Consider the following 54,237-nt stretch of genomic DNA (forward strand, 5'->3'; position numbering starts at 1 on the left):
CCAGGCCGCCTCGGCGAGCGTCCCGCGCGATCCCCGCGACTCGGGCGTCAGCCGCGACGCGACCGGCCCGGCCTCGTAGGCCAGCTCCAGCCCGCCGGCGACGGGCGCCCACTGCGCGCCGTAGTCGACGCCGAGCGCCCGCACGAGCGTGTCCGTCATCTTCACGCGTGCGTCCTGCTCGTCCTCCACCCCGCCGTCCAGCGCGATGAGCACCTGCTCGAGCGCCTCGACGTCACGGGGCACGACGGTCGGCGCGACCTGGTCGCTGCGGCGGCGGAACGGCATGACGGACTCCTCGGCAAGGGGGACGTGCCTCCTCCCGATCGGTCGCCGGTGCCCAGGCGTGAGCCGTGACGGCCACCACCTGGTGACGACCGCCACGGGGCGGGTGCCGCGCGTAGATTGAGCGCCTCCCGCGCCCCCGACCGGCAGGACCGCGCCGGCCGACGACCCCCTGGAGCCCCCGTTGCGCCGTGCCCTCGCCCTCGCCGCCGTCAGCCTCCTCGGCTCCCTGGCGCTCGTCGGGTGCGCGCCCGTCTACGAGACGCCGTCCGGCGGGTCCTCCGCCGGCGCGGGGACCTCCACCGCCGACGCGGGCACGGCCACCGGTGGGGACCTCCCCACCCTCACCGACGGCGTCCTCACCATCGCGACGTCCGAGCCTGCCTACGAGCCGTGGGTGGTCGGCGACGACCCGACGACGGGCGAGGGCTACGAGGCCGCGGTCGCCTACGCCGTGGCGGACCGCCTGGGCTACGCCGCCGACGACGTCGAGTGGGTCCGCGCCACGTTCGAGCAGATCATCGCCCCGGGGGCGAAGGCCTTCGACCTCGCGATCAACCAGGTCTCCATCACCGACGAGCGCCGCGAGAACCTCGACTTCTCCTCCTCCTACTACGACACCGCCCAGGCCGTCGTCACGCTGGGGACCGCGGCGGCCGCGGACGCCGCCTCGCTCGCGGACCTCGCACCCCTGCGCATCGGCGCCATGGTCGGCACCACGAGCGCGCAGGTCGCCGAGGACGCCATCGCGCCGACGACCGACGTCCAGCTCTTCAACGACAACGACCAGGTCAAGCAGGCCCTCGTGGCCGGCCTCGTCGACGCGATCGTGGTCGACCTGCCGACGGCCCTGTACCTCAGCGCGGTCGAGCTCGAGGGCGGCGTGCTCGTCGGGCAGCTCCCGGCCGGCGACGACCCCGACCAGTTCGGTCTGGTCCTCGACAAGGGCTCCGCGCTCACCGAGCCGGTCACCGAGGCGGTGGACGCCCTGCGCGCGGACGGCACGCTGGCCGACCTCGAGGCGCAGTGGCTGACCGACGCGGCCGGCGCCCCCGTCCTGCGGTGACCTCGCGCGCCGCCGAGCCCGCACCCGAGCCCGCACCCGATCGCGCCTCTCACCCGGCGCACCCCGCCTGGACGCCCTCGCCCCTCGCCCGCGAGCGGCTGGCGTACCGCCGCGCCCGTGCCCGCCGGTCGGCCCTCGTCGGCCTGGCGTCCACGCTCGTCGTCGGCGCGCTGGCCGTGCTCGCGCTCGTCTCGTCGCCGGGCTGGCCGCGCGTACGGGCCTCGTTCCTCGACCCCGAGGTCGCGTGGGCGTCCCTGCCGCGCGTGCTCGAGGGGCTGTGGCTCAACCTGCGCGTCATGGCGGTGGCGGCGGTCTGCATCCTCGTGCTCGCGCTGGTCCTGGCGGTGTGCCGGACGCTGCGCGGGCCCGTGTTCCTGCCGCTGCGCCTGGCCGCGACCGTCTACGTCGACGTCTTCCGCGGGCTGCCGCTCATCCTCGTCCTGCTGCTCGTCGGGTTCGGCCTGCCCGGGCTGCGGCTGCAGGGCATCCCGACGAGCGCGGTCGTCCTCGGCGGGCTGGCGCTCGTCCTCACCTACTCCGCCTACGTCGCCGAGGTGTTCCGCGCCGGCATCGAGTCGGTCCACCCCTCGCAGGTCGCGGCCGCCCGGTCGCTCGGGCTCTCCCACGCGCAGGCGCTGCGCACGGTCGTGCTGCCGCAGGCCGTCCGCCGCGTGGTCCCGCCGCTGCTCAACGACCTCGTCGCACTGCAGAAGGACTCGGGCCTCATCTCGATCCTCGGCGCCGTCGACGCCGTGCGCGCCGCGCAGATCCAGACCTCCGCGTACGCCAGCTTCACGCCCTACGTCGTGGCCGGCCTGCTCTTCGTCGCCCTCACGATCCCCCTCTCGCGCCTCACCGACGCGCTCGCCCGCCGCGGCGGCTGGCAGGGCGCGACGGCGGGCGTGGCCGGCGCGGGACCGATCCGGTGACGGCCCCCGGTCCCGCCCCCGTCCCCGTCCTGCAGGTGGAGGGCGTCCGCAAGGCGTTCGGCGACCACGTCGTGCTCGACGGCGTCGACCTGCGGGTCGACTCCCACCGCTGCGTGGTCCTCGTCGGGGCGTCCGGCTCCGGCAAGTCGACGCTCCTGCGCGTCGTCGACCTGCTCGAGGACGTCGACGACGGCGTCGTGCGGCTGGAGGGCCAGGACGTCACCGACCCCCGCGTCGACGCCGACGCGGTCCGTGCCCGCATGGGCATGGTCTTCCAGGCGTACAACCTGTTCCCGCACATGCGCGTGCTGGACAACGTGACGCTCGCGCCGCGCCTCGTCCACGGTGTCGGTCGCGAGGAGGCCGAGGAGCGCGCGCTCGCCGTGCTCGACCGCGTGGGCCTGCGCGCCCGCGCGCACGCGTTCCCCGACCAGCTCTCCGGCGGCCAGCAGCAGCGCGTCGCCATCGCCCGCTGCCTCGTCACCTCCCCGCGCCTCCTGCTGCTCGACGAGGTGACGAGCGCGCTGGACCCCGAGCTCGTCGGCGAGGTGCTGGACCTCCTCGTCGAGCTCAAGGCCGAGGGCACGACGATGCTCGTCGCCACCCACGAGATGGGCTTCGCCCGCCGCGTCGCCGACGAGGTGTGCTTCCTGCACGCGGGCCGGGTCCACGAGCAGGGCCCGCCGCAGCAGGTCCTCGACGACCCGAGGGACCCGCGCACGCGCGACTTCCTGCGCCGCCTCGTCTGATCCCGGCCGGACCTCGGACGAGCCGGCTCATCCTCCGGTCGGACCCCGGACCCGCCCCGCTCATCCCTCGGTCGGGTCCTGGCCAGAACCAGCCCCGTCGCAGGTCAGGAGGCGCTACGTTCGGCGCGCCCGTCCGCGCGGACGCGACGGGCGTCCGTCGCACGAGGGGGCACCATGAGCACCGTCCACCGTCACTCCCACCCTCCGGTCCACCCCCTCGCGCTCCAGCCCGGGCGGCGTCCCGGGCGGCGTCTGGCCGTCCTCGTCGCCGTCGCCGCGCTGGGCCTCGCGGGGTGCTCCTCGTCGTCGGAGGGGGACGGGGAGGGCGGGACGGACGGCGGTGCCCCCGCGGTCGAGGACCTGGGGCCCATCAGCGCGAAGCTGCAGGGCATCTACGAGGACTTCGACGCGGCGGCCGCGGACGAGCAGCAGCGCGAGGCCGAGGAGGTCATCGCCGCCTGCATGAAGGAGCAGGGCTTCGACTACACGCCGGTCGAGCCGCAGAACACCACGGCGTTCTCGGAGCCGGACCCCGACATGCCCATGTGGGGCACGGTCGAGTTCGCGGAGCAGTACGGCTACGGCATCACGACGCAGGAGGAGCTCGGGTACGGCTCCCCGGACGAGCCCGAGATGCCCGAGGACCCGAACCAGGCCGCCGTCGAGGCGATGTCGGAGAGCGAGCAGACCGCCTACTACGCCGCGCTGTACGGCGAGCCGGTCGAGCCCGACCCGGCGGCCGACCCCGACGAGCCGGTCGAGTGGGACTGGACGACCGCAGGGTGCTCCGGCCTGGCGCAGCACGAGGTGTACGACCAGGGCGGCATGAGCGAGAGCCCCGTCATGCAGGAGCTCAGCACGATGTACGAGGACGCCACCTCCGACCCGCGGTACACAGCCGCGCAGCAGGAGTGGGTGACGTGCATGGCCGACGCGGGGCACCCGTACACCACCTCCGACGAGCCGCAGCAGGACATCAGCGACCGGTACTTCGAGGAGGCCATGGACCCCGAGACGGGTGAGGTCGACGAGGCGGCCGCCGCCGAGCTGCGCGACGAGGAGATCGCCGTCGCCACCGCCGACGCCGGCTGCCGCGAGGAGGCGGACGTCGACGGGACGACGGCGGCCATCCTCAAGGAGATGGAGGAGGAGTACTACGCCGCCCACCGCGCGGAGGTCGACGCCTTCATCGCGGAGCAGGAGGCGCAGCAGGGCGGTGACGACGCGTGAGGTGGCTGCGCGGCGGTGACGAGGCGCCCGCCCTCCGCGGGCGGACGGCCGTGGTCGTGCTGGCCGCCGTGGCGGTGGTCAGCCTGCTCCTGGGGCTGCTGCTGAGCCGGCTCGTCGTGTCCCCGGCCCAGGCGGCGGCGGCCCAGCGGCCCCCGGCGGCCGGCCCGGTGACCGTGCCCGTCGAGGAGCGCGTCGTGGCCAGCACGGTGGTGCTGCGGGCCGACGTCGCCTACGAGGACCCGGTCAGCCTGTCGCTCGAGACGGGCGACCTGGGCCGGCCGGCCGTCGTCACCGGCCGCGTCCCGGAGGTGGGCGCCCAGGTCGAGGCCGGTGCGGTCCTGCTCGAGGTGACCGGCCGCCCGGTCCTGGCGCTGCCCGGGGAGCTGCCGACGTACCGCACCCTGCGCGCCGGCGTCTCCGGGCCGGACGTGCAGCAGCTGCGCGCGGCGCTCGCGGCCCTGGGCATCTCCGCGGGGGACCCGTCCGACGCCGACTACGACGCGACCGTCGCGGCGGGCGTCCGGGCGCTGTACGACCGGGCGGGCTACCCCGCCCCGGAGCCGGGCGACGAGCTGACCGCCGCGGTCGAGGGGGCGCAGGACGCCCTCACGGCGGCGCAGGAGGGGCTCGCCGGTGCCCAGCGCGCGCTGGACGCCGCGCGCCGCGGCCCGGCGACGGACGCCGAGCGCGTCCGCCTCGACGGGGACGTCGCGGTGGCGCAGGCCGCCCGCGACTACGCGGGCACGCAGTGCGCCCTGCCGCTCGAGACCCGCGACCCGGCCGCGGACTGCACGCCGCCGACCCTGGCCCGGCTCGACGCCGACGTGGCGGCGGCGCGCGCGGCCCGGTCGGCGCTCGAGGCCGCCCCCGACACCCGCGCCGAGGCCGCCGACGTGGCCGCGGCGCGCACCGCCGTGGAGCGCGCGACGGCCGACCTGCGGGAGGCGCAGGCCGCGACGCTCACCCCGTTCCCCGCGTCGGAGGCCGTCTTCGTGGCCGAGCTGCCGCGTCGCGTCGACGCCGTGGGCGTCGCACGCGGCCAGACCGTCGGCGCGGGCTTCGTCACGGTCTCGGGTGCCACCGTCACCGTGACGGCCGGCGCCTCCGAGGAGGACGCCGCCCTCATGCCCGTCGGCACCCGCGGCACGGTCGACCTCGACGGGGAGCCCCTGGGCGTCACCGTCACCGCCGTCGAGGACCCGGCCGCCGACGCCCCGCAGGCCGCTCCCGGCGGTGCCGAGGGCGAGGGCGCGACGGGCGGCGACGCGGGCACGTCCGACGCCGCGCCCACCGACGAGCGCCGGGTGGTGCTCACCTTCGACGCCGTCACGCCCGAGCAGGAGCTCGCGCTCCAGGGCACCAACGTGCGCGTGGTGGTGCCGGTGAGCTCCACGGGCAGCGAGGTGCTGGCCGTGCCGCTCGCCGCGCTGAGCGCCGGCCCGGACGGCGGCAGCCGCGTGGAGGTCCTGGGCGACGACGAGGCGCGGCACCTCGTGCCCGTCACGACCGGTCTGGCCGCCGAGGGCTACGTCGAGATCGCCGCGTCCGACGAGCCCCTCGCCGCGGGCGACCTCGTCGTCGTCGGCACGGCGGGTACGGACGACGGGCAGGACGACGGGCAGGACGAGGGCGACGCGTCCGACGACGCCACGACGGAGGAGGCGTCCTCGTGACGCTCCTGCTCCCCGGCGCCGCCGACGCCCCCGCCGGGCAGCCCGCCGACGGGCCGGAGGCCGGGCCGCCGCCACCCGTCCTGGAGCTGCGCGGCGTCCACCGCGAGTTCCGCGGTGCGGCGACGGTCACCGCGCTGCAGCCCACCGACCTCGTCCTGGAGTCCGGCGGCTACCTGGCCGTCGTGGGGCCGTCGGGCTCGGGCAAGTCGACGCTGCTCAACCTCCTGGGCCTGCTCGACCGGCCGTCCGGCGGGGAGTACCTGCTGGACGGCGTCCCCACGGCCCGGGCGCGCGAGCGCGTGCGCACGGCCCTGCGGGCGGAACGCATCGGCTTCGTCTTCCAGGCCTTCCACCTGCTGCCGCAGCGCACCGTCCTCGAGAACGTCCTCCTGGCCACCACCTACGCGGGCGTCCCCCGCGCGCAGCGGCGGGAGCTGGCCCTCGCCGCGCTGGCCCGGGTCGGCCTCGGGCACCGCACGCACTTCCTGCCGACGACCCTGTCGGGCGGCGAGCGCCAGCGGGTCGCGGTCGCCCGCGCCGTCGTGGCCCGGCCGGCGGTGCTGCTGGCCGACGAGCCCACCGGCAACCTCGACTCGCACAGCTCGGCGGCGGTCCTCGAGCTCTTCGACGAGCTGCACGCCGACGGCCTGACCCTCGTCGTCATCACGCACGACCACGCGGTGGCCGCCCGCGCCCAGCGGCGGGTGTCGATCACCGACGGCGTGCTGCGGGAGGACGCATGAGCGCCCGGCGCGACCGCTTCGGCCTGCGCGACGTCGTCGCGGAGGCGACCTCGGGCGTCGGCGCGCGGCCCGTGCGGCTGCTGCTGACCGTCCTCGGGACGGTCCTCGGCATCGCGTCGGTCGTCGTCACCATCGGCCTCGCGCAGACCGCGGCCAACCGCGTCAACGAGCGCTTCGACGCGGTCGCGGCGACGCAGGCCACCGCCGAGCCGGCGACCCGCAGCACGTGGAGCGGTCGGCAGCAGGCCATCGGCAGCCTGCCGTGGGACGCCCCCGAGCGGGCGCAGCGCCTGGCGGGCGTGGAGGCCGCGGCGACGGTGTCGCCCGTCGACCTCGGCGGGGCGACGGTCAGCACGGTGGCGGTGCACGACCCGTCGGCCCCCGCGCTCGCGCCGCCCCCGGTGGTCGCGACGTCGCCGGGCCTGCTCGACGCCGTCGGCGGGCACCTGCGCGAGGGGCGCTTCTTCGACGCGGGGCACGATGCCCGCGGCGACCGCGTCGTCGTCCTGGGCGCCGACGCCGCCGCGCGGCTGGGCGTCACCCGCGTCGCGACCCAGCCCTCGGTCTTCATCGGCGACGTCGCGTACCAGGTCGTCGGTCTGCTCGACCGCGTCGAGCGCCGGCCGGACCTGCTGGGCGCCCTCGTCGTGCCGCAGGGGACGGCGGCCGCGGACCTCGGGCTCGTCTCGCCCGCGGCCCTGCAGCTGCGCATCGCCGTCGGCGCGGGGGCGACCGTGGCCGAGCAGCTCCCGATCGCGCTGGCGCCGGACGCGCCCGACACGGTCGACGTGTCGGTGCCCCCGCCGCCCGCCGCGGTGCAGGACGAGGTGCGGGCGGACCTCAACGTCGTGTTCCTGGCCCTCGGCGGGGTGGCGCTGCTCATCGGCGGCGTCGGCATCGCCAACGTGACCCTGCTGTCCGTCATGGAGCGGGCGGGGGAGATCGGCCTGCGCCGGGCGCTCGGCGCGCGCCGCCGGGACGTCGCGGCGCAGTTCGTCGCGGAGTCCGTGCTCGTCGGAGCCCTGGGCGGGCTCATCGGGGCGGCGCTCGGCGTCGGCGTCGTCGCGGTCGTGAGCCTGACGCAGGAGTGGACGCCGATCCTCGACCTGCGCGTGGTGGCGGCGGCCGCCGCCGTGGGCGCGCTCGTCGGGCTGCTGGCCGGCGGGTACCCGGCGGCGAAGGCGGCCCGGCTCGAACCCGTGGCCGCGCTGCGCTCGGGCCTCTGACCGGCGCCCCTCGTCGCACCCCGCCCGCACGACGAGGCGCGGCCGACCCGGGGTCGACCGCGCCTCGCGCCGCACGCCGGCCTCATGCCGGCCCGGGTGCTCAGGTGAGCGACCGGATCACCGCCTCGGCCTGCGTGCGCAGGGCGGTCCCGGCGCGGTCGGTCAGCGTGCTGCGGGCCGGTGGCGCGTCGAGGCGGCCGAGCAGCCGCTCGAGCTCCCGGACGGCCTGCGCGTCGCGGCCCCGGTCGAGAGACCGCTGCGCGGCGTCCACGTGCCCGCGGGCGAGCGACGCGAGCGGGCCGCGCACCTGGCCGTCGGCGCGGAGGGCGGCCAGGTCCGCCGCGATGCCGGCCACGGACGGCCCGGCCACCGCGGGCAGCGGCACCTGCATGAAGTCCGTGTCGGACGCGAGGTACCAGCCCGGGTAGGCCGGCTGGTTGTAGGCCGTCTGCTGGCGGGCCGTCTCCGCGCGGTACTGCGGGTCGTGCAGCAGCGTGACGACCTTGCGGTCCGTGTCCTCGGTCGAGGTGAAGACCCGCAAGGCGCTGCTGTCGACCGTGCGGACGACGAGCTCCTCGCGCGCGTCGCCGAGGACGTCGGCGACGAGCGAGGGGTTGCCCTTCGTGCCGTTGTTCGTGCGCGTCCCCCCGGCGACGAGCAGCGTGCCGCGCGTGCGGTCGGTGATCGACGGCGTCACGTCGCCGGCGCCCTCCACGATCTGCGTCGTGCCGTCGCCGGCCCAGCGGATCGACTGGTTGGTGCCGAGCGCCGGCGTGCCGAGCGGCTGACCGGTCGCGGACAGCAGGCCGCTGCCGTTCGACCCGTCGGGCATGCCGGCCCAGATCTCCAGCCCTCGCGTCGTCGGGTCGACGTCGCCGATCATCCCGCGGCCGGTGTCGCTCCCCGAGTACGCCCCGGCCAGGGTCGCGCCCGTCGCCGCGTCGCGCAGCGCCCAGCCGAAGGGCGCGTAGGCGCCGCCCTCGTGGACCGTGAAGACCTCCAGGCCCGGCCGGTCGGGGTCGATGTCGGTCACGTGCATGGCGTCGCCGTGCCCGAGCCGCGCCTCCTCGCCCGGCGTCGCCGAGCCCTCGGGCATCGTGTCGGTCGACGAGTACAGCAGGCTGCCGTCGTCGTCGATCGTCGCCGAGCCGTACACGATCTCGTGCCGGCCGTCGCCGTCCACGTCGGCCGCGGACAGCGAGTGGAAGCCCTGCGTGGTGATCGACCCGAACTCCGGGTCGGTCCCGTCGCGCCCGTGCGGCCCGTCGTCGAAGGGGTTCGTCATGGGCGTCCAGCCGGAGTCCACCGTGAACCGCGTGGACAGCGCCTCGCCGTCCCAGTCGTACGCGACCATCGTCGAGCGCGTGTAGTAGCCGCGCGCGAACACGGCCGACGGGTGCTGCCCGTCGAGGTGCGCGACGCCCGCGAGGAAGCGGTCCACGCGGTTGCCCGGCTCGATGCGGGCCATGGCGTAGTCGCCCCACAGCAGCCCGTCGTCGGTGCGGCCCGGCTCGTAGCGGACCGTCTGCAGCTCGTCGCCCGTCGCGGCGTCGAGGACGGACAGGTACTCCGGGCCGTCGAGCACGAAGCCCTCGAAGGTCCGCAGGTCGTTCCGGGCGGACCGGGAGGGCGCGTAGACGTCGATGACGTAGTCCGCCAGCGCCTCGGCGTCGGTGCGGGACAGCGGGTAGGCGTACCGCGGCGCGGCGCCCAGGGCCTCCTCGACCGTCGCGGGCCACTGCCCGGAGGTCACCTCCTCGCGCGCCGACCAGCCCTCGAGGACGTCCGCCAGGTGGTCGCGGTAGCCCGCCGCCGACAACCGGTAGTCGTCGTCGCCGGTCACCCCGGCCGCCACGTCCTCGGGCAGGAGCGTGATGTCCCGCGCCTCGCCCGCCCGGCCGTCGGTGTAGCGCGTGGTCGTCGTCCCGGGGGCCGTCTTCAGCATGATCTCGGCCCGGCCGTCGCCGTCGAAGTCCTCGACGAGGAACTGCGTGTAGTGCGCGCCGGCGCGGATGTTCACACCCAGGTCGATGCGGTTCAGCAGCGTGCCGTCGAGCTCGTACGTGTCGACGTAGACGTTGCCGGTGTAGCCCTTCTGCGACACGTCCTTGGCGTTGGACGGGTCCCACTTCACGACGAGCTCGATCTCCCCGTCCCCGTCGACGTCCGCGGGGGCGACGTCGTTCGCGGCGTAGGTGTAGGCCTCGCCCTCGGGGTGGATCGTCCCCGCGGGCGTCCGGCCGTCGGCGGGCTTCTGCAGCGGCACGTCGAGGTAGCCGTGCGACCACGGCTGGACGGTGCCCGTCGGCCCCGTCTCGCGGCCGTCGACGACGGGCACCACGCGGTAGGTGGCCCCGGCCGCGCCGGACGTGTCCCGCCACGTCGTGCTGTCCGTGACCGTGGCGACGAGCGTGCCGTCGCGGTACACGTGGAAGTCGGCGCCGGTCATGCGCTCGGGCGTCGCGCCGGTGACCTCCGTGCCCAGCAGGCGCCAGGACAGGTACGTCCCGTCGTCGGTGGGCACGGCGACGAGGCCGCGGTCGAGCCACTCGACCTGCGTACCGGTGCCGGCGGGGGCGGGCGGGGTCACGGCCGCCGGTGCGACCGGGGCGCCCACGGCGGCGCCGGTCCCGAGGCCGACGAGCAGTGCGGCGCCGGCACCGCCGGCGAGGAGGGCGCGTGGCGGGCACGCGCGGGGGAGCAGACTCATCGTCGAATCCTTCGTCCGCGGGCCCACCCGGTGGGGGCACGCCGTCGCCACGGTGGTGGCAACGTTTCAGGCGCGCGCCGGTGGACCCTGGTGCCGTCGACGCTAGGCGCGGTCGGACCGGATGGCAAGCGCTTCCCGATCGGCCGCACCGGCGTTGCACAGCGACGCCGGCTCACCCCTGAGGGTGAACCGGCGTCGGCAGTGCCGCGGCGAGCGGTGGTCGGCAGCGCGCCGACCGCGTCAGCGGTCCGTGCGCGAACCCCCGGGCAGCGGCGTGGCGGCCTTGCGCCGCGTCAGGAGGTGCAGCACGACGCCGACCGCGAGGAGCCCACCGGCCAGGGCCCAGTGGCTCGCCTCCTGCTGGGTGAGCAGCACCAGGCACGAGACGATGGCGAGCACCGGGACCACGGCCGGGACGCGGAAGTGCTCGTGGTCCACGCGGTCCTTGCGCAGCACCAGCACGGCGACGTTGGTGGACAGGAAGACGAAGAGCAGCAGCAGCACCACGGTCGACGCGAGGTCGATGAGCTCGCCCGTCGCGGCCAGCACCATGGCGACGAGGGTCGTGACGACGATGGCCACCCACGGCGTGCGCCGCTGCGGGAGCACGCGGGACAGCGGCGACGGCAGCAGGCCCCGCTCGGCCATCCCGTAGGCGAGCCGGCTGGCCATGATCATCGTCAGGAGCGCGCCGTTCGCCACCGCGATGAGGGCGATGAGGGAGAACAGGGCGTCGGGGACGGACCCGAAGGCCCGCACCACCTCGAGCAGCGGCGCCGAGGAGTCGGCCAGGTCCGCGGGGGCGACGACCGCCGGCGCGACGGCACCGACCAGGAGGTAGACGAGACCGGCGACCGCCAGCGACCCGAAGAGGGCCTTCGGGTACACGCGCGAGACGTCCTCGACCTCCTCGGCCATGTTGGCCGAGGTCTCGAAGCCGACGAAGGAGTAGAACGCGACGAGCGCGGTCGCGAGCACCGCGGCGGCGGCACCCGTGCCGGCCGGCGTCTCCACGAGCCGCGACAGGTCGCCGTCCCCGCGCCCGAGCACGAGGAACCCGACCACGACGACCACGAGCAGGCCCGAGACCTCGATCGCCGTCATCACCATGTTCGCCCGCAGCGACTCCTTCACGCCGCGCGCGTTGAGCAGCGCGACGAGCGCGAGGAAGACCAGCGCGGTCGGCACCGCCGGCAGCTCCAGCAGCGCCCCGAGGTAGTCGCCCGCGAACGCCAGCGCGAGGCCCGCGGCGCTGACCACCCCGGCGGCGAGCATGGCGAACCCGACGAGGAACGCGACGAGCGGGCTGCGGTACGCCCGCTCGGCGAACACGGCCGAGCCGCCGGCGTGCGGGTACTTCGTCACGAGCTCGGCGTAGGAGCCCGCGGTGAGCAGCGCCATGAGCAGCGCGACGAGGAACGCGAGCCAGACGAAGCCGCCCGCGGTGCCCGCCATCTCGCCCACGAGGGCGTAGACGCCGGCGCCGAGGACGTCCCCGAGGATGAAGAGGAACAGGAGCCTGCCGGACACCGCGCGGCGCAGGCCGGGTCCCTGCTGGAGGGCGGAGCTCGCGGTCGCTCCGCTGGGCGAGGTCGTGGTCACGGTCCCACTGTCACCCGTGCGTGCGCTGTGCGCGCGCGGAAGGGTGCGCGTCTCCAGCATGCGGGCGGGGGGCAGCGGGCGGGGGCAGCGGGCGGCGCGCGTGGCCGGTGATCGGCGGCACGGTCACCGCGCGCCCGGGGCCGGTGCTGGGGCACGCTGGTCCGATGGCGCGCACGGTGAGCGGCGCGGCGGTGGCCGCTGCGGGGACGTGGACGGACCCCGACGGCGTGCGCATGCCGTCGGGCGAAGTCCACGCGTGGGAGCGGGGCACGAACGCCACCGTGTGCGGCCTCCAGCTCAGCCGGCAGGGGCTGCTGCGCTTCCCGCACGTCACCTGGGCCGACGCCCAGCCCGGCACCGGTCGCGACGCCGACGCGGTCACCTCGGTCTGCCGCCGCTGCGCCGCCGGCACCGGCGCCCGCCGCGACGAGAAGCCGTGGCGGCGGGTGGACCCGCGCCCGTGACGCACGCCCACGGCCCGTCCCGGACGCGCAGGAGGGGTCGGTCCACCCGGACCGACCCCTCCCGCACCCGTCAGAAGCCGAACGACCCGAGGTCGCCGTCGACCGGGGCCGGCCCGGGTCCCTCGACCAGCCACGGCACCGTGGCGAACTCGGCGCCGAAGAGCACGAGCCAGCCGCCCGGGTACAGGTTCAGCGCCTCGACCTGCTGGTCCGCCGTCCCGGAGGACCACAGCGCGGACCCGTCCGCGGCGTAGACGACCAGGTTGCCGTCCTCCTGCAGCACGAGCGCGGCGCCCGGGTGGCCGGCCGTCCCGGTCTGCCAGTACGCGCGGCCCTCGGGCGTGTACCCGACGAGGTTGCCGTCCTCCTGCATGACGACGCGGTACTGCCGGTCGTAGGAGACGAGGTCCTCGCCCGGCAGGAGCCCCTCGCCGGGGACCAGCAGGCTGCGCACGAGGTACGTCCCGGACTGCCACGTCGGCGTGGTCCCGGCGTAGACGACGACGTTGCCGTCCCCCTGCACGACGAGGCGCGCGCCGGCCCGGTCGAAGGTGCCGGACTGCCACAGCGCACGCCCGTCGGCGGTGTAGACGACGGCGTTGCCGTCGCCCTGCTGGACGAGCCGCGCGCCCGGGTGGCCCTCGGTCCCCGACGACCAGAGGGCGAGCTCGGCGCCGGCGGCCTTGACGTAGAGCACGAGGTTGCCGTCGGTCTGCATGGCGAGCTCGAAGGTCGCCTCCGGCTCCTCGGCGTACGTGGCGGACAGGCTCTGCCCGGCGGACAGGGTCTCCCCGGCGAGCAGCTCCGGGCCGGGCGGTGCGGCGGTCGCGGCGGGCGCCGCCACGGCGAGCGTGGCGGCCGCCAGGACCGCGGCGGCGAGGGCGGACAGGGTGCGTCGTGCGGACATGCGGTCGTCTCCCTGCCGTCGGTGCGTCGGACGATGTGTCGGTCGGGGGGTCGGTGGTTGGGCGAGGGGACCCGTCACAGGTCGCCGATCTCGGGCAGCGGCTCGAGGCCGGGCACCAGCCAGACGGCGGTGAAGTTCGTGCCGGTGGACGGCTCGCTGCCCAGGACCGTGAGCGTCCCGCCCTCCCAGTACCAGAGGAAGGCCCCCTCGCTGCCCGACGTGCCCGAGGACCACAGGGCGGCCGCCCCGTCGGCGCGGTACACGACGAAGTTGCCGTCCTCCTGCATGACGGCGTACGCCCCGGCGTGGCCCTGGGTGCCCGACGACCAGTACGCGCGCCCCGTGGGGCCGTACGCGACGAGGTTGCCGTCCCCCTGCATGACGAGGCGGTACCGCTCGTCGGACGAGGGCAGCACCTCCCCGGGCTGCAGGTCCTCGCCGGCGGCCAAACTGTTGACGACGACGTAGGTCCGCGACTGCCAGGCGGCGGCGGTCCCGGCGTACAGCACGACGTTGCCGTCGCCCTGCACCACGAGCCGCGCACCGGACCGGCCGTAGGTGCCGGACTGCCACAGGGCGCGGCCGTCGGCGGCGTAGACCACCGTGTTGCCGTCCGGCTGCTGCACGAGGCGCGCGCCGGGGTTCCCCTCGGTGCCCGACGTCCACAGCGCGTACTCGCCGGAGGGGTCCTTGACGTACAGCACGACGTTGCCGTCGGTCTGCATCGCCAGCTCGAAGGTCGTCCCGTCCAGCGACCCGGTCCCAGGAGCCGTCAGGCTCTGGCCGGCCGTGAGCTGCTCGCCGGTGAGGAGCTCGGGCCCGCCTGCGGCGGCGGTGGCGGCCGGTGCGGTGCCGGCGAGCACGGCCGCCGCGAGGGCCGTGGTCGTGACGGTGGAGAGAGTACGGCGGAGGTGCATCGGTGGATCCCCCTGCGGTGCTGACCGGGGCGGAACACCCGCCCCTGGTGCCGCGATCCTGGCAGGTGTCGACGCTGGTCGGAGGCGGTTCCGCATCACGATCCCGTCTCGGCCCGCCCCTCGTCTCCGGGACGACGACGGCCGGCCCGCGAACGCCATGAGCGTTCGCAGACCGGCCGCGTGGTGACGCCGCGCAGGCGGCAGGGGATGTCAGGGCTCGGTGGCGGCCCGCCACCACGCCACGACAGTCCTCCGCCGGGTGAAAACCCCGGCGGAGGGCTGACGTCACCCCTCCGACCGGGCGGGACGGGACCTCAGACCCCGGAGGGGGCCCGCGCGGGTCGGGGTCCCGTCCCGCCGGTGCCGATCACACGGGGCGCTTCTGCGGGGCCGTCTCGGCGGTCTTGCCCGGGTCGCGCTCGACGACGTCGCCCAGGGCCTCGTCGATGCGGGACAGGAGCTCCGGCGGGATGGTGACGCCGGCGGCCTTGACGTTCTCCTCGACCTGCTCGGGGCGGGACGCGCCGATGAGCGCGGCGGCGACGTTGTCGTTCTGCAGCACCCAGGCCACCGCGAGCTGCGCCATGCTGAGCCCCAGCTCGTCGGCGACGGGCTGCAGGCGCTGGACGCGCTCGAGGACGGTGTCGTTCATGAACCGCTTGATCATGTTCGCGCCGCCCTTCTCGTCGGTGGCGCGCGACCCGGCCGGCGGCTCCTGGCCGGGCTTGTACTTGCCCGTGAGCACGCCCTGAGCGACGGGCGACCAGACGATCTGCGACACCCCGAGCTCGCGCGAGGCCGGCACGACCTCGTCCTCGATGACCCGCCAGAGCATGGAGTACTGCGGCTGGCTGGAGATGAGCTGCACGCCGAGCTCCTTTGCCAGCGCGTGCCCGGCCCGCAGCTGCTCCGCGGTCCACTCGCTGACGCCGATGTAGAGGGCCTTGCCCTGCCGGACGACGTCGGCGAACGCCTGCATCGTCTCCTCCAGCGGCGTCTCCGTGTCGTACCGGTGCGCCTGGTAGAGGTCGACGTAGTCCGTCTGCAGCCGCTGCAGGGACCCGTCGATGGACTCGAGGATGTGCTTGCGGGACAGCCCGACGTCGTTGTGACCGCCCGGGCCCGTCGGCCAGTAGACCTTCGTGAAGATCTCCAGCGACTGCCGGCGCTCGCCCTTCAGCGCCTCGCCGAGGACGGTCTCCGCCTTCGTGTTGGCGTAGACGTCCGCGGTGTCGAACGTGGTGATCCCGGCGTCGAGCGCCGCGCGCACGCACCGCGTCGCGGTGTCGTTCTCCACCTGCGAGCCGTGCGTGAGCCAGTTGCCATAGGTGATCTCGGAGATCTTCATCCCCGAGGCGCCCAGGTAGCGGAACTCCATGGTCATGCCTCCCGTGTCGTCGGTGAGCTGTCGTGGGTCTTGGCGGGGTCGCGCTCGACGACCCCGGCGAGCGCGGCGTCGATCCGCTCCATCGCGTCGGCCGGGATCGTGACGCCGGCCGCCTGCACGTTGTCGTGGACCTGCTCCGGGCGCGAGGCGCCGATGATCGCCGTCGCGACGTTCTCGTTCTGCAGCACCCAGGCGATCGCGAGCTGCGCCATGGACAGGCCCAGGTCGTCGGCGACCGGCGTCAGCTCCTGCACGGCCGCGAGGGTCTCGTCGGACATGAAACGGCTGATCATCTTCGCGCCCCCCTTGTCGTCCGTGGCGCGCGAGCCCGAGGGCGGCTGCTCGCCCGGGCGGTACTTGCCCGTGAGGACGCCCTGGGCGATGGGGGACCAGACGACCTGCGAGACGCCGAGCTCCTGCGACGCCGGCACGACCTCGCCCTCGATGACGCGCCAGAGCATGGAGTACTGCGGCTGGTTGGAGATGAGCTGGACGCCCAGCTCCTGGGCCAGCGCGTGCCCGGCGCGCAGCTGCTCGGCCGTCCACTCGGAGACGCCGACGTAGAGGACCTTGCCGGCGCGGACGACGTCGGCGAACGCCTGCATCGTCTCCTCGAGCGGCGTCTCGTGGTCGTAGCGGTGGGCCTGGTACAGGTCGACGTAGTCGGTCTGCAGTCGGCTCAGCGACCCGTCGATCGACTCCAGGATGTGCTTGCGCGACAGGCCGGTGTCGTTGTGGCCCTTGGGGCCCGTCGGGCCGAAGACCTTCGTGAAGATCTCCAGCGACTGCCGGCGCTCGCCCTTCAGCGCCTCGCCGAGCACGGTCTCGGCCACGGTGTTGGCGTAGACGTCGGCGGTGTCGAAGGTCGAGACGCCGGCGTCGAGCGCGGCCCGGACGCACGCGGTCGCCGTGTCGTTCTCCACCTGCGAGCCGTGCGTGAGCCAGTTGCCGTACGTGATCTCCGAGATCTTCAGCCCGGACCTGCCGAGGTAGCGGTGCTCCATGCTCGTCAGTCAACGCGACGAGCGGGACTCCCGCCCGCGCTGGGCCCCGCGGCCGCCGCCCTCGTCGCCCGGCCGCGGCCCCGCCGCGTCCCGGAGCAGTCCCGTCGCGCGGGCACCGACCGTCAGCGCGCCCTGCTCGACGAGGTCCCGGGCGAGGTCCCGCAGCTTGACGTTGCGGTGCTGGCTGAGCGCGGATAGGAAGGCGAAGGCCTCGTCCGGCGTCCCGCCGCGGTGCGCGACGACGATGCCCTTGGCCTGGTCGATGACGGCACGGGAGACCAGCGCCTGGCGCAGCTGGTCGGCCAGAGCGTGCCCGTCCGCGAGCGCCTGCGCGTGCGCCACGGCGGAGGCGACCGCCGCGGCCAGGGTGACGACCACGGCCGCGTGCTCGTCCCCGAAGGCGCCGACCGCACCCCCGTACACGTTGACGCCGCCGACGACGACCCCCTCGTCGAGCACGGGAGCCGAGAGGACCGCCGGGGCCGCTGCGCTCCCGGCGCGGCGCGCGAGCCGGGGCCAGCGGGCGTCGTCGCGCAGGTCGGCGGTGAGCACCGTCGTCGCGGTGTCGGATTCCTGTACGCACGGGCCCTCGCCCGTCTGGATCTGCCAGCCGTCGACCTGGGCGGCCGTGGGCGAGGTGGCGGCGATCTCGGCGGGCTCGGCCGCATGACCGAGCTGCACGCTGACGGCGGCCGCGCCGGGCACGGTCGCCAGTACGACGCGCGCCGCCCCGGCGAGGACCGCGTGCGGCGACGAGCGACCCGTTGGCGTCGGCCGTCGACGAGATCCAGTACGGGCTGGGGACGGGCCCGTGTCTCGAGTGCCTGGAGAACGGCGTCGTCCTCGTCGTGGAGGACATGGCCACCGAGACGCGGTGGGACGGCTACCCGGTGCATGCCGTCGCCCACGGCGTGCGCAGCAGCATCTCCTTCCCCCTGGTCGAGGGGTCGAGCACGGTGGGGGCGCTCAACGCCTACGGCCGGGAGCCCGGGCTGTTCGGGGGAGACCTCGCCGGCAGGCTGAGCGACTTCGCGGGCCGGGCGCAGGCGGTGGTCTCCCTCGCGGTGCGGCAGGCCCGGCAGGGGGACCTCGTCGACCAGCTCCACGACGCCATGCAGTCGCGCAGCCTCATCGACCAGGCGCTCGGCATCGTCATGGCGCGGCGCCGGTGCACCGCGGAGGAGGCGTTCGCGGTGCTGCGGACCGCCAGCCAGTCCCGCAACCGCCGCCTCACGGACGTGGCGGCCGAGCTTATCCGGTCGACGACGGGCCAGGAGCCACGGCCGGGGCGGTTCGGCACCTGAGCCGCGCCCGCCGCCGCACCGTGTGATGCGCCCCACAGCGGCCGCGACCCCGCGTGCCGGGGTGGGACGATCGGCCGGTGACCGGTCGGGGGGCACCACCTGCGCACGTCCTGGCGGCTGTCGGCGCCGCCATGGCGGACCACCCGGAGGACGGCCTCGTCGTGCACGAGGCGGTGCGGGACCCGGCCGGGCGGCCGGTGGACCTGCGCTTCGCGTGGGTCAACCGGGCGCTCGAGCGCATCGCCGGCCGCCCCGTGACGGGGCTCCTCGTGAAGGAGACCTACGGCGACGACGCCGTGCTCCTGCCCGCGATGCTGGAGCTCGTCGGCACCGGCGGGCAGGCGGTGCACGAGGTGGTCTTCGACGGCGACCCCCTCGACCCCGCCCTGCGCGGCCGGACCCTCACCGCGTACCTGACCTCGGTGGGGGAGGACCTCGTCGTCGCGCAGTACCGGGACGTCAGCGGCGAGCGGCGGCTGCTGCAGCGGCTGGAGCACCTCGCCGGGCACGACGACCTCACCGGCCTGCCCAACCGTCGGCTCGCGGTCGAGCACCTCGAGCGGGCCATGCGCCGGCTGCCGCGCTCCGACGCCGGTGTCCTCGTGCTCCTGGGCGACCTCGACGGGTTCAAGGAGGTCAACGACACCCACGGGCACGCGGCCGGCGACGCCGTGCTCCGGGCGGTGTCGGCCGACCTGATCGGCGCCGTCCGGGCCGGGGACGTGGTGGCGCGCTGGGGCGGCGACGAGTTCCTCGTGCTGTGCGAGGACGTCGACGAGCCGACGGCCGCCGCCGTCGCCGACCGGCTCGAGGCCGCCGTCGTCGGGCAGGTCCTCCCCGACGGGACCCGCACGGCGGTGACCCTCAGCCTCGGCGCGGCGTGGACGGGCCTCTCGCTCGAGCCGGACGCCCTGGTCCGGGTGGCCGACCGTCGGCTCTACGAGCGCAAGGCCACCCGGGTCTGAGGCCCGCCCGGCCGGGGCCCGTACCGCCGGCGGCACCCGGCCGTCAGGCCGGCAGCAGCTCCCCCCGCACGATGGAGTCGCCCGAGTGGCCGGGGTCCCCGTCGGTGGGCTCGTCGCTGACGTCGACGAGCGCGTACACGGCCAGGTCGAGGTCGTCGGGCACCGCGAACGTGCCCTCGGCGTCGTCGAGCACCCCGAGGCTGACCAGCCCGCTGCCGTCCGCGGCGAGGAGCCACACCTCGCGGTAGTCGCTCGCGGGCACGTCCACGTCGAGGGTGACGGACAGCACGCGCCGGCCGTCCTCGTCGACGAGGGTCGCGTGGCCCGCAGCCCCCGGCCAGTCCGGGAACGCCGCCAGCTCCGCGCTGGCCAGCGGGGGCGGTGCGTCGGGGGTGAGGGCACGGGTCGCCACCACGCCGCCGAGCGCGACCGCCGCCACCCCGGCCACCGCGGCCAGCCAGGTGCGCCGGCCCCGTCGCGGGCGCGCGCCGCCCGCGGGACGCCGGCCGGGGGGCCGGGTGGACGCGGTCCGGGCCGTGCGGGCGGTGTCGTGGGCGGTGTCGTGGGCAGGGTTGTGGGCGCTGTCGTGGACCGGGTCGACGACGGGCGCGCGGGTGGCCTCGGCCGGCAGGGGACGCGGAGCCGTGACGACGTCCGTGGGCGCGGCCGGCACGTCCTGCAGGCCGAGCTCGGCGGAGATGCGGTCCCAGACGCGGGCGGGCGGGGCGACGAGCTCCCCCTCGTGCACGGTCGCGCGCCCGACGGACACGGTCGCGCCGAGGTCGGCCACCTCGTCGCGGCAGCCCGGGCACGCGACGAGGTGCGCGGCGGCGTCGTCGTCGGGCGGGGCCTCCCCGAGCGCGAGCAGGGCGAGGGTCTCGGGGTCGAGGTGCCGGTCGGCCGGACGGTCGGCGCCGGTCGGGCGGTCAGCGGAGGGCACCGGTCACCTCCAGTCGCGTGCGCAGCCGGGCGAGGCTCCGGTGGATGAGGGACTTGACCGTACCGAGCGGCAGGCCCGTCCGGTCGGCGATCTGCACGTGCGTGAGGCCGTCGTAGAAGGCGAGGTGGATCACGCGGCGGGCGTCCGGCGCCAGCCGGGCGATCTCGTCGGCGACGACGAGCCGGTCGGTGAGGTCCGTCTCGACGACCTCCGACCCGGCCGGGGTGCCGGCCGCGAGCTGCTCCTCGAGGGCGCGCACGCGGGCCCGGGCGGCGTGGACGTCGGCGATGCGGTGCCGGGCGATCCCGACGAGCCAGCCGGGCAGGGCCCCGGCGCCGGGGTCGAACGAGCCGCGTCCGGTCCACGCCGAGACGAAGGTGCGCTGCGTGACGTCCTCCGCGTCGGTGGCGTCGCCCAGCGAGCGCAGCGCGAGGGTGTGGACGAGGGCGGACCAGCGCCGGTACGCCTCCGCCAGCGCCGTCTCGTCGCCGGCGCCGAAGGCGCGGCCCAGCGCGTGGTCGTCGGGCCGGTCGTCGGGCCGGTCGTCGGGATCGTCGCCGCCGGCGGGGTCGTCGGGGGCCCGGTGGGTGCTCACGGGGCGGTGGTCCTCTCGGTGCGGCGTCGCGGTCCGGGAGGCCGCGGCCGCGCCGTGCGGGCGGGGTGCCGTCACGACGGCACCGGGCGCTCTCACGGCAGGCGGTCGGCCTCGACGAGGACGTTGTCACGGTACGAGCCCGTCGTCCTGTCGAACGGTCCGCCGCAGGTGATGAGGACGAGGCGCGGGGCCCCGTCGCGGGCGAACAGCGCGTCGGCGGGCAGGGCCGTCTTGGCCACCTGCTCGACCGCGGTCACCGCGTAGCGGTGGGTGGTGCCGGCCTCGTCCGCGAGCTCGACGACGTCGCCGGGCCCGAGGTCGCGCAGCCGCGCGAACGGCCCGATGCCGTCCGCGACCGTGTCGACGTGGGCGGCGACGACCACCGAGCCGGCACCCCCGGCGGGCGCGGGCCCGAACCGGTACCACCCGGCCGTGCCCGCGCTCGCGGGGATCTCCATGGTGCCGTCGGCGTCCACGCCGACGGCCTCCACCGGCATGTCGATGCCGGCGGCCCCGACGAGGAGCCGCACCGGCGGGACGGGTGCCGCCACGACGACGTCCTCGGGACGGGTCGGCAGCATCGGCAGCCCTGCCGCCGCGCCGGTGCCGGTCCCGGTCCCGGATCCGTCGCCGGCACCGGCGGCGTCCGCCGCGGCCCCGTCGGGTGCGGCGGACGGTGACGGGCCGCCCGGGGCACCCGCCGCACCCGCGTCCCCCACCGCTCCCGTCGTGCCCGGCGTCGCGCCGTCGGCACCCGTCGCCGCCGGACCGCACCCGACCAGGACGGCCAGGGCGGGGGCGACGAGGAGCGCCAGGGCGGCGCGGCGCCGCCGGGAGGGCTGGGAGGGTCGCCGGGCGGTGCGGGGGCGCCCCGGACGGCGCCGGCTCATCGGCCCGCGGTCACGCGCGCGGTGCGGCGACGCAGGCCCAGGGCCGCCACCCCGGCGAGGGCGACGAGCGCGGCGGCACCGGCGGCGACGCCACCCGTCGACGTGGCGTCGTCCGCGACGAGGCCCGCCTGCCCGCTGTCGACGCCGCTCGGAGCGGAGTGCAGGCCGCCGATGTTCTGCACGGCGAGCTGCAGGTTGCCGGCGGACGCGCTGCCCCAGGCGTAGACGACGGTGAGCGTGCCGTCCTGCACGGGGACGTCCGCCGGGCCGATCACGGGCGCGGTGGTGCCCGCGAGCGCCACCGCGGCGCTCACCGTGCCGGCCGGCAGGTCGAGCGAGCCCTCGTTCGGGTTCGTCACGTCCTCGAGCACCGGCGAGCCCCCGGCCAGGATGTCGACGGCCGGGGCGGCCGCCGTGTGCCGGACCGTGAGGCGGCCCTGGCCGGCGTCCGTGCTGGAGATGTCGTTGGTGAACAGGGTGGCCGTCGGCGACCCGTCCTCCTTCAGGTGCGCCACCGCGGTGTAGCTGTTGCCGGCGGTGAGGCTGAGGTCGATCGGACCGATGACGGGGGCCGAGGCGTCGGCGGCGTCAGCCGCGGTGACGGCCACCGTGTACGTGCCCGTCGGCAGGTCGAGCGGCCCGGTGAGCGTGCCCGGCGTGAAGTCGTCGAGCGTGCGCTCACCGTTGACGTAGACGTCCACGGTGGTGTCGGGGACGCCGTGCAGCACGTACAGGTCGGCGCTGTCCGCGTCCGCGGCGAGCGCGGGTGCGGCCAGGGCCACGGGGCCGAGCAGGCCCAGGGCGGCGCCGGTGAGGACGGGGGTGCGCAGCGGGTGTCGCATGGTGTTCCTCCGGGATCGGGCGGCGGGTGCCGTCGCGGTGCTGACACCCCCTCTTCCGCGCCGGACCCGTCCCCGGATGCACCGGGTGCCCGCCCGTCGGTGCCCGTCCTCAGGGACGCCTCAGGGGCGCGGGCCGGGCCCGCGCCCCTGGTCGACCGCCGGTGGCCTCGCGTCAGCCGTTGAGGAAGCCGCCGAGCCCGCCGCCGCCGCCCGTGGCCTGGCCCGCGCCGTCGGTGACCGACTCGCTGGGCTGCACGAGGACGTACCCCTGCCCGCCGAACGCCATCTGGAACGTCTCCCCGGTGCCGCCGCGGAGCATGGACTTCAACCCGCCGGTGTCGATGCGCACGTCCATCGTCACGCCCGCGGTCCACAGCACGACGGCCTGGGCGTCGGCGAACGTCGGGGCGCTCGCGACGTCCAGGGCGACCGGCTCGCCCTTCGTCGTGACGGCCACGTACCCCGTGCCGCGCAGCGCGACGTTGTAGAGGTTGCCGGCCGTCGCGGCGCCCCGGGCCGCCACCCGGTGGATGTCCCACTCCACCGACGACGAGAACGCCAGCACGTTCGCGCCGTTGACGGAGATGGCGTCGTTCTCGAGGTAGAGCACCTGCACGTCGGCGGCCTCGTCGGCGACGAACAGCTCCCCGTGCCCCGTGCACTGCATGAGGTCGATGCCCTCACCCGTCATCGCCTGCTTGAACATGCGCCCGAGGCCGCCGGAGCCGCGGTTCTCGAACCGGATGTCGCCCTGGTAGGCGACCATCGACCCCGTGCGCGCCCAGACGGGCCCGTAGCCCATCTGGACCTTGAGCATCTTCTTGCCCTGCAGCGCGAACGGGTCCTGCGACCCCGTCTCCCGGAAGTCGCTGAACAGGCTGCCGTGGATGGCCATCGTCGTCCGTCCCCTCGTGACCGCGTCGTCGCAGCGCGCAGCGGCTGCGGCCGCACTCTACTGAGCGGCCGCAGCCCGGCGGGAGGTCCCGCCGGTGCGGCACGGCGTCGTCGGCGGGTGCTCGGCGGGGAGGTCAGCGGGGGCCGAAGGCACCCGGGTTCGCCGGCCCCGCGGGCGGCGCCTGGCCGGCGACGGGGACGACGCCGTCCCCGGTGCCGGCCACGGGGGTGTCCTCCTCGTCGTCCGGCCCCAGGACGGAGTCGGCGGTGGCCGCGCCGGCGGTGTCGGAGGCGTCGCCGACGTCGGCGCCGTCGTCGTCGCCGACGAGGGACTCGACGTAGTCGGAGTCGGCGGCGCCGGGGACCGGCCCGTCGGAGGTGGCGTCCGCGGCGGCGTGCTCGGGTGCGTGCTCAGGTGTGGTCGACATGCCTCCTGCCTACCCCCGCTCGCGCGCGGGCGCGAGCGGGACGACGGGCCGGCAGGGGGCCGTTCAGACCCAGGGCGAGACGATGCCGAACTCGTCCGCGACGCGGCCGATCTCCTCGCGCGTGAGGCCCTCGGCGCGGCCGCCGGCGACGAGGTCCATGTACTCGTAGCGCGCCCCGGTCTCGGCGTACTCGATGCGGTCCACCGCGCGCGTCACGGACAGGTCCGACCGTGCCATGACGCCGTGCTTGCTCCACAGGACGACCTCGTGGTCGCGCAGGCCGGCGACGTTGGCCGCCATGAGCTCGGCCGACCCGGGGACCATGAACGGCAGCACGCCCACGCCGTCGGACAGGCTGACGACGGTCTCGGGCTCCCACCGCAGGATCCGCGCGTTCATGGCGGCGGTGTCGCGGTACGCCGGCACGTGGGACAGGTAGGTCAGGTGGACCGGCTGGGCGTGCACGACGGCCTGGTACGTCAGCCGGCGGCGCGCGACCTGGTCCTGGTGCACGCCGAGGTGGGAGTTGAACTCGCTCGTCAGCCGCTCGAACAGCCGCCGCGGCGAGGTGTGCACCGTGGCGGTCAGCCCCCCCTCGTGGATCCGCACCGCCGCGACGTTCGCCTCGGGGTCCTCGTGGATCTGCCGCAGCCGGCGGCCCGAGCCGGTGACCAGGACGGTCCGCCCGGCCAGCGCCGGCGCGGGAAGCGGCAGCTCCATCTCGGCCGCCAACGGGAACCGGCGTCGGACCTCGAGGTCCCAGCCCGCGTAGACGGAGATGTTCCCCGCCCCGGCCTCGGAGGCGTCGATCTCGCAGATGCGCGCGCCGGCCGCGCCCATGCTCGCGAGCAGCTCGTCGAGCGTCGGGAAGGGCGGGTGGTCGGCGGGGCCGGCTACGGGGCCGGCTGCGGCGTGCGCTGCGGTGCGTGCGGCGGCGGTGGTGGTCATGGTCGCCCTCGTCTCGGTGGGGTCGAGCTCGTCGTGTGAATCGTTCCAAGACCAGTGTCGGCGGCGGTCGGTCGTGGCTCCCGGGGCCAAGGTCCTGGGACGACCTGGCAGGCTGGCGGCGTGCCGTCGTACCGCGTCCGTCTCGTCCCCGGGCTCCTGCGGGCGGGCGTCGACCCGGCCGCGGTCCTGCCCGCGGCGCTCGACGAGGGCCGCCGCCACACCGCCGTCGAGGCGGGGACGGTCGACGTCGTGCGCGGTCGTCCCGTGCTCACGGTCCGGTACGAGGCGCCCGACGACCCGACGGCGGCGTTCGTCGGCCGCGCGGTCGTCGAGCACGTCGGCACCCTCGTCGACGTCGAGACCAGCCGGGTCACCCGCCGCTGGGGGAGCCGCTGGGAGCCGCTGCGCTGACCTGTCACGGATTGCCCCCTGCCGGCGCGGGGGCGGCCGCGGGGGGCGCGCCGCGCGGCCGTCGGTGCCCGGACGTAGTGTCCGCGCGGTGAGCGGTGAACGGGCGACGACGGGGGACGCGGCGCGCACGGGACGTCCGGCGGACGCGGGCCCGCCGACGGGCGCCGGCGCGGAGGACCACGCGGACGACGGGCAGGACCCGCGCCGGTGGAAGGCGTTGAGCGTCTGCCTCACCGCCGGCTTCATGACCCTGCTGGACGTCAGCATCGTCAACGTCGCGCTCCCGTCCATCCGCGACGCCCTGGACGCCTCCGACGCCGCGCTGCAGTGGGTCGTGTCGGGCTACGCGCTGACGTTCGGGCTCGTGCTCGTCGCGGCCGGGCGGCTCGGCGACGCGCGCGGCCGCCGGTCGGTGTTCGTCCTCGGCGTGGCGGTGTTCACGGCCGCCAGCCTCGGCGCGGGGCTGGCGCAGAGTGCGGCCTGGCTCGTCGTCGCGCGGCTGGTCCAGGGCGTCGGCGGCGGCATCATCAACCCGCAGGTGTCCGGGCTCATCCAGCAGCTGTTCCGTGGTGCCGAGCGGGGGCGCGCCTTCGGTCGGCTCGGCACGGTCATCGGCATCTCGACCGCCATCGGGCCCGTGCTCGGCGGGGCGCTCATCGCCCTGCTCGGCCCGGAGCAGGGGTGGCGGTGGATCTTCCTCGTGAACCTGCCGGTCGGCGCCCTCGCGATCGCGCTGTCGCTGCGCTACCTGGGCCGGCGGACCGACCCCGGCCCCGTCTCCGACCTGGACCCCGTCGGCGCCCTGCTGCTGGGCGGCGGGGTCGTCGGGCTGCTGTGGCCGCTCGTCTCGGAGGAGTGGGAGGCCGTCGACCTCGCGCTGCTGGCCGGCGGCGTCGTGCTGCTCGTCGCGTTCGTCCTGTGGGAGCGGCGCGTGACCGCCCGCGGCCGGACGCCGATGGTGCGGCTCGACCTGTTCCGCACGCCGGGCTACACGCCGGGTGCGGTCCTGGCGCTGACGTACTTCTCGGGGTTCACCGGCATCTTCTTCGTGCTGACGCTCTACTTCCAGAACGGGCTGGGGTACTCGCCGCTGCAGGCCGGCGTGGCGATCACGCCGTTCGCCGTGGGGTCGGCGGTGATGTCGACGGTCGGCGGGCGGCTCGTCGCACGGCACGGGCGGCGCGTCGTCGTCGCCGGGCTCGTGCTCGTCGTGGCGGGGCTGGCGGTCACCGACGTCGTCGTCGCCGTGGCCGGGACGTCCCGCGCGACGGGGTGGTACCTCGTCGCGCCGCTGCTCGTCGCGGGGCTGGGCTCCGGGCTGGTCATCTCGCCCAACCAGACGATCACGCTCGCGCAGGTGCCGGTGGCGCAGGCCGGGGCCGCGGGCGGGGTGCTGCAGACGGGTCAGCGCCTGGGGACGGCCGCGGGCATCGCGCTGGTCGGCGCGCTGTACTTCTCGGGGTCCGCGGGCGGGGACCAGGCCACCGGCGCCGCGCACGGCTTGCGCGCGACGCTGGCGCTGACGGCCCTGGCCCTCGTCGTGGGGCTCGTGGACCTCCGGCGCCGGCGCGAGCCGTCGGAGCCGACCGGGGCCCGCGCGACGCCCCGCGCGGCCGGCGGCGCCGGGCGCTGAGCGGCGTCAGGACCGGCCGATGTCCCCCGGCTTGGCCGTGGTGAAGGGGCTCTCCAGCTCCTCCATCGCGTTGGCCGGCTCGTCGGAGGGGTCCGGCAGGCGCGGGTCGGCCTCGGGGTCCGTGTGCGTCTCGCGGGGGCTGTCGGGGTGCGGGTTGCCCGTCCCGCCGGCGGTGGCCGAGGGGATGGTGCCGTCCTGGGTGTGCGGGTCCGTGGTCATGCCCTCCTGCCTACCGCAGCGGTGCCGGGCCCGCACCCGGCCGCCCCGCCCGTCGTCGGGCGGCGCCACCCCGTCCGGGTGCCTACGGTGACGCCCATGCCGGAGCAACGTGCGCGGGGCTGGACCGCCGACGACATCCCCTCCCTCGACGGCCAGCGGGCCCTCGTCACGGGGGCCAACAGCGGGCTCGGCCTGCAGACGGCCCTCGCGCTCGCGGCGCACGGCGCGGACGTCACGCTCGCGTGCCGGGACCTGCGGCGCGGCCGGGACGCGCAGGACGCGGTCGCCGCCGCGACGAGCCGCACCCCGCGGCTGGAGCTCCTCGACCTCGCGGACCTGCGGTCCGTGCGGGAGCTCGCGGAGCGCTGGGGGGCGGAGGAGCCCCTGCACCTGCTGGTGGCCAACGCCGGGGTCATGGCGGTGCCGTACGGCACGACGACGGACGGCTTCGAGCGGCAGCTCGGCACGAACCACCTGGGCCACTTCGCGCTCGTCGGGCGGCTGCTGCCCGCGCTGCGCCAGGCGCCGTTCGCGCGCGTGGTCGTCGTGTCCTCCCAGGCGCACCGCTTCGGCCGCATCGACCTCGACGACCTGCAGTGGCAGCGCCGCCGCTACCGCCCGTGGCCGGCGTACGGGCAGAGCAAGCTGGCGAACCTGCTGTTCGTCCGCGAGCTCGACCGCCGGCTGCGGGCCCACGGCGACCCCGTCCTGGCCGTCGCGGCGCACCCGGGGTTCGCGTCCTCGAACCTGTCGTCGTCGTTCGTCGCCGGGCTGCCTGCTCCGCTCGCGGCGGCGTACCGGTGGGGCCAGTCGCGCCTGGAGCAGTCCGACGCGGACGGCGCGCTGCCCTCGCTCTACGCGGCGACGATGCCCGACGTGCGCGGCGGTGAGTACCTCGGCCCCGACGGGTTCGGCGAGCAGCGCGGCGCGCCCACCCGGGTCGGCCGCTCGGCCCGCGCCCAGGACGACGACACGGCTGCCCGGCTCTGGGCCGCCAGCGAGCGGCTGACGGGCGTGACCTTCCCGGACCTGCCGGCGGCACCGCCCCGCTGACCGGCTACGGAGCCGTCCTGCTCGCCGTCCTGCTCGGGCCTGCTCTCCACGGGCGCGGTTTGCCGCGGCGGGTGCGACGCGGGGAGACTGCGGGGGGCGTCGCGGACGGGCGCGCGACGGGGCGACGAGGGGCCGGGCATGGGACAGGGCGGGGGCACGCCACCGCCCGACGACGTCGAGTCCAGCGCCATCCGCGCGGCGGCCGAGCGCGGGTCCATCCTGCGGTACGACGACGGAGCCGCCCTGGGGGCGCGGCTCGAGCAGGAGGCGGCCGGCGCGCGCCGCATCTGGAGCGCGCTGCCCGGCGGCCACTACGACGTGGGCACGCTGCGCTCCTCGTGGGACGAGGACGTCGCCCTCATCCGTGCAGGCCGCGGGGGGCCCGTCATCTACCAGGCGGACTCGGTGCGGCGGCCCGAGGTGCTGCGCTACCTCACCGAGTTCGCCGCCGCCGGCGCCCAGGTCCGCGTCGCGGTGCGCGTGCCGCACCGCATCATCCTGTTCGACCGGCGCACCGTCGCCGTCGCGGTCGCCCCGGACACCCTCGAGCCGCCCTACCTCGTCTCGACCGAGCCGGCCGTGGTGTACAGCTTCTTCCAGCAGTTCGCCACGATGTGGCGGTCGGCCCAGCGCGTCGGCACCGGGCCCGAGGACCTGCTCGCCGAGTCCACCGTGCGGGAGATCCTCGACATCATGGCGGCGGGCGTCACGGACGAGGTGGCCGCCAAGCAGCTCGGGCTCTCGACGCGGACCATCCGGCGGCGGATGGCGGCCGTCATGACGATGCTCGGCGCCCGGTCCCGGTTCGAGGCGGGGGTCAAGGCCGTGCGCAGCGGCTGGCTCTGACCTCGCCCGTCGCGAACCCCTCGGTGACGCCCGGGTGACCCTCAGTGGCCCTAGCCACCGCCGACGCAGAGGATGCAGCTCGTCGTGGCGCCGGCCGTCGTGGTGCCGGCGTCGGCGCTCGCGGCCGTCGCCCCCGCCGCGAGGGCGGGCACGGCCAGCAGCCCGACGAGCAGCGCGCGCGCCGCGAGCCGGCCACGGTGCCGGGAGGTCGGGGCGGTCGAGGCGGTCGGCACCGTGGCGGTCACGGTGGTGGTGGTGGCGGTCGAGGCGGACGTCGAGGTGCGCATGGTGCCCTCCGGTCGGGTGCGGTGCGTCGCGGGTGCCGGTGCCGACGGGACCGGTCAGGGCGATGGTGCGCACGCTCCCGGCCGCGTGGCACCGCCGGTGTCCGCTACCGGACGCCCGCGTTGTCGGCGGCCCTGTGGCGCACGAGGGTGCTGCCCATGCCGCATCCCGCCGCACGCCCGGCTCGTGCACGGCGCAGCCCCGCCCGGCCGGCCGCCACCGGCCCGGGCCCTGCCGGGTGCGGGGGCGCCGACGACCCGCAGGACGTCGCCGTCGCGGCGCTGCCCGTGGAGGACACGGACGTCGTCCTCGGCATCCTGCGGCGGATGCAGGAGGCGCAGGACCTGGCCGTCGTGCGGGTGTCCCCGCTCTGACGCGCACCTGACGCGCGAACGGGCCCGTCGTCGCCTGGATCGAGTCCGTCGTGGGCGCCGGCCGCATCTGACGCGCATGGCGGCGGGCCCGCGGCACCGACGCTCGAGCCCCCTGCGACTCGTCGTCGGTGCGCGGTCCGCACCGCGCCGCACTCTGGGTCGTGCGGGGCCGGGGCGCCAGACCCGTGGCCGGAACCGGACACGGCCGTCCGCCGGCGGGCCACCCGTGCGGGTGTGTGATGCGCGACTCCGTCGGGGGCGGGCGGTCGCGTCGCGCCTGCTCCTCGTCGTGCGCCCGCTGTCGAGTGCCGCCGCAGGGCCCCGCGGGCCGTCTCACCTCCGGGCGCTCGCGTTGACGGTCCGACACCGTTCTCCGAGACTGGACGTGCCGACGTCGCCTGCGCGCGACCGCGCGCAGCCACCGACGACGACCCCGCCCCAGCACGGTGCGCGGGTGGCGTGGGGCAGGCCGCGGGTGCGGCGCGAGGGGAGTGGCATGAGCACGGAGGTCCGGACCGTCGAGGCGCGGTCGCGCCAGCTGCGGTACCACCTGGACCGGCAGATCCACCGGATCGCGCGCCCCGGCCCCGTGCCCGCCTCCCGTCACCTCGAGCGCGCGCTGGTCGTGGCCCGGGCGTGCCCGCCGGGTCGCGGCACGCACCTCGCGGCGGCCGGGACGGCCACCGCGCTGTTCGCCGCCGCCTTCGTGCCCGGGCTGGCCGTGGGCGGTGCGGCCGTCGTCGTCGCGCTGCTGGGCGCGGTGCTGCTGGCGGTCACGGGTGTCGTCGTCGTCGAGCTGGGCTGGCGCACGGCCGTGGGGCTGCGCCTGTCGCGCCGGGCCACGCGCGCCGCGTGGCTCGCCGAGCGCGGGTGGCGTGCCGGGGACCGCATCCTCGAGCACCGGGTCCCGCGCTCCGTCCGCGCGGCCCGGCGGTCGCTGCTCATCGAGATCGAGCGCGCGCGGGTGGCCGTCGACGGCCCCGCGGCCGTGCTGCCGGCGCCCGCCGGGGCGGACCCGGCGCGCTGGGCGTCCGTCAGCGGCGCCGAGCCCGAGGACGTGCTGGAGGGCATCCTCCTCAACGACGTGGCGCTCCTGGCCGAGGTCGCCGACCGGCTCGCGGCCTTCGAGACGTGGCCCCGGGAGCGGGCCCGTGCCGGCCGCACCGTGCAGGGGGCGTGGGAGGTCCTGCGCCGCCCCTGACGGCGCCTGGTCGTGCGCCTGGTCGTGCGTCTGGTCGTGCGTCTGGTCGTGCGCGGCGGGCCCGGCCGGGTGATGCTGACGCCATGGACGGTGCGGTGACGTGGACGACGCGGTGAGCGGTGGTGCCCTGGCACCCGACGGGCGCGACGACGAGGGTCCCGCGGCAGGCAGCCGTCGGCGGGCGCCGCGGTCGCTCAACGACCGGGTCCTGCACTACGGCCTGACGAAGGGCATCGCCCGCGGTCTCGAGATCGGCATCGAGCGGCTGCCCGTCGACGCCACGCAGAAGGCCGCGCTGCGGGCGCGCAGCACCGGGATCGTCTCCACGCTCGCCGACACGGGCGTGGCACTCGCCAACGGCGCGATGGCGGCGCGGGCCGCCGCGACCGCCCGGACGTCCGCCGCGCAGCAGCCGGTCGTCGCCGTGCCCGCACCGACGCCGACGGGCGGCGGCAGCCTCATCGACCAGCTCGAGCGCCTCGCCGCGCTCCGGGCGCAGGGGCACCTCGACGACGAGGAGTTCGCGGCCGCCAAGCGCCGCGTGCTCGGCCACCGGTCCTGACCTGCGCGGCCGGGCGGCGACGCGGGCCGCCACCTCAGGCGCCCCTCCCACCGCCTCCCGGCGCCGCGGCTCCTGACGCCCGGCAGTCCCGTGTCCCCTCAGCGGGTGGGCGTCGGGCCCGTGCCGTCCCACCAGTCCAGCACCCGCGTCCCGACGAGGGTCAGCCACGGCGACCGCTCGCCGGCGGGCACGTCGACCTCGAACCACACCCGTCCGGGCTCGCGCTCACCCTGCCGCCACGTGCCGTCGGCGCCCCGGAGCGCCCGCACGAGCGCGACGGCCTCGGCGGCCCGCGGGTCCGGCGGGGTGCCGTCGAGCAGGGACGCCGCCCGCAGGTGGTCGAGCGCGTTCAGGGCGTTGTACCGCCACCGGAACGGCCAGGCGATCGCGTCCACCCACGGCCCGACGCGCTCCCCGGTCGACAGCCGGTGCAGCAGCCGGCGCTCGAGCAGGTACTCCTCGCCGGCGTGCCGCGCGGCGCGCAGCTCGTCGGACCCGCCGGTCAGCCGCTCGTGCTCCAGCAGCGCCCTGACGACGTTGAGCGTCGAGTGGAACGACGAGCGCGTCGACCCCTCGACCCACTGGCAGTTCCACCCGCCGTCGGCCAGCCGGTGCTCGACGAACCAGCGCTCGAGCCCGGACACGTCGACGCCGAGCCAGGCCCCGTTCGCGAGCGTGTACCCGTTGATGCAGCAGTCGACCTCGCCGTCCCAGTACGGCAGGTCGTCGTACTCCCACCGGCTCCCGGCCGCCAGGCGCTCGGCCGTGCCCGCCAGCGCGGCGGCGTCCAGGCCCCAGCCGCGCAGCGCGTTCAGCGACCACGTCGTCGCCGTCCAGGGCTGGCCCTCCTCGCCCTCGCCCGTGAAGCCGGCGGGGAAGAAGGCGCCGCCCGCCCACTGCCCGTCGTCGTCCTGCAGGGCGAGCAGCCGCGCGCCGTAGCCCTCCGCCGCGACGCGGGCGCGCGTCGCCCGCCAGACCTCCTCGGGCACGCCGAGCAGGTCGCGTTCGACCTGCCACCGCAGGGCCGGGTCGGTGTCGAGCAGCCACTCCACGAGCGCGGGCGCCAGAGCCATGCGGCCAGGCTAGGACCGCCCCCCGACACCCGGGGCGCCGTGCAGCGCGGCGCCGAGCCGCTCCACCGCCGCGCCGAGCACGGGCGCCGGGGTCGCCAGCACCAGCCGCACGTGACCGGCCCCCGCGTCACCGCACAGCCGCCCGTCGGTGACGGCGAGCCCGGCGTGCTCGCGGCACCAGGCCGCGGGGTCGTCGGCGGCCGCCGTCCCGCGCAGGTCGAGCCACGCCAGGTACGTGCCCTCGGGGTCGCTCACCGGCACGCCCGGCAGGTGCTCGGCCGCCAGCGCCGCGAACAGCCGCCGGTTCGCGTCGAGCCAGCCGACGACCTCCTCCAGCCACGGCCGCCCGTGTTGGTAGGCCGCGACGTTCGCGACGACGCCGAGGGTCGACGTGCCGCGCCCGACCGCCGGCCCGACCGCGGCCCACCGCGCGGCGGTCGCCTCGTCGGACAGCAGCACCTGCGCGCACTTGAGGCCGGGGACGTTCCACGCCTTGCTCGCCGACGTCGCCGTGACGGCGTGCGCGGCGGCGGCGGGGGAGACCGAGGCGTAGGGGACGTGCACGGCTCCGGCGCGGACGAGCGGTGCGTGCACCTCGTCGGCGAACACCCGCGCGCCGGCGTGGTCCACGACCTCCGCCAGCGCGGCGAGCTCCGCCCGCGTCGCGACCGTCCCGAGCGGGTTGTGCGGGTTGCACAGCACGACGAGCCCGCCGCCCGCGGCGAGCGCCCCCGCGACCCCGTCGAGGTCGACCACCCACCGGTCCCCGTCCCGCACCGACGGCACCTGGACGACCCGTCGCCCCCGCAGCGCCGGGACGGTGAGGAACGGCATGTACGCCGGGGTCGGCAGCACCACCGCAGACCCGGGCGGCGTCAGGTGGTCGATCGTCGCCTCGAGCGCGGCCATCACGTCCGGCACGTGGTGCACCCAGGCGTCGGGCACGGTCCACCCGTAGGCCTGCGCGTACCAGGCGGCGGTCGTCGCGGACAGCTCTTCGGTCAGCCACGGCGGCAGGTACCCCGTCAGCCCGCGGTCGAGGGCGTCGTCGAGCGCGGCGCGGACGGGCGGTGCCGGCAGCACGTCCATCTCGGCGACGAACGCCCCCGTCGTTCCCGGGAACGTCGTCCACTTCATGCTGCCGCGCGCCCGCAGCTCCTCGTCGGTGGGCGCGTCGAAGGCGTCAGGCACCGCTGCGACGCCGCAGCGCCACCACGGGGATCACGCGCGCGGTCTTCTCCTGGTACTCGGCGAAGCCCCGGCTCGCCGAGGTGAAGCGCGCCCAGGCGGCGTCGCGCTCGTCGCCGACGAGGACCTCCGCCCGGACCGGGACCGTGCCGTCGTCGGGGGTCTCCACCACCGTCTCCGGGTGCGCGACGAGGTTGTGGAACCAGGCCGGGTTCTCGGGGGCCCCGGCCTTCGACGCGGCGACGAGCCACGTGTCGTCGTCGACCCGGATGGCCCGGAGCGGCGCGACCCGCTCCGTGCCCGTGCGCGCCCCGACGTGGTGGACGAGGACGAGCGTGCGCCCGAAGCCCATCGTCGTCACCGTGCCGCCCGACGCGCGGAACTCCTCGATGATCTGCTGGTTCCAGTCCGCCACGCCGCCGATCCTGCCCTACGCCAGGGGCCGGTGGTCGACCCCGGAGACGACGAGGTCGGCGCGGTCCCGGGATGCCTCGATGACGAGCGCGTTGGAGCCGTCCACGGTCCGCGCCCAGGCCTCGGCCGCCTCGGGGCTGCGGCCGTGGCGGGTGTGCCGGTCGACGAGCCGTGCCAGGCGCTCGTCGGGCGAGGTGTCGCAGTACCAGCAGGCGGCGAGCACGTCGCGGACGCCGGCCCAGGGCTCCTGGTCGACGAGCAGGTAGTTGCCCTCGGCGACGACCAGGCGGGTGCCGGGCGCGACGACGGTCGCGCCGGTGACGCCCTCGTCGACGCGTCGGTCGAAGCCGGGGACGTACACGGGGTTGCCCGTCTCGGTGGCGGCGCGGCGCAGGAGGGCCAGGAAGCCCCAGCCGTCGAAGGTCTCCAGCGCGCCCTTCCGGTCCCGCAGGCCGCGCCGGTCCAGGGTGGTGTTGGCCAGGTGGAAGCCGTCCATGGGCAGGTAGGCGGCCCACCCGGCGCCGTGCCGCTCGTCGAGCAGCGCGACGAGGGCCGTGGCGAGGGTGGTCTTGCCGGCACCGGGGGTGCCGGTGATGCCGAGCAGGGGCCGGCCGGGCCCCGCCGCGCCGGCGACGAGGGCCTCGGCCCGGTCGGCGAGCGCGGCCAGGCCGGGCGTCACGGTCGTGCTCACAGGTCCTCCCCTCGGCCCGGGCCCTCCGGCGTCGCCCACCGCGTCCCTGGGGGTCGAACCTCGTCCCAGGCTAGACGGGCGTGTCGAGGGCCGGAGGAGCCCTGCCTGGTAGAACCGGTGCACTCAGTGCACGTACACGTACGCTGGCGCGCATGGACGACGGGCCTCGCGAGCGCCGCGTGCCCGACCGACGGGTGGCGCACCGGGCGCGGACGCACCAGGCGATCCTCGACGCCGCGGGCGCCCTCATGGTCGGGACGGGCGGCACGCGCTTCTCCGTCGACCGGCTGGCCGCCGAGGCCGGCGTCGCGCGGCGGACGGTGTTCAACCACTTCGACTCGCTCGACGACGTCGTCGCCGCCGTCGGCGCGCAGGCGTTCCGGGAGGTCCTCGACGGCCTGGTCGGGGACGACGCGCCCTCTCCGCCGGCGGGGCACGACGACCCCCGGCGGGCGGTGGCCTCCGATCTCGCGGCCGCGCTGCGACGGGCGGACCTCGTCGGGCCGATGGCCGCCCTCACGCGGGGGCTGGGCATCACGGCTGCGACCGCCGGGTCCGCGGCCGGCGTGCCGCCGCAGCAGGCCGTGCTGCTGCTCCGGGCGCTCGTCGAGGTCGGCGACGGGCTGGCCGCCGCGCTCGTCCGGCGCCACCCCCGGGCCGACCCCCTCGACGTCGAGCTCGCCGTCGGTGCCCTGACCAGCGGGCTCGTCGTGCTGCACCGCCACTGGCTGGCCGGTGCCGCCGCGTCCGACGACGTGGCGGGCCGCGCGGCGTGGGCGCGGCTCGTCGAGCACCTGGCGTCGACGCTGCTCGCCACGCCCGCACCGCCCGCCGCGCCCGCTCCGCGCCAGACTCCCTGACACGTCCCCCGACACGCCCCCGGCACCACCACCCCCACCGATCGAAGGACACGATGGCCGAGCTCCTCTTCCGCCTGGGCCGCGCCGCGGCCCGCCACGCCCGCGCGGTCATCGCCGTGTGGGTGGTCGTCGTCGCGCTCGCGGGGGTCGGCTACGGCGTGGGCGCCGGCACGCTGGCCAGCAGCTTCTCCATCCCGGGCACCCCGACGGCGGAGGTGACGGACCGCCTGGCGGCCCAGCTCCCCGAGGCGGCCGGCGCCACGGGCACGGTCGTCGTGCACACGGCCGACGACGCACCCTTCACCACCGAGCAGCAGCAGGGCCTCGCCGCGGTCGTCGCGGACGCCACGGGGGTCGAGGGCGTCCAGACCGTCGTGGACCCGTTCGCCGCCGAGGCGCAGCGCACCGAGGGCGCCGCGCAGCTCGCGGCCGGCGCGACCCAGGTCGAGGAGGGCCGCGCGCAGCTCACCGCCGGCCGCGCGCAGCTCGACGCGGCGCAGGCCGAGCTCGACGCCGCCCAGGACACGCTCGACGCCGCCCGCGCGCAGGCCACCACCGCCGGAGCCAGCTCCGAGGCGACGGCCGCGCTCGACGCGCAGGAGGCGCAGCTCGCGGCCGGGCAGACCCAGCTCGACGAGCAGCGGGCCCAGCTCGAGGCCGGGTCGGCGGAGCTCGAGGCGCAGGCCGCGCAGCTCGAGCAGGGGCAGGCGCTCGCGGACCTGGCCTCGGGCATCCGCGTGGTGTCGGAGGACGGGACGACCGCCGTCGTCACGGTGGTCTTCGCCGGCGCCCAGCTCGACGTGCCGCAGGAGGCCAAGGAGGCGGTCATCGCGACCTTCACCGAGGGCGTCGCCGACGTCGGGGGGCTCGAGGTCGACTTCGGCTCCGACATCGCGCAGGAGACGCCGTCGGTCGTCGGGCCGGGCGAGGTCGTCGGGCTCGTGGTGGCCGGGATCGTGCTCGTCGTCATGCTCGGCACGCTGGTCGGCGCGGGGCTGCCGCTGGTCACCGCGCTCGTCGGCGTGGCCATCGCGGCGCTGGGGTCGCTGGCGTTCTCCGGGGTCGTCGACATGTCGTCGGTGACGCCGGTGCTCGGCCTCATGCTCGGCCTGGCGGTCGGCATCGACTACGCGCTGTTCATCGTCAACCGGCACCGGCGGCAGCTGAAGGAGGGCTACGACGTCGAGGAGTCGATCGGGCTCGCGAACGGGACCTCCGGCAACGCGGTGGTCTTCGCGGGGTCGACCGTCGTCATCGCGCTGCTGGCGCTCAACGTCACCGGCATCCCGTTCCTCGGCCTCATGGGGACGGTCGGCGCGGCGGCCGTGGCCGTGGCGGTGCTCGTCGCCGTCACGCTGACGCCCGCCCTGCTGCACCTCATCGGCCGCCGCATCCTCACCCGGCGGGAGCGGGCGGCGGCGGACGCGGCCCTCCTGGCGGCGCAGGAGGCGGACGCGGCGCGCACCTCGCACGGCCGGCACGTGGCCCCGCCGACGGGCGCGATCCCGGTCGTCGGGACGGCGGCCTCCCCGGCCGCGACCGCCGTGCGCCCCATGTCCACGGCGGGTGCGGTCGGCCGCGTCGTCGTCGGCGTCGCCGTGCTGGCGGCCGTGGCGGTCCCCGCCCTGAGCCTGCGCACCAACCTGCCCGACGGCTCCTCGGAGCCCGAGAGCTCGACCTCGTACCAGGCCTACACGCGCGTGGCCGACACGTTCGGCCCCGGGACGAACGGGCCGCTCGTCGTCGTCGCGGAGCTGCCGGAGGCGCCCGCCGAGGGCGAGGAGGTGGCCGCGCAGCTCGCGGTGGCGCAGACGGTCGCGGCCGTCGACGACGTGTCCGCGGTCGCGCCCGCCGGCACGTCGGCGGACGGCACGACCGTCGTCCTGCAGGTCGTCCCCGCGCAGGGCCCGACGAGTGAGAGCACGGAGCGGCTGGTCACGGACCTGCGCGAGCTGTCGCCGCTCGACGACGGCACGACGCTGGGCGTGGCGGGCGCCGCCAGCGGCAACATCGACATCTCCGACAAGCTGGCCGGCGCGCTGCCCGTCTACCTCGGCGTCGTCATCGGGCTGTCGCTGGTCATCCTCGTGGTGGTGTTCCGGTCGCTGCTCGTGCCGCTGCTGGCGACGCTCGGGTTCGTGCTGTCGTACTTCGCCGCGATCGGCGGGGTCGTGGCGATCTACCAGTGGGGCTGGCTGTCGGACGTCTTCGGGGTCGAGCGGCCCGGGCCGATCCTCAACTTCCTGCCGACGATCCTCGTCGGGATCCTCTTCGGCCTGGCGATGGACTACCAGCTCTTCCTCGGCTCCGGCATGCGCGAGGCGTACGCGCACGGGGCGCCGGCCCGGCTGGCGGTGGCGCAGGGGCTGCGCGCGGGGCGGGCGGTGGTGATCGCGGCGGCGATCATCATGATCTCGGTGTTCGGCGGGTTCATGTTCGCCGAGTCCGCGCTCATCCGGCCCATCGGCTTCGCGCTGGCGTTCGGCGTGCTCGTCGACGCGTTCGTCGTGCGGATGCTCGTCGTGCCCGCGCTGCTGCACCTGCTGGGCGACGCCGCGTGGTGGCTGCCGCGCTGGCTGCAGCGGGTGCTGCCCGACGTGGACGTGGAGGGTGCGGCGCTCGAGCGGCGCCACCCGCACGTGCCGGGCGCGCCGGCCGCCTGACCGAGGGCTAGCGTCGACGACCGTGACGACGACGCGCGCCCTCGGCCCCTTCCAGGTCCACCCCGTCGGCATGGGCTGCATGCCCCTGTCGATGAACAACGACAAGCAGTACCCCGACGAGCGCGAGGCCGTCGCGACGATCCACGCGGCGCTCGACGCCGGCGTGACCCTGCTCGACACCGCCGACTGCTACGCCCCCTCGTGGGACACCTTCGGCCACATCGAGCGCCTCGTCGCCACGGCCCTGCGCGCGTACGGCACCCTGCCCGACGGCCTCGTCGTCGCCACGAAGGGCGGCATCACGCGCGGCGAGGGGGAGACGTGGGGCCGCGACGGGTCCCCGGAGTACCTGCGCTCGGCGGTCGAGGCGTCGCTGGGCCGGCTCGGCGTCGACGTCATCGACCTCTACCAGTGGCACCGCCCGGACCGGGAGCGCGACTACGCCGAGGTCGTCGGGACGTTCAAGGCCCTGCGCGACGAGGGCAAGGTCCGCGCGGTCGGCATCTCCAACGCGAACATCGAGGAGATCCGCATCGCGCAGGACGTCCTGGGTCCCGGCGGGCTGGTGAGCGTGCAGAACCAGTTCTCGCCGTCGCACCGCCAGTCGGAGGACGAGCTGCGGCTCTGCGACGCGGAGGGCATCGCGTTCCTGCCGTGGAGCCCGCTGGGCGGCACCGGCGGCGGCGCGGCCGGGGTCGGGGAGCGCTTCGGCGTCTTCGCCGAGATCGGCGCGGAGCACGGCGTGAGCCCGCAGCGCGTCGTGCTCGCGTGGGAGCTGGCGCTCTCGCCGCACGTCATCCCCATCCCCGGCGCCCGACGAGCGACGTCCATCACGGACTCGGCCGCGGCGGCCGACCTCGTCCTGTCCGACGACGAGCTGGCCCGCTGCAGCGCGGCCGGCTGAGGCGGCGACGCCCCGCGAGACCGGTGCTCGTGCGCCTGTAACCCCGGGCCCTGCCGGGACACTGCAGGGTGTGAGGTGGCCCAGCACGGACCCGGAGGCGTGGTTCGACGCCCTGTGGCGCGAGCACGCGCCGCGCATCCAGGCGTACGCCGTGCGCCACGTGGGCGTGCACGACGCCGAGGACGTCCTGGCGGAGACCTTCACGGTGGCCTGGCGCCGCCGGGACGAGGTGCCCGCGCACGTCCTGCCGTGGCTGCTCGTCGTCGCGCGGAACACGGTGGCCAACCGGCGGCGGACGGAGCTGCGGCACGACGAGCGCGTCGCGGCGCTCGCGGCCGTCGCCGGGCCGGCGGGCGGTGCGGACGACGGCGTCGAGCACCACGTCGCCGAGCGCGCGCAGCTGCTCGGCGCGCTCGCGCTGCTGTCGGAGGCCGACCGGCCGGCCCTGCTGCTGACGGCGTGGGACGGGCTGGGGCCGGCGGCCGCGGCCCTCGTCGCCGGGTGCTCGACGACCGCGTTCAAGGTCCGGCTGCACCGTGCCCGGGCCCGGCTGCAGCGGCTGCTCGACGAGGCCGACGGCGACGGCGTCGGCGCGGGCGCCCCGGTGGGCGCCGAGGACGCGGTGCAGCGGACGACGAGGGGACGGTGAGGGTGGTGGACGTCGAACGGAGGGTGCGCGCGCTCGCCCCGACCGGGGTCGTCGACCCCGACGGGCTCGAGCGCGCCCGGGCGCGGGTGCGCGCGGAGCAGGACACGCACGCCGGGGCGGTGCCGACCCTCGCGGCCGCGCGCGCCCGGCGTGCTGGGCGGCCGGCCCGGCGCTGGGCGCTGGCGGCGGGCGGCGCGGCGGCTGCCGTCGTCGCGGCGGTGCTGCTGACCGCCCCGCCCGACGAGCCGGCCTTCGCGACCTGGACCGCCATCCCGGCCGCCCCGGACCCCGCGACGGCGGCCCGCGCGACGGCGTCGTGCGCCTCCTCGGTCCCGGCCGACGTGCAGCCCGTCCCGGTGCTCGTCGAGCAGCGTGGCGCCGTGGTGCTGAGCGTGCTCGCCGACGGCGACTGGGCGAGCGCCTGCGTGTGGAGCGACCACGAGACGAGCGAGGGCTCGATCTCGTCGTACACCCGGACGATGCCGCCCGCCCCGACGGCGGACGGCGTGGCCGTCGTGAGCTGGGTGGGCACGTGGTCGCCGGAGGACGGGCCGTGGACCGCGGTGTACGGGCTCGCCGGCGACGACGTCGCGCAGGTCGTCGTCGACCGGGAGGCCGGCGGCCCGGTCCGGGCGACGGTCCAGGACGGCTGGTTCGCCGCGTGGTGGCCGACGGACTCCCCGGCGGCGACCGTCACGCCGTTCGACGAGAGGGGCGTCCCCGGCGCGCCGGTCGAGGTCGCCCGCTGACCGGGGCGCGGCCCGGCGCGTTCAGCCGGTCGTGGCCGCGGGTGTCACCGGTCCGTACTCGACGGTGACCTCCTGGGGCTCGACGACGACCACCGTGGCCGCTGCCGCGACCACCTCGAACGTCCGCGGCAGGCAGGCGGGCGTCAGCGGGACGGTCTGCACGCGCCACGGGCTGGCGGCGGTCCCGTCACCGGCGCTCACCGCGACCGGCACCACGCCGTCGCGGCCGTCGACCTCGCACGACGCGAGGTCGAGCGCCTGCCACAGCGCGTCCCCGGCCTGCCCCGGCGCTCGCGTCATGGTGGTCGTGACGACGGTGCCGGCCCCCGCGCCGGCGCCCTCGCCGGCCCCCTCGCCGTCGTCGCCCACGGCCAGCACGAGCTGGAAGCCGATGCCGCCGACGGCCGCGACCAGTCCGGCCACGGCCGTCGTCCGCAGGAGGCGGGCCGTCTCCTCGTCCGTGCGCCGCGCCTGCGCGGCGGCGACCAGCACGGACCGCGACCGCTCGAGCGTCTCCAGCGTCCGCCGGCCCGTGGCGAGGGCGTCCTCGGCGTCGACGAGGTCGTCACGGGCGCGTGCCGTCGCGGCGGCGTCACCGCGCGCCTCGGCCCGCTCGAGCAGCCGCCGCGCGCGCAGCACCTGCGCCTCCATCGCCGCGGCGGCGTCCCTCTCCTGTCCCAACCGGGTGCGGAAGGCGCCGACGGAGGTCAGGCCGCCGGGCAGGTAGCGCGCCCTGTCCGCCTCGGACGCCCCGTCGATCTCCGCCTCGAGGGTGCCGAGCTGCCAGAGGTCGACGACCTGCGGCGCGAAGACCCGCGTGGCGGTCACCAGCAGCAACCCCACCGCGAACAGCCCGACCGCCCCGAGCACCCAGGCGAGGACCAGCCGGCCGCGCTCGTCCCCCCAGTCGAGCGCGGGTCGGGCGACCACCGCGGTGCCGAAGACCGTCGCCCCGACCGCGGCCAGCGCCGCCACGAGCCACTTCGCCGCGGTCTGCGCCTCGGTCGGGAACCGGGTCAGCGACGTGAGCTGCTCGTCGGGCGGTGCCGCGGGGGTGGCGGGTCGCGCCGTGAAGCGGTCGGCGAGAGCCGACAGCAGGGCCCCCGCGGGTGCCTCCAGCGAGGCGGGCAGCACGTCCCGACGGGACCGGAGCACGGTGCGGCCCCGCTCAGCGCAGCGTCGGCGGGTCGGTCAGGACCTGGTCGAGGGCCCAGACGCCGAACACGGGCGGCGTGGCGTTCTGGTCGTGGGGCCGCCACTGGTACATCCGGCCGTCGGGGCCCCGCCGCCGTTCGTACGGGAACGTGCCGGGCTCGGCCGGAGGCGTCGGCGGGACCGCGCGCATACCGAGCGCGGCGCTCGTCGGTCCCGGACCTGCTGGTGTGCTCATGTCCCCACCTCGCCGTCGCCGTGCGGCCCGGCCGCCGTGCCGAGCGCCGGTGCCGACGGTCCTCGCTGCCGGTGCGGCCGGGAAGGGTCCTAGCACCCGTACGTCTGAGGTCTGCTAGGCCAGGGGTGCCCAGCGCGCCCACTCCTCCGGCGGGGCCAGCTCGAGGACGCCCGCGTGCTTGCCGGCGGGGCGGAACGTACTCGTCCGCCGTGGCACGCCTCGCGTCACGCCCGTGGACCGCCAGCGTGGGGACGGCGCCGAGACCACCCGTTCGGCCCAGGGGCGCCGTCGCCCCTCAGGGCTCAGTCGTCGGTCGCGGAGCCCGTCGCCGCGGTCAGCGCCTGCACCACCGCGTCCGCGCGCTCGCCCTCGTAGACCACCATCGCCTGGAAGGTGCTCTTCGCCTTGTGCCCCAACGCCTCGCTGAGCAGCGCGTACGGCAGCTCGACCGGGCGGTAGTCCTCCACCGCGTACTGGAACTCGTAGAGGCCCTTCTCCTCGTCGGGCGTCCAGAGCGCCGCGGCGAAGCGGTCGTTGCTGAACTGGTAGCCGATGCGCCCCAGCGCCCAGATCCCGCCACCGCCGGTGAACACCACGAGGTCGCCCTCGGTGACCTTCTTGTACTTGGGCAGGTTGGCGCGGTACGTGCCCCAGATGCGCGCCTCGGTCTCGTAGCGGCGCTGCAGCGCCATGCGCTGGTCGGCGACGAGGATCGGGAGGAGGTCGGGGCGATCGGCCCACACGACCGGGTTCTTCAGGGAGACGTCGGCGTTGACGAGGCCGTCGCCCTTGCCCTGCGAAGGATGGATGAGCACGGCGGTCATGAGGCCCCTGTCTGACGGTGCGGCACGGCGGGACGCTGGCACCCCAGCCTCCCACGCACCCGCCCGTCACTGCTCGGGCGACGGGCGCGCCGGGGCGACGACCGCTCGGCGCCCCGGCGGACCTCACCAGGCCAGGACGCCGTGGCGGTCCTGCAGGGTCCCCGTCGGGCCGTCGGGGCCGACGGTCGCCATGGCGACGATCGCGTCGGTGCCCTCCTCGAGGGTCTGCGGGCCGCTGTTGCCGTTGAGGTCGGTGGCCGTGTAGCCCGGGTGCACGGCGTTGATGCGCAGGTCGGGGAGGGCCCGCGCGTACTGCACCGTGAGCATCGTGACGGCCGACTTGGACGCGGTGTAGAACGGGGCGACGACCCTCGACTCGATGCGGCTCTCGTCGTGCACCGTGGCGAAGGAGCCCAGCCCGCTGGTCACGTTGACGACGACCGGGGCCGACGAGCGGCGCAGCAGCGGCAGGAACGCCTGCGTCGTGCGGACGACACCGAGGACGTTGGTGGCGAAGACGGTCTCGGCGTCGGCGGCGGTGAGCTCGGTGACGGGCGCCGCCGAGCCGGCGATGCCCGCGTTGTTGACGAGGACGTCGAGCACGCCCTCGTGGGCCTGGACGTCGGCGACGGCCGCGGCGACGGACGCGTCGTCGGTGACGTCGAGCGGGACGAAGCGGGCGCCGAGGGCGTCCGCGGCCGCCCGTCCGCGCTCGGGGTCGCGTGCGCCGACGAGGACGGTGTGGCCGAGGGCGAGCAGGCGGCGGGCGGCCTCGTGGCCGAGGCCCTTGCTGGCGCCGGTGATCAGGGTGGTGGTCATGGCGTCCACCCTGCGGGCCCTGCCGGGCGGGCGACCAGTGCCCCCGGCGTCGGTAGGACCGGTGGTACCACGGTCGGGGCTGCCGCCGTGGTGGTGCCCGGGGCGAGGATGGGCGCGTGACGGACACGGTGACCGAGACGCTCGGCACGGCGCTGCGGCGGTGGCGGGACCGGCTGGACCCGGCCGACGTCGGGCTGCCGACGGGGCGTCGCCGCGCGCGCGGGCTGCGGCGGGAGGAACTGGCGCAGCTCGCGGGGCTGTCGGTCGACTACGTCGTGCGGCTGGAGCGGGGGCGCGCGTCGCACCCGTCGGCGCAGGTGGTGGGTGCGCTGGCCCGGGCGCTGCAGCTGTCCGACGACGAGCGCGACCACCTGCACGTCCTCGCCGGCCTGCTGCCCCCGCGCCCGACGACGGTCTCCACGCACCTGCCGCCGGGGATCGTGCGGCTCGTGCACCGGCTGACCGAGCTGCCGCTCGCGGTGTTCAGCGCGTCGTGGGACCTCGTCACGTGGACGCCGCTGTGGGCGGCGCTGCTCGGCGACCCGGGCGCCCTGCCCGAGGGCGAGCGCAACCTGGTCCGCACCCGGTTCCTCGGCACCGGCCCGCTGGCCGTCCGGTCGTCCGTCGGCGAGTCCGGCTCGGACCCCGACGTCGAGCACATCGCCGCGTTCGAGGCCGCGCTCGTGGCGGACCTGCGCGTGGCGGCGGGCCGCTACCCCGACGACCGCGCGCTGCGGGCCCTCGTCGCCGAGCTGCACGCCGGCAGCCCGCGGTTCGCGCGCCTCTGGGACAGCGGCGCGACAGGCGAGCACCAGTCCGCGTCCAAGACCGTCCACCACCCGGTGGTCGGTCCCATCGCGCTGGACTGCGACGTCCTCACCGTCCCGGGATCCGACCTCAAGGTCGTCGTCCACTCGGCGCCGGCCAGCAGCTCCGCCGCGCAGGCCCTCGAGCTCCTGCGCGTGACGGGCGGGCTGCCGGTCCGCGCCGCGACGGGCGTGTGACGCCTGGCGACGACGAGGGCCGCGGCACGAGGATGGCCGGCGTGGAGCCCCACCGGCTGACGCAGGAGCAGGCGCGACGGGTCGCCGTGCGGGCGCAGCTGCTCGACGAGCCGCGGCCCGACGACGTGCTCGAGGTCGTCGAGCACCTGACCCTGCTGCTGGACGACCGCACGGCGGCCGTCGCGCCGAGCGCCGACCACGTGCTGTGGAGCCGGCTGGGGTCGGGCTACGCGCCGGAGGAGACGGCGGCGCTCCTGGCGCAGCACGTCCTCGTCGTGCTGGACGGGAGGATCCGGCCCGCCGAGGACGTGGCCCTGTACCGCGCCGAGATGGCTGCGTGGCGCGACGGGCAGGGGCTGCTGCCCTACCAGGAGGCCGCCCGGACGTGGCTCCTCGACAACCACGCGTGCCGGGCGGACATCCTCGCGCGGCTCGCGGCCGACGGGCCGCTGCCCGCCCGCGCCCTGCCGGACACGTGCGTGCGGCCGTGGCGCTCGTCGGGCTGGAACGACGCCCGCAACGTGCGCCGGATGATCGACGCGATGGTCGCCGCGGGCGAGGTCGCCATGGCCGGCCGCCGCGGCCGCGACCCCTTGTGGGACCTCGCCGAGCGCGTCTACCCGGACGCGCCGGTCGTGCCGCTCGACGAGGCGCGCCGCGAGCGGGACCGCCGTCGGCTCCGCGCGCTCGGCCTGGCTCGGCCGAAGGCGCCGCGCACGCCGCAGGAGCCCGACGACGTCGGCGCGGTGGGGGAGCCGGTGGCCGTGAAGGGGGTGTCGGGCGAGTGGCGCGTCGACCCGTTCGTGCTGGGCACCTTCGACGCGGAGCCCTTCGTCGGGCGGACCGTGCTCCTGTCGCCGCTGGACCGGCTCGTGTTCGACCGCGTGCGCATGGCCGCGCTGTTCGCCTTCGACTACGCCCTCGAGATGTACAAGCCGGCGGCGCAGCGGCGGTGGGGCTACTGGGCGCTGCCGGTCCTGCACGGCGACCGCCTCGTCGGGAAGGTGGACGCCACCGCCGACCGCAAGGCCGGTGTCCTGCGCGTCGACGCGGTCCACGAGGACGAGGCATTCGACGCGGACCTCACCGCGGCGGTGCAGGAGCAGGTCGAGGACCTGGCCCGCTGGCTCGACCTGGAGCCGCTGCACGCGCGGTGAGGACCTGCGCCGGCGCGGTGCTCAGGCCGGCTCGACCGGGGTAGCCACCAGCGCGTCGACCGCTGCCGCGATGGCGTCCACGGGGTCCCCGAGCTCCGCGATCTCGGCCGCGAGGCGCTCCGCGGCGGTGCGGTACGACGGGGTGCCCAGCACGCGCCGCACGCCGTCGCGGACGCGGGCGGGGGTGGGCTCGCCGGTCCGCAGGTCCACCCCCGCGCCCGACCACGCCACCCGCGCGGCGATCTCCGGCTTGTCCTCCGTGGCGCCCGCCACGACGAGCGGGAGCCCCTGCGCCAGCGCGAGCTGCACCCCGCCGAAGCCGCCGTTCGTGACGTAGGCGTCGGTCCTCGGCAGCAGCGCGTCGTAGGGGAGGAACTCGGCGACGCGGGCGTTGGCGGGCAGCGTGCCGCCGCACGCGTCGACGACCTCCCGCACCGGGCGGCCCCCGGAGCTCGCGACGACGAGCACGTCGTCGTGGGCCAGGGCCTGGAGCGTGGGCACGACCAGCCGCGTGAGGTCGGTGTTGTCGATGGTGCCCTGCGTGACGTGCACGACGGGCCGGGTGCCGTCGAGGTCGGACCACCAGGCCGGGAGGTCCGCCGCCGCGCGGGGCTGCGCCCGCAGGGGACCCACGAACCGGACCCGGTCGGGCAGCTCGCGCCGGGGGTACTCCAGACCGGGTGCCGAGAGCTGGAAGACCGCGTCGTACGAGACGAGCTGGTCGAACACCGTTCCCGGAGCGGGAGGCGCGCCGACCTCGGCGAGCGCGCGGGTGAGCGCGGTGCCGAGCGGCTTCAGCGGCCCTGCGTGCAGGACGGTGTTCAGCACCCGGTTGCGCAGGCGGGACAGCGGCGAGCTGCCGGGCGCCAGGGCGGGACCGAACGGCGCGCAGTCGACGCTCGTCAGGGTCATGGGCAGAGCGGAGACGCCGATCAGGGGCACCCGCTCCGCCGCGGGCACGGTCAGGTACGTGGGGAGCGTGCCGAGGAAGGCGCCCTCGCCGACGACGAGGTCGAAGGCCCCGGTGGCCAGAGCTGCCGTCACCGCCCGGTGCTGGGCCGGCAGCGGACGGATGAACATGCCGGTGATGTCGTAGCGCACCGCGGCCAGTCCCCTGTGGCGGTCGCGGCCCGGCAGCCACGCGTCGAGGTCCGCGTCGTCGTAGTCGGCCTCGGCGGGCAGCGGCAGGAAGGACAGTCCCGCGTCCTCGACCGCTGCCCGGTACTTCGAGCCCGTGAGGACGGTGGTGCGGTGCCCCTGCGCGAGGAGGGCGCGGGCGAGGGTGATCATCGGCGCGACGTGGCCGTAGATCGGGGAGGAGGGCATGAGGATGCGAGCCATCGCGGTGGCGTCCGTTCGTGAGGGAGGGTGGGGGAGGGAGGCGCTGGGCAGCTGCGCTTTCGCTCCGGTGGTACGGTATTGAATATGAGCAACGTAGCGAAAGCGTCGGCGGCGGGCAAGACCCCGGCGCGGCCGAAGCGGCGGTACGACTCCTCGCGCCGCGCGGCGCAGGCGGCCGAGACGCGGCGACGGATCGTCGAAGCGGCCGCGGCGTGCTTCTCCGAGCGCGGCTACGGGCGCACGACGCTGGCGGCCATCGCCGAGCGGGCCGAGGTCTCGCCCGAGTCCGTCGCCGCGGCGGGACCGAAGCGGGCACTCCTCATCGCCGCCTTCTCCCAGACCTTCGCCGGCCGGGAGAGCGAGGCGAAGCTGTCCGAGCAGGAGCCCTGGGCGTCCCTGCTGCGCGACGAGCCGGCAGCCATGCTGGAGGGCATCGCGGATCTGGTCCTGGCAGGGCAGCAGGCGGGCATCGGCATCTGGCGGGCCGTCGCGGCGGCGGCCGTCGAGGAGCCGGAGGTGGCCGAGCTGTACACGGCGCTCGCGGCGCGGCGCCGCGCCGACAACCGCGCGGCCGTCCAGGTCCTGGCCGAGCGGGGGCTGCTGCGCCCGGAGCGCACGCCGGAGCAGCACGCCGACACGTTCGCGCTGCTCAACGGCTTCGACCCCTACCAGCTCTACGTGCTGGACTTCGGCTGGACGCCGGAGCAGCTGCGCGCCTGGTACGTCGACACGGTGCGGAGCCTGATCCTGCGGCCGGCGTAGCGCCTCAGCTCTCCAGCACGTCGCGGCCCCGGCCCAGGATGAGCGGGTCCGGCGTCCCGACGACGGCCGGGTTGCGGTCGTCGTACGGGAACAGCGACAGCACGTGGCGCATGGCCTCCAGCCGGCCGCGCTTCTTGTCGTTGCTGCGCACCACCGTCCACGGCGCGTGGTCGGTGTCCGTGCGGGCGAACATCTCCTCCTTCGCCCGCGTGTAGTCGTCCCAGCGGTCGAGGGACTGCAGGTCCATCGGCGAGAGCTTCCACTGCCGCACGGGGTCGATCTGCCGGATGAGGAACCGCGTGCGCTGCTCGGCGCGGGAGACGGAGAACCAGAACTTCACGAGGTGGATGCCCGAGCGCGTCAGCATCGCCTCGAGCTCGGGGGCCTGCTGCATGAATTCCTCGTACTGCTCCGGCGTCGCGAAGCCCATGACCCGCTCCACGCCGGCGCGGTTGTACCAGGACCGGTCGAACAGCACGATCTCCCCGGCCGCCGGCAGCTGCGCGACGTAGCGCTGGAAGTACCACTGCGTGCTCTCGCGCTCGCTCGGTTTCTCCAGGGCGACGACGTGCGCGCCGCGCGGGTTGAGGTGCTCGGTGAACCGCTTGATCGTGCCGCCCTTGCCGGCGGCGTCGCGGCCCTCGAAGAGGATGACGACGCGCTGACCGGTGGCCTTGACCCACGCCTGGAGCTTCAGCAGCTCGATCTGCAGGGCGCGCTTGACCACGTCGTACTCGCGCCGGGTCATGCGGTGGTCGTACGGGTAGTCCTCGCGCCACGTGTCGACGACGGTGCCGTCGGGGCGCAGCAGCACCGGCTCGCCCTCGTCGTCGATGGTGACGCGGAACTCCGCCAGCGCGGCGGCGAGGTCGGGCGGGAGGTCGGCGACCGTCGCGCTGTCGCGGGCCTCGCGGGCGGTCCGGGTGAGCTCGGCGACGAGGCCGTCCAGGCGCTGGTCGTCGGCGGAGGGGGTGCGGGAGAGGGGCTCGACCGAGAGGGGGAGGCTGTCCTGCGTCACCCCGTCATCGTGCGACGGCGCCCGGCGCTCGGCACCTCGTCGGGACCCTCGACATGCAATTGGATGCTTGCCTATGGTGAGGCCGTGCCCGATCCTCTCCGGGCGTTCGCGGACCCGACGCGGCGCGCGCTCCTCACCGAGCTGCGTGCCCGCGACGGTCAGACGCTGTTCGAGCTGTGCACGCGGCTCGCCCAGCACCACGGCCTGACGCCGACCCGGCAGGCCGTCTCCCAGCACCTCGACGTGCTGGCCGAGGCGGGCCTCGTCCGTCGGCACAAGGTCGGCCGCACCCTCGTGCACGAGGTCGACCTCACCCCGCTGCGGCAGGCGCTCGCGCCGTGGGCGGACCTCCTCGAGCCCGACGACCACCCCGCCGCGAAGGCCTACGCCGCCGCCCTCGTGGCCGACGGCATCCCCATCACGAGCTTCGCGGTCGACGACGTCGTCGCCGAGCACGCCCGGCTCGAGGCGCTCGGCGTGCGCTTCACCCAGCCGCCGGTCGAGATGGGCCCGGTCGTCACGGCCGTGCTCGACGACACGGTCGGCAACCTCGTGCAGATCGCCCAGCTGCGCTGAGCGCGCGCGGGCCTCAGGCGAACCCGGGTCCGTGCCCGCCCGTCGGCGGCCGTCCCACCGGTCCGACGGCCGCCATGTGCTCGGCGTGGTGCGCGGTCGCGGTCAGGAACCGCTGCCGGACGAGGTCGAAGGTCCGCGCGAAGTACGCGAGACCCGCGTCGCCCGGCGCGGCGCGGGCCACGGTGGCCGCGAGCGTGCGGCGCCGGTCGCGGATCGACGGGTAGGCACCGTCGGTGCCCGCCGCGTCCTGCTCGTGGTCGAAGCGCTCGACGCCCGCCCGGGCGTCTCCGGCCGCGAGCACGTGGACGCTGAGGTCGAAGGCCTCCCAGGCGAGGAAGAACTGCCAGGCGCCGAGCATGCTGACGCCCAAGGGGATGCCGCGGCCCGTCCGCAGGGTCCAGGTGCTGATGCTCGCGCCGAGCTCGTCGGCCTGGAGCTCCTGCCAGGCGCGCGTCGGCGCCCGGGCGAACCCCAGCCGCTCGACCGCGGGCCGCGGCGGGCCGTCGTGCGACATCTCGTAGTGCGCCATCTCGTGCCCGAGGACGAACATCAGCGCCGCGTCGAGCAGCAGCGTGAAGTGCGCGTACCGCTCGGGCGCGACGGGATACGAGCCGCCGGTGACGTCGGTCCGCATCTCGGCCAGGCTCACGGCGGCCTCGGCGAAGGTCCGCACGGTGCGGTCGGGCTCGGTGCGGAGGTGCTCGTCGAGCGTGCGGCGCACCTCGTCGTCGGGCGGTCGCTCGACGAACCAGCCGAACGGCACGGCCGCCGCGACCGACCGGGCCACCAGGTCCAGGTACAACGGGAAGCGGTGGTGCAGCAGGACGAGGTACGCGTCGTCGATCCCGGTGTCCTCCTGCATGCGCGCGAAGAAGAACGGCGTCCGCGCCAGCACCGCGATCACCGGTGCGCCGGCGGGCTGCCCCCCGAGGGCGCGGACGGCCCCTTCCCGCAGCTCGGCCGCGAGGCCCTCGAGGTGCGGGCTGCGCCCGGGCTGCTCACCGGCCATGTCCCGGCGCGCCCGTGCGAGGAGGACCTCGCGATCGGGCAGGTCGCCGTGCCACGCCGGGTCTGCGCCCAGCCGCTGCAGGACCCCGTCGACGCGGTCCTCCGCCGTGCCGGGCGTGCTGGCGAGGCGCTCCTCGTCGTACTGCTGCGCCACCCAGGTGCGCAGGGCCGCGGCCGCGTCGTCGAGTCGCCGGCGGTGCGCCTCGTCGTCGCTCACCGACGGCCCTTGACCAGCTCCGTCAGCGCCCCCGCCAGCCCGTCGCCGCGGTCCAGCGTCACCGGCCGGCCCTCGCGCCCGACGACGACGACCGACCCCGGCGGCAGCGCCCGGTCGGGGCGGATGGTCAGCTCGTCGGCCGAGGCGTCCACGACGACCCCTCGCCGGAAGCGCCCGATCACCGCGAGGATGCCGTTGACGGCGACGGAGGCGGCCGCGGCGGTGACGACGAGCTCCTGCACGAGCGGGAGCATCTCGGCGACCCCTCGCGGCGGCGCGGCGTGCACCTCGCTCGTCGCGAGCCCGAGCGTGCCGAGCTGCTCGACAAGGGCGTCCGCGTCCGGCGACGTCAGCTCGTCATGGGCGTCGAAGTAGAAGCGCATCGCGGTCGACCTCCGGTGGCGGCTCCGAGCCCCGATCGTGGCACGGCGAAGTCCCCGAGGACAGGGCTGGCGTACGGATCGGCGCTGCCGCTCGGTGCGGGCAGGCGGGTAGACAGGGCCTATGACGCGCTACGTGGGGATCGACCTCGCCTGGGGACCTCGCGCTCGGACCGGGATGGCGGTGCTCGACGAGGACGGGCGGCTCGTGCACTCGAGCAGCGTGGTCACGGACGCGGAGATCGACGTGGTCCTTGCGGCGCACATGTGCGGCGCCGACGTCGTCGCCGCGATCGACGCGCCGCTCGTCGTGCCCAACCCGACGGGGATGCGGCCGGCTGAGCGGCTGGTGACTCAGCACTTCGGCCGGTACTCCGCGGGGGCTTATCCGGCCAACCGCAGCAACAAGAACTTCGACCCGCCCCGCGGTGAGGTGCTGGCGCAGCGGCACGGGTGGGACGTCGACCCGGAGGTGCGTCCCGCCACCGGGCGGTCGGTGGCCATCGAGGTGTATCCGCACCCCGCGATGGTCGTGCTGTTCGAGCTGGAGCGCGTGCTGCCGTACAAGTCGAAGCCCGGGCGGGACGTCGCGTCGCGCGCGGTCGCCTGGCAGGCGCTCCTCGACGCGCTCGAACGCGTGACCGGGCCGCTCCTCGCGCTCGCGGAGAACGAGAGGTGGGAGGAGCTGCGCGCGGCGGTCGCGGACGCCCGCCGGCCGGTCGAGCTCGACCGGGTCGAGGACGAGGTCGACGCGATCCTCTGCGCGTACCTCGCGTGGCTGTGGCACCACGACCGCGACCGCATGGTCGTGCTGGGCGCGGCGCGCGACGGCTACATCGTCGTCCCCGGCCTCCCCGCCGGCGCCGCTGCGATGACAACCGCTCGTCCGGTCCTCCCGCCGACCGCCGAGCCGGATGCCGAGCACGACGACCGCGCCGAACGGGCGAGGGACGCCCTTCTGGCGGAGATGCCGTTCCTCACCCGGGACGCGGCGGAGCGGATCGTGGCCGTCGTCGGCCGTGAGCTCGGCGTCGCCTCCGGTCCGGCGGAGACCGGTCCCAGCTCGCCGTCTTAGCAACGGTTGTCGGCAAAGCCGTTGCTATGCTGCTTGCATGTCAACGGATGTGGCGGTGCCCTGGCCGACGTTCGGCGACGAGCCCGTCCCGTGGACGCCCCGCCACGCCGACGGCGGGCCGCGCGCCGGCCGGTCCCGGTCGTCGGGCCCGTACCGGGCGGCGGTCGTGCCCAACATCGCTCAGGCCGACCCCCGCTTGTCGAGCAGCGTCGTCGCACTGGTCGCCGAGGCGTCGGCTGAGATCGCCCGCTTCGACGGCGAGGCCTCCGGATCGGCGATGTCCTACGCCGCGCTCCTGCTGCGGACCGAGGCGGCGAGCTCCTCGCAGATCGAGCACCTGACGTCGTCGGCGAAGGCCATCGCACTCGCCGAGCTGGGCCGCGGAGGTCGGCGCAACGCGGACGAGATCGTCGCCAACGTCCAGGCGATGACGACCGCGCTGGACAGCGCTGCCGAGATCACCCCGGCGTCGATCCTCGCCATGCACCGCGCCCTCATGGCGTCGCAGATGCCGGATGCAGCGGGACGGTGGCGGACCGAGCCGGTGTGGATCGGCGGATCCGGACGCAGCCCGCACGGTGCGGACTGGATCGCACCCGTTCACGAGCGCGTCCCGGACGCCGTCGACGACCTCGTCGCTTTCATCGCCCGGGACGACCTGCCGGTCCTCGCGCAGGCGGCGCTCGCGCACGCCCAGTTCGAGTCGATCCATCCCTTCCCGGACGGCAACGGTCGGACGGGACGTGCTCTGCTGCACGCCCAGCTGCGGACCGGCGGCCTGGTCCGGACGAGCATCGTCCCGGTCTCGGCGGGGCTGCTCTCGGACACCGAGCGGTACTTCGCCGCGCTGACCGCGTACCGGCGTGGCGAGATCGAGCCGATCGTGGAACGGGTCTGCGAGGCGGTCTTCCCCGCGCTGGCGAGCTCGAGGACGTTGCTCGCCGATGTCGCGGCGGCGCGCGAAGGCTGGCTCGATCGCGTGCGAGCACGACGCGGCTCCGCGCCCGAGCGGCTGGTGGACCTCGTGGCGACGAGACCTGTGGTCGACGCGAAGTTCGTCGCCGAGCGGCTGGACGTCTCGACCGTCAACGCCCAGCTCGCCATCGACCGGCTCGTCGACGCCGGTGTTCTCGAGCAGATCGGGTCGGCGCTGCGCGACCGCGTCTGGCAGGCGCTCGACGTGCTGGTGGCCATGGACGCCTTCGCCGCCCGGTCGCGTCGCCGCGGTGCTGGTGCTGGTGCCGGGCGTGAGGGCGAGCTGCCGCACGGCACGTAGCGGCCGTCGGCTGTCCCTCCCGGGCGTCGGCAGGTGACGATGAGGGATGCGTCGCACACCTGCCCTGGTCGGCTGCCTCGTCGGGAGTGCCCTTGCGTTGGCCGGGTGCACCAGCACGACCGACGAGGCGACGCAGCCCGTGGCTACCGCGACGCCCGGTGTGGCGACGAGCGCCGGGACCGCGCCGGCGCTGCGTATCGAGACCGTCCTCGACGGGTTGGAGCACCCGTGGGACGTGGCGCAGGCGCCGGACGGGACGCTGCTCGTCGACGAGCGCGCCGGCGGGTTCACGGCCGTCCGCCCGGACGGGACGGTCGTCGAGATCGCCGCCGACCTCGACGACCTCTGGGCGCGCGGCGAGACGGGTCTCATGGGGCTGGTCCTCGACCCCGCCTTCGACGAGAACCGGCGGCTCTCCACGTGCCAGGGCGTGGCGGACGGCGGAGCCGACGGCGGGCCCGGCATCGAGGTCGTCGCGTGGACGGTGGCGGCGGACTGGTCGTCGGCGGAGCGCGTCGCCGACCCTCTCGTCGGCGGCATCCCGGTCAACGCGGACAGCGGCCGTCACGGCGGGTGCCGGCTGCGGTTCGACCCGGCGGGGGCGCTGCTGATCGGCACGGGCGACAACGCGGTGGGGACGAACCCGCAGGACCGCGCGACGACGGCCGGCAAGCTCCTGCGCGTCGACCCCGCGACGGGCGAGGCGTGGCCGACCAACCCGTTCCTCGGCGACCCGGACGCGTCGCCCCTCGTCGTGCAGACCGGGCACCGCAACGTGCAGGGCATCGCGGTGCGGCCGGGAAGCGGGCAGGTGTTCACGGCGGAGCAGGGGTCGAGCGTCGACGACGAGGTGAACCTCGCGACCGACGGCGGCAACTACGGCTGGGATCCGGTGGGCAGCGGCACGTACGACGAGAGCG

The 54,237-nt window shown here is 76.1% G+C and carries 58 protein-coding genes and 2 pseudogenes (2 of these 60 running past the window's edge); 30 read left to right on the forward strand and 30 right to left on the reverse strand.

What is annotated here, in order from left to right:
- Positions 1-285, reverse strand: partial view of a methyl-accepting chemotaxis protein gene (locus tag AC2TDM_RS01015; RefSeq protein WP_484635537.1) — the start only. The gene continues 1,242 nt to the left of window position 1, outside the view; only the first 285 of its 1,527 coding nucleotides appear in the window; the start codon lies at positions 283-285; the stop codon falls past the left edge of the window.
- 181 nt (positions 286-466) lie between these two features.
- Here AC2TDM_RS01015 and AC2TDM_RS01020 point away from each other — a divergent pair, with 181 nt between their 5' ends.
- The 7 genes from AC2TDM_RS01020 to AC2TDM_RS01050 all read left to right on the forward strand — a co-directional run bounded on the left by AC2TDM_RS01020 (position 467) and on the right by AC2TDM_RS01050 (position 7,898).
- Positions 467-1,348 (forward strand): ABC transporter substrate-binding protein, encoded by an 882-nt coding sequence (locus AC2TDM_RS01020; RefSeq protein WP_484635538.1) that lies wholly within the window; start codon positions 467-469, stop codon positions 1,346-1,348.
- Positions 1,345-2,277: an amino acid ABC transporter permease gene (locus AC2TDM_RS01025; RefSeq protein ID WP_484635539.1), complete on the forward strand. Its 933-nt coding sequence runs from the start codon at positions 1,345-1,347 to the stop codon at positions 2,275-2,277. Before AC2TDM_RS01020 ends, AC2TDM_RS01025 begins: the two co-directional genes overlap by 4 nt.
- Positions 2,274-3,026 carry an amino acid ABC transporter ATP-binding protein gene (locus AC2TDM_RS01030; protein WP_484635540.1) on the forward strand — a complete coding sequence of 251 codons (753 nt, stop codon included), beginning with the start codon at positions 2,274-2,276 and terminating at the stop codon, positions 3,024-3,026. Before AC2TDM_RS01025 ends, AC2TDM_RS01030 begins: the two co-directional genes overlap by 4 nt.
- 174 nt (positions 3,027-3,200) lie before the next feature.
- On the forward strand, positions 3,201-4,256 hold the full coding sequence (locus tag AC2TDM_RS01035) for a hypothetical protein (protein ID WP_484635541.1): 1,056 nt from the start codon (positions 3,201-3,203) through the stop codon (positions 4,254-4,256).
- A complete protein-coding gene (locus tag AC2TDM_RS01040; protein WP_484635542.1) occupies positions 4,253-5,929 on the forward strand; it encodes a hypothetical protein in 1,677 nt (558 codons plus the stop codon). Before AC2TDM_RS01035 ends, AC2TDM_RS01040 begins: the two co-directional genes overlap by 4 nt.
- Before the next feature lie 80 nt (positions 5,930-6,009).
- Positions 6,010-6,672: an ABC transporter ATP-binding protein gene (locus tag AC2TDM_RS01045; protein WP_484636366.1), complete on the forward strand. Its 663-nt coding sequence runs from the start codon at positions 6,010-6,012 to the stop codon at positions 6,670-6,672.
- Positions 6,669-7,898, forward strand: a complete 1,230-nt coding sequence (locus tag AC2TDM_RS01050) for an ABC transporter permease (RefSeq protein ID WP_484635543.1) — start codon at positions 6,669-6,671, stop codon at positions 7,896-7,898. The genes AC2TDM_RS01045 and AC2TDM_RS01050 overlap by 4 nt, the downstream gene beginning before the upstream one ends.
- Before the next feature lie 100 nt (positions 7,899-7,998).
- Here the strand turns inward: AC2TDM_RS01050 and AC2TDM_RS01055 are convergent, their stop codons facing one another.
- Both AC2TDM_RS01055 and AC2TDM_RS01060 read right to left on the reverse strand, forming a co-directional pair.
- Positions 7,999-10,608 (reverse strand): rhamnogalacturonan lyase, encoded by a 2,610-nt coding sequence (locus AC2TDM_RS01055; RefSeq protein ID WP_484635544.1) that lies wholly within the window; start codon positions 10,606-10,608, stop codon positions 7,999-8,001.
- A gap of 240 nt (positions 10,609-10,848) precedes the next feature.
- Positions 10,849-12,210 (reverse strand): APC family permease, encoded by a 1,362-nt coding sequence (locus AC2TDM_RS01060; protein WP_484635545.1) that lies wholly within the window; start codon positions 12,208-12,210, stop codon positions 10,849-10,851.
- 164 nt (positions 12,211-12,374) lie between these two features.
- Here AC2TDM_RS01060 and AC2TDM_RS01065 point away from each other — a divergent pair, with 164 nt between their 5' ends.
- Positions 12,375-12,674, forward strand: coding sequence for a hypothetical protein (locus AC2TDM_RS01065; protein WP_484635546.1), 300 nt, complete (start codon positions 12,375-12,377; stop codon positions 12,672-12,674).
- 70 nt (positions 12,675-12,744) lie between these two features.
- On the opposite strand, the gene AC2TDM_RS01070 is transcribed toward AC2TDM_RS01065, so the two are convergent.
- The 6 genes and pseudogenes from AC2TDM_RS01070 to AC2TDM_RS01095 form a co-directional block, all read right to left on the reverse strand.
- Complete coding sequence (locus AC2TDM_RS01070; protein ID WP_484635547.1) at positions 12,745-13,581, reverse strand: hypothetical protein; 837 nt, start codon at positions 13,579-13,581, stop codon at positions 12,745-12,747.
- Between the two features lie 74 nt (positions 13,582-13,655).
- Positions 13,656-14,498 (reverse strand): hypothetical protein, encoded by an 843-nt coding sequence (locus AC2TDM_RS01075; RefSeq protein ID WP_484635548.1) that lies wholly within the window; start codon positions 14,496-14,498, stop codon positions 13,656-13,658.
- A gap of 367 nt (positions 14,499-14,865) precedes the next feature.
- Positions 14,866-15,876, reverse strand: a complete 1,011-nt coding sequence (locus AC2TDM_RS01080; protein ID WP_090032360.1) for an aldo/keto reductase family protein — start codon at positions 15,874-15,876, stop codon at positions 14,866-14,868.
- A 2-nt stretch (positions 15,877-15,878) separates the two neighbouring features.
- A complete protein-coding gene (locus AC2TDM_RS01085; protein ID WP_484635549.1) occupies positions 15,879-16,889 on the reverse strand; it encodes an aldo/keto reductase family protein in 1,011 nt (336 codons plus the stop codon).
- 9 nt (positions 16,890-16,898) lie between these two features.
- Positions 16,899-17,267, reverse strand: coding sequence for an ANTAR domain-containing protein (locus AC2TDM_RS01090; RefSeq protein ID WP_484636367.1), 369 nt, complete (start codon positions 17,265-17,267; stop codon positions 16,899-16,901).
- Positions 17,241-17,618: pseudogene (locus AC2TDM_RS01095) on the reverse strand (GAF domain-containing protein); the annotation flags it as partial. The pseudogene AC2TDM_RS01095 and the gene AC2TDM_RS01090, both read right to left, overlap by 27 nt.
- A 29-nt stretch (positions 17,619-17,647) precedes the next feature.
- On the opposite strand from AC2TDM_RS01095, the pseudogene AC2TDM_RS01100 reads away from it, so the two are divergent.
- The 3 genes and pseudogenes from AC2TDM_RS01100 to AC2TDM_RS01110 form a co-directional block, all read left to right on the forward strand.
- Positions 17,648-17,875: pseudogene (locus AC2TDM_RS01100) on the forward strand (GAF domain-containing protein); the annotation flags it as partial.
- 78 nt (positions 17,876-17,953) lie between these two features.
- A complete protein-coding gene (locus tag AC2TDM_RS01105; RefSeq protein WP_484636368.1) occupies positions 17,954-18,193 on the forward strand; it encodes an ANTAR domain-containing protein in 240 nt (79 codons plus the stop codon).
- 77 nt (positions 18,194-18,270) lie between these two features.
- Complete coding sequence (locus tag AC2TDM_RS01110; RefSeq protein WP_484635550.1) at positions 18,271-19,158, forward strand: GGDEF domain-containing protein; 888 nt, start codon at positions 18,271-18,273, stop codon at positions 19,156-19,158.
- A 43-nt stretch (positions 19,159-19,201) separates the two neighbouring features.
- Here the strand turns inward: AC2TDM_RS01110 and AC2TDM_RS01115 are convergent, their stop codons facing one another.
- The 7 genes from AC2TDM_RS01115 to AC2TDM_RS01145 form a co-directional block, all read right to left on the reverse strand.
- Positions 19,202-20,098 carry an anti-sigma factor gene (locus tag AC2TDM_RS01115; protein WP_484635551.1) on the reverse strand — a complete coding sequence of 299 codons (897 nt, stop codon included), beginning with the start codon at positions 20,096-20,098 and terminating at the stop codon, positions 19,202-19,204.
- Positions 20,085-20,693, reverse strand: a complete 609-nt coding sequence (locus AC2TDM_RS01120; RefSeq protein ID WP_484635552.1) for an RNA polymerase sigma factor — start codon at positions 20,691-20,693, stop codon at positions 20,085-20,087. The genes AC2TDM_RS01115 and AC2TDM_RS01120 overlap by 14 nt, the downstream gene beginning before the upstream one ends.
- A gap of 92 nt (positions 20,694-20,785) precedes the next feature.
- Positions 20,786-21,583 (reverse strand): class F sortase, encoded by a 798-nt coding sequence (locus AC2TDM_RS01125; protein WP_484635553.1) that lies wholly within the window; start codon positions 21,581-21,583, stop codon positions 20,786-20,788.
- The gene (locus AC2TDM_RS01130) at positions 21,580-22,425 is read right to left on the reverse strand and encodes a DUF4397 domain-containing protein (RefSeq protein ID WP_484635554.1); all 846 of its coding nucleotides are present in this window, start codon (positions 22,423-22,425) and stop codon (positions 21,580-21,582) included. The genes AC2TDM_RS01125 and AC2TDM_RS01130 overlap by 4 nt, the downstream gene beginning before the upstream one ends.
- A gap of 172 nt (positions 22,426-22,597) precedes the next feature.
- A complete protein-coding gene (locus AC2TDM_RS01135; protein ID WP_090032368.1) occupies positions 22,598-23,320 on the reverse strand; it encodes an AIM24 family protein in 723 nt (240 codons plus the stop codon).
- 133 nt (positions 23,321-23,453) lie between these two features.
- Positions 23,454-23,747: a hypothetical protein gene (locus AC2TDM_RS01140; RefSeq protein ID WP_090032369.1), complete on the reverse strand. Its 294-nt coding sequence runs from the start codon at positions 23,745-23,747 to the stop codon at positions 23,454-23,456.
- Positions 23,748-23,810: 63 nt separating this feature from the next.
- Positions 23,811-24,695 carry a class II aldolase/adducin family protein gene (locus AC2TDM_RS01145; RefSeq protein ID WP_484635555.1) on the reverse strand — a complete coding sequence of 295 codons (885 nt, stop codon included), beginning with the start codon at positions 24,693-24,695 and terminating at the stop codon, positions 23,811-23,813.
- Positions 24,696-24,815: 120 nt separating this feature from the next.
- Here AC2TDM_RS01145 and AC2TDM_RS01150 point away from each other — a divergent pair, with 120 nt between their 5' ends.
- Both AC2TDM_RS01150 and AC2TDM_RS01155 read left to right on the forward strand, forming a co-directional pair.
- The gene (locus AC2TDM_RS01150) at positions 24,816-25,106 is read left to right on the forward strand and encodes a hypothetical protein (protein WP_090032372.1); all 291 of its coding nucleotides are present in this window, start codon (positions 24,816-24,818) and stop codon (positions 25,104-25,106) included.
- Positions 25,107-25,194: 88 nt separating this feature from the next.
- Positions 25,195-26,739, forward strand: coding sequence for an MFS transporter (locus AC2TDM_RS01155; protein WP_484635556.1), 1,545 nt, complete (start codon positions 25,195-25,197; stop codon positions 26,737-26,739).
- Between the two features lie 6 nt (positions 26,740-26,745).
- Here AC2TDM_RS01155 and AC2TDM_RS01160 read toward each other — a convergent pair whose 3' ends face one another.
- Positions 26,746-26,958, reverse strand: a complete 213-nt coding sequence (locus tag AC2TDM_RS01160) for a hypothetical protein (RefSeq protein ID WP_484635557.1) — start codon at positions 26,956-26,958, stop codon at positions 26,746-26,748.
- 96 nt (positions 26,959-27,054) lie between these two features.
- Between AC2TDM_RS01160 and AC2TDM_RS01165 the strand changes: the two genes are divergently transcribed.
- Together AC2TDM_RS01165 and AC2TDM_RS01170 are read left to right on the forward strand one after the other, a co-directional pair.
- On the forward strand, positions 27,055-28,011 hold the full coding sequence (locus AC2TDM_RS01165; protein ID WP_484635558.1) for an oxidoreductase: 957 nt from the start codon (positions 27,055-27,057) through the stop codon (positions 28,009-28,011).
- A gap of 138 nt (positions 28,012-28,149) precedes the next feature.
- A complete protein-coding gene (locus AC2TDM_RS01170) occupies positions 28,150-28,857 on the forward strand; it encodes a helix-turn-helix transcriptional regulator (protein ID WP_484635559.1) in 708 nt (235 codons plus the stop codon).
- Positions 28,858-28,907: 50 nt separating this feature from the next.
- Here AC2TDM_RS01170 and AC2TDM_RS01175 read toward each other — a convergent pair whose 3' ends face one another.
- Positions 28,908-29,144 carry a hypothetical protein gene (locus AC2TDM_RS01175; RefSeq protein WP_484635560.1) on the reverse strand — a complete coding sequence of 79 codons (237 nt, stop codon included), beginning with the start codon at positions 29,142-29,144 and terminating at the stop codon, positions 28,908-28,910.
- Between the two features lie 156 nt (positions 29,145-29,300).
- Between AC2TDM_RS01175 and AC2TDM_RS01180 the strand changes: the two genes are divergently transcribed.
- The 3 genes from AC2TDM_RS01180 (at position 29,301) to AC2TDM_RS01190 (ending at position 31,279) form a co-directional block, all read left to right on the forward strand.
- The gene (locus AC2TDM_RS01180) at positions 29,301-29,516 is read left to right on the forward strand and encodes a hypothetical protein (RefSeq protein ID WP_139224374.1); all 216 of its coding nucleotides are present in this window, start codon (positions 29,301-29,303) and stop codon (positions 29,514-29,516) included.
- A gap of 496 nt (positions 29,517-30,012) precedes the next feature.
- A complete protein-coding gene (locus tag AC2TDM_RS01185; protein WP_484635561.1) occupies positions 30,013-30,717 on the forward strand; it encodes a hypothetical protein in 705 nt (234 codons plus the stop codon).
- A 100-nt stretch (positions 30,718-30,817) separates the two neighbouring features.
- Positions 30,818-31,279, forward strand: a complete 462-nt coding sequence (locus AC2TDM_RS01190) for an SHOCT domain-containing protein (protein WP_484635562.1) — start codon at positions 30,818-30,820, stop codon at positions 31,277-31,279.
- Positions 31,280-31,377: 98 nt separating this feature from the next.
- On the opposite strand, the gene AC2TDM_RS01195 is transcribed toward AC2TDM_RS01190, so the two are convergent.
- Genes AC2TDM_RS01195 through AC2TDM_RS01210 form a run of 4 tightly spaced genes read right to left on the reverse strand, consistent with a single transcriptional unit; the run spans position 31,378 to position 34,645 of the window.
- The gene (locus tag AC2TDM_RS01195; RefSeq protein ID WP_484635563.1) at positions 31,378-32,352 is read right to left on the reverse strand and encodes a squalene cyclase; all 975 of its coding nucleotides are present in this window, start codon (positions 32,350-32,352) and stop codon (positions 31,378-31,380) included.
- 9 nt (positions 32,353-32,361) lie between these two features.
- The gene (locus AC2TDM_RS01200; protein WP_484635564.1) at positions 32,362-33,543 is read right to left on the reverse strand and encodes a MalY/PatB family protein; all 1,182 of its coding nucleotides are present in this window, start codon (positions 33,541-33,543) and stop codon (positions 32,362-32,364) included.
- Positions 33,536-33,955: a nitroreductase/quinone reductase family protein gene (locus tag AC2TDM_RS01205; RefSeq protein WP_090032387.1), complete on the reverse strand. Its 420-nt coding sequence runs from the start codon at positions 33,953-33,955 to the stop codon at positions 33,536-33,538. The genes AC2TDM_RS01200 and AC2TDM_RS01205 overlap by 8 nt, the downstream gene beginning before the upstream one ends.
- 15 nt (positions 33,956-33,970) lie before the next feature.
- Entirely contained in the window at positions 33,971-34,645 is a 675-nt protein-coding gene (locus AC2TDM_RS01210; protein WP_484635565.1) for a nucleoside/nucleotide kinase family protein, read from the reverse strand.
- Positions 34,646-34,797: 152 nt separating this feature from the next.
- Between AC2TDM_RS01210 and AC2TDM_RS01215 the strand changes: the two genes are divergently transcribed.
- From AC2TDM_RS01215 to AC2TDM_RS01235, 5 genes are all read left to right on the forward strand, one after another.
- Positions 34,798-35,505, forward strand: a complete 708-nt coding sequence (locus tag AC2TDM_RS01215; protein WP_484635566.1) for a TetR/AcrR family transcriptional regulator — start codon at positions 34,798-34,800, stop codon at positions 35,503-35,505.
- Between the two features lie 53 nt (positions 35,506-35,558).
- Positions 35,559-38,168, forward strand: coding sequence for an MMPL family transporter (locus AC2TDM_RS01220; protein ID WP_484635567.1), 2,610 nt, complete (start codon positions 35,559-35,561; stop codon positions 38,166-38,168).
- A gap of 70 nt (positions 38,169-38,238) precedes the next feature.
- A complete protein-coding gene (locus AC2TDM_RS01225) occupies positions 38,239-39,072 on the forward strand; it encodes an aldo/keto reductase (RefSeq protein ID WP_484636369.1) in 834 nt (277 codons plus the stop codon).
- Positions 39,073-39,142: 70 nt separating this feature from the next.
- The gene (locus tag AC2TDM_RS01230) at positions 39,143-39,721 is read left to right on the forward strand and encodes an RNA polymerase sigma factor (protein ID WP_484635568.1); all 579 of its coding nucleotides are present in this window, start codon (positions 39,143-39,145) and stop codon (positions 39,719-39,721) included.
- Positions 39,718-40,470: a hypothetical protein gene (locus AC2TDM_RS01235; RefSeq protein WP_484635569.1), complete on the forward strand. Its 753-nt coding sequence runs from the start codon at positions 39,718-39,720 to the stop codon at positions 40,468-40,470. Before AC2TDM_RS01230 ends, AC2TDM_RS01235 begins: the two co-directional genes overlap by 4 nt.
- Before the next feature lie 21 nt (positions 40,471-40,491).
- Here the strand turns inward: AC2TDM_RS01235 and AC2TDM_RS01240 are convergent, their stop codons facing one another.
- From AC2TDM_RS01240 to AC2TDM_RS01255, 4 genes are all read right to left on the reverse strand, one after another.
- Positions 40,492-41,604: a hypothetical protein gene (locus tag AC2TDM_RS01240; RefSeq protein WP_484635570.1), complete on the reverse strand. Its 1,113-nt coding sequence runs from the start codon at positions 41,602-41,604 to the stop codon at positions 40,492-40,494.
- A 34-nt stretch (positions 41,605-41,638) separates the two neighbouring features.
- Positions 41,639-41,860, reverse strand: a complete 222-nt coding sequence (locus AC2TDM_RS01245) for a hypothetical protein (RefSeq protein WP_484635571.1) — start codon at positions 41,858-41,860, stop codon at positions 41,639-41,641.
- Positions 41,861-42,162: 302 nt separating this feature from the next.
- Complete coding sequence (locus tag AC2TDM_RS01250; RefSeq protein WP_484635572.1) at positions 42,163-42,684, reverse strand: hypothetical protein; 522 nt, start codon at positions 42,682-42,684, stop codon at positions 42,163-42,165.
- Between the two features lie 123 nt (positions 42,685-42,807).
- Positions 42,808-43,503: an SDR family NAD(P)-dependent oxidoreductase gene (locus tag AC2TDM_RS01255; RefSeq protein WP_484635573.1), complete on the reverse strand. Its 696-nt coding sequence runs from the start codon at positions 43,501-43,503 to the stop codon at positions 42,808-42,810.
- A gap of 116 nt (positions 43,504-43,619) precedes the next feature.
- Between AC2TDM_RS01255 and AC2TDM_RS01260 the strand changes: the two genes are divergently transcribed.
- Positions 43,620-44,507, forward strand: coding sequence for a helix-turn-helix transcriptional regulator (locus tag AC2TDM_RS01260; protein WP_484635574.1), 888 nt, complete (start codon positions 43,620-43,622; stop codon positions 44,505-44,507).
- Between the two features lie 41 nt (positions 44,508-44,548).
- Positions 44,549-45,664 (forward strand): DNA glycosylase AlkZ-like family protein, encoded by a 1,116-nt coding sequence (locus tag AC2TDM_RS01265; RefSeq protein WP_484635575.1) that lies wholly within the window; start codon positions 44,549-44,551, stop codon positions 45,662-45,664.
- A gap of 21 nt (positions 45,665-45,685) precedes the next feature.
- Here the strand turns inward: AC2TDM_RS01265 and AC2TDM_RS01270 are convergent, their stop codons facing one another.
- Complete coding sequence (locus AC2TDM_RS01270) at positions 45,686-47,005, reverse strand: glycosyltransferase (protein WP_484635576.1); 1,320 nt, start codon at positions 47,003-47,005, stop codon at positions 45,686-45,688.
- Between the two features lie 84 nt (positions 47,006-47,089).
- Between AC2TDM_RS01270 and AC2TDM_RS01275 the strand changes: the two genes are divergently transcribed.
- A complete protein-coding gene (locus AC2TDM_RS01275; RefSeq protein ID WP_484635577.1) occupies positions 47,090-47,767 on the forward strand; it encodes a TetR/AcrR family transcriptional regulator in 678 nt (225 codons plus the stop codon).
- 4 nt (positions 47,768-47,771) lie between these two features.
- Here the strand turns inward: AC2TDM_RS01275 and ppk2 are convergent, their stop codons facing one another.
- Positions 47,772-48,623, reverse strand: coding sequence for a polyphosphate kinase 2 (gene ppk2, locus AC2TDM_RS01280; protein WP_484636370.1), 852 nt, complete (start codon positions 48,621-48,623; stop codon positions 47,772-47,774).
- Between the two features lie 246 nt (positions 48,624-48,869).
- On the opposite strand from ppk2, the gene AC2TDM_RS01285 reads away from it, so the two are divergent.
- The gene (locus tag AC2TDM_RS01285; RefSeq protein ID WP_484635578.1) at positions 48,870-49,361 is read left to right on the forward strand and encodes a helix-turn-helix domain-containing protein; all 492 of its coding nucleotides are present in this window, start codon (positions 48,870-48,872) and stop codon (positions 49,359-49,361) included.
- Positions 49,362-49,374: 13 nt separating this feature from the next.
- Here the strand turns inward: AC2TDM_RS01285 and AC2TDM_RS01290 are convergent, their stop codons facing one another.
- Positions 49,375-50,586 carry a hypothetical protein gene (locus tag AC2TDM_RS01290; protein ID WP_484635579.1) on the reverse strand — a complete coding sequence of 404 codons (1,212 nt, stop codon included), beginning with the start codon at positions 50,584-50,586 and terminating at the stop codon, positions 49,375-49,377.
- Positions 50,583-50,969: a hypothetical protein gene (locus tag AC2TDM_RS01295; protein ID WP_484635580.1), complete on the reverse strand. Its 387-nt coding sequence runs from the start codon at positions 50,967-50,969 to the stop codon at positions 50,583-50,585. Before AC2TDM_RS01295 ends, AC2TDM_RS01290 begins: the two co-directional genes overlap by 4 nt.
- Before the next feature lie 121 nt (positions 50,970-51,090).
- On the opposite strand from AC2TDM_RS01295, the gene AC2TDM_RS01300 reads away from it, so the two are divergent.
- The 3 genes from AC2TDM_RS01300 to AC2TDM_RS01310 form a co-directional block, all read left to right on the forward strand.
- A complete protein-coding gene (locus AC2TDM_RS01300) occupies positions 51,091-52,041 on the forward strand; it encodes a DUF429 domain-containing protein (protein WP_484635581.1) in 951 nt (316 codons plus the stop codon).
- 37 nt (positions 52,042-52,078) lie between these two features.
- Positions 52,079-53,317, forward strand: a complete 1,239-nt coding sequence (locus AC2TDM_RS01305; RefSeq protein WP_484635582.1) for a Fic family protein — start codon at positions 52,079-52,081, stop codon at positions 53,315-53,317.
- 139 nt (positions 53,318-53,456) lie between these two features.
- Positions 53,457-54,237, forward strand: the 5' portion of a protein-coding gene (locus AC2TDM_RS01310; RefSeq protein ID WP_484635583.1) for a PQQ-dependent sugar dehydrogenase. Its footprint extends 335 nt past the window's final position; only the first 781 of its 1,116 coding nucleotides appear in the window; it begins with the start codon at positions 53,457-53,459; the stop codon falls past the right edge of the window.

This window comes from Cellulomonas sp. plas2 (assembly GCF_057221735.1).

What these genes read in the sequence shown, in the direction of transcription:
- AC2TDM_RS01250 (WP_484635572.1), bottom strand. Translation starts at nt 42,684, where the DNA reads ATGACCGCCGTGCTCATCCATCCTTCGCAGGGCAAGGGCGACGGCCTC.
- AC2TDM_RS01195 (WP_484635563.1), bottom strand. Translation starts at nt 32,352, where the DNA reads ATGGCTCTGGCGCCCGCGCTCGTGGAGTGGCTGCTCGACACCGACCCG.
- AC2TDM_RS01140 (WP_090032369.1), bottom strand. Translation starts at nt 23,747, where the DNA reads ATGTCGACCACACCTGAGCACGCACCCGAGCACGCCGCCGCGGACGCC.
- AC2TDM_RS01070 (WP_484635547.1), bottom strand. Translation starts at nt 13,581, where the DNA reads ATGTCCGCACGACGCACCCTGTCCGCCCTCGCCGCCGCGGTCCTGGCG.
- AC2TDM_RS01160 (WP_484635557.1), bottom strand. Translation starts at nt 26,958, where the DNA reads ATGACCACGGACCCGCACACCCAGGACGGCACCATCCCCTCGGCCACC.
- AC2TDM_RS01245 (WP_484635571.1), bottom strand. Translation starts at nt 41,860, where the DNA reads ATGAGCACACCAGCAGGTCCGGGACCGACGAGCGCCGCGCTCGGTATG.
- AC2TDM_RS01180 (WP_139224374.1), top strand. Translation starts at nt 29,301, where the DNA reads ATGCCGCATCCCGCCGCACGCCCGGCTCGTGCACGGCGCAGCCCCGCC.
- AC2TDM_RS01135 (WP_090032368.1), bottom strand. Translation starts at nt 23,320, where the DNA reads ATGGCCATCCACGGCAGCCTGTTCAGCGACTTCCGGGAGACGGGGTCG.
- AC2TDM_RS01300 (WP_484635581.1), top strand. Translation starts at nt 51,091, where the DNA reads ATGACGCGCTACGTGGGGATCGACCTCGCCTGGGGACCTCGCGCTCGG.
- AC2TDM_RS01295 (WP_484635580.1), bottom strand. Translation starts at nt 50,969, where the DNA reads ATGCGCTTCTACTTCGACGCCCATGACGAGCTGACGTCGCCGGACGCG.
- AC2TDM_RS01185 (WP_484635561.1), top strand. Translation starts at nt 30,013, where the DNA reads ATGAGCACGGAGGTCCGGACCGTCGAGGCGCGGTCGCGCCAGCTGCGG.
- AC2TDM_RS01165 (WP_484635558.1), top strand. Translation starts at nt 27,055, where the DNA reads ATGCCGGAGCAACGTGCGCGGGGCTGGACCGCCGACGACATCCCCTCC.
- AC2TDM_RS01050 (WP_484635543.1), top strand. Translation starts at nt 6,669, where the DNA reads ATGAGCGCCCGGCGCGACCGCTTCGGCCTGCGCGACGTCGTCGCGGAG.
- AC2TDM_RS01080 (WP_090032360.1), bottom strand. Translation starts at nt 15,876, where the DNA reads ATGGAGTTCCGCTACCTGGGCGCCTCGGGGATGAAGATCTCCGAGATC.
- AC2TDM_RS01130 (WP_484635554.1), bottom strand. Translation starts at nt 22,425, where the DNA reads ATGCGACACCCGCTGCGCACCCCCGTCCTCACCGGCGCCGCCCTGGGC.
- AC2TDM_RS01035 (WP_484635541.1), top strand. Translation starts at nt 3,201, where the DNA reads ATGAGCACCGTCCACCGTCACTCCCACCCTCCGGTCCACCCCCTCGCG.
- AC2TDM_RS01255 (WP_484635573.1), bottom strand. Translation starts at nt 43,503, where the DNA reads ATGACCACCACCCTGATCACCGGCGCCAGCAAGGGCCTCGGCCACGAG.
- AC2TDM_RS01220 (WP_484635567.1), top strand. Translation starts at nt 35,559, where the DNA reads ATGGCCGAGCTCCTCTTCCGCCTGGGCCGCGCCGCGGCCCGCCACGCC.
- AC2TDM_RS01215 (WP_484635566.1), top strand. Translation starts at nt 34,798, where the DNA reads ATGGACGACGGGCCTCGCGAGCGCCGCGTGCCCGACCGACGGGTGGCG.
- AC2TDM_RS01085 (WP_484635549.1), bottom strand. Translation starts at nt 16,889, where the DNA reads ATGGAGCACCGCTACCTCGGCAGGTCCGGGCTGAAGATCTCGGAGATC.
- AC2TDM_RS01145 (WP_484635555.1), bottom strand. Translation starts at nt 24,695, where the DNA reads ATGACCACCACCGCCGCCGCACGCACCGCAGCGCACGCCGCAGCCGGC.
- AC2TDM_RS01175 (WP_484635560.1), bottom strand. Translation starts at nt 29,144, where the DNA reads ATGCGCACCTCGACGTCCGCCTCGACCGCCACCACCACCACCGTGACC.
- AC2TDM_RS01270 (WP_484635576.1), bottom strand. Translation starts at nt 47,005, where the DNA reads ATGGCTCGCATCCTCATGCCCTCCTCCCCGATCTACGGCCACGTCGCG.
- AC2TDM_RS01275 (WP_484635577.1), top strand. Translation starts at nt 47,090, where the DNA reads ATGAGCAACGTAGCGAAAGCGTCGGCGGCGGGCAAGACCCCGGCGCGG.
- AC2TDM_RS01170 (WP_484635559.1), top strand. Translation starts at nt 28,150, where the DNA reads ATGGGACAGGGCGGGGGCACGCCACCGCCCGACGACGTCGAGTCCAGC.
- AC2TDM_RS01305 (WP_484635582.1), top strand. Translation starts at nt 52,079, where the DNA reads ATGTCAACGGATGTGGCGGTGCCCTGGCCGACGTTCGGCGACGAGCCC.
- AC2TDM_RS01125 (WP_484635553.1), bottom strand. Translation starts at nt 21,583, where the DNA reads ATGAGCCGGCGCCGTCCGGGGCGCCCCCGCACCGCCCGGCGACCCTCC.
- AC2TDM_RS01055 (WP_484635544.1), bottom strand. Translation starts at nt 10,608, where the DNA reads ATGAGTCTGCTCCCCCGCGCGTGCCCGCCACGCGCCCTCCTCGCCGGC.
- AC2TDM_RS01075 (WP_484635548.1), bottom strand. Translation starts at nt 14,498, where the DNA reads ATGCACCTCCGCCGTACTCTCTCCACCGTCACGACCACGGCCCTCGCG.
- AC2TDM_RS01065 (WP_484635546.1), top strand. Translation starts at nt 12,375, where the DNA reads ATGGCGCGCACGGTGAGCGGCGCGGCGGTGGCCGCTGCGGGGACGTGG.
- AC2TDM_RS01225 (WP_484636369.1), top strand. Translation starts at nt 38,239, where the DNA reads ATGGGCTGCATGCCCCTGTCGATGAACAACGACAAGCAGTACCCCGAC.